This window comes from Rhodoferax sp. GW821-FHT02C08 (genome assembly GCF_059421805.1).
Window position 1 is genome coordinate 173,940 of record NZ_JBWKVR010000006.1, and the last position, 56,119, is coordinate 230,058.

57 protein-coding genes (2 of these 57 only partly in view) are annotated in these 56,119 nt (G+C 62.7%); 37 read left to right on the forward strand and 20 right to left on the reverse strand.

Annotated elements, in window-relative coordinates; all coding sequences use genetic code 11:
* The 4 genes in view from lepB (AC07VY_RS09750) to lepB (AC07VY_RS09765) are tightly spaced (at most 21 nt apart) and all read left to right on the forward strand, a layout consistent with a single transcriptional unit that may run on beyond the window.
* On the forward strand, positions 1-475 hold the 3' portion of the coding sequence (lepB, locus tag AC07VY_RS09750) for a signal peptidase I (protein WP_495097257.1). It extends 146 nt beyond the left edge of the window; the window shows 475 of its 621 coding nt (coding positions 147-621); the start codon falls outside the window, past its left edge; it ends in the stop codon at positions 473-475.
* A gap of 21 nt (positions 476-496) precedes the next feature.
* Positions 497-1,072, forward strand: a complete 576-nt coding sequence (locus AC07VY_RS09755; protein WP_495097258.1) for an RNA polymerase sigma factor — start codon at positions 497-499, stop codon at positions 1,070-1,072.
* The gene (locus AC07VY_RS09760; protein WP_495097259.1) at positions 1,065-1,322 is read left to right on the forward strand and encodes a hypothetical protein; all 258 of its coding nucleotides are present in this window, start codon (positions 1,065-1,067) and stop codon (positions 1,320-1,322) included. The genes AC07VY_RS09755 and AC07VY_RS09760 overlap by 8 nt, the downstream gene beginning before the upstream one ends.
* Before the next feature lie 20 nt (positions 1,323-1,342).
* On the forward strand, positions 1,343-2,314 hold the full coding sequence (gene lepB, locus AC07VY_RS09765; RefSeq protein ID WP_495097260.1) for a signal peptidase I: 972 nt from the start codon (positions 1,343-1,345) through the stop codon (positions 2,312-2,314).
* A 53-nt stretch (positions 2,315-2,367) separates the two neighbouring features.
* On the opposite strand, the gene AC07VY_RS09770 is transcribed toward lepB (AC07VY_RS09765), so the two are convergent.
* On the reverse strand, positions 2,368-3,150 hold the full coding sequence (locus tag AC07VY_RS09770) for an IclR family transcriptional regulator domain-containing protein (protein ID WP_495097261.1): 783 nt from the start codon (positions 3,148-3,150) through the stop codon (positions 2,368-2,370).
* Positions 3,151-3,293: 143 nt separating this feature from the next.
* Between AC07VY_RS09770 and AC07VY_RS09775 the strand changes: the two genes are divergently transcribed.
* From AC07VY_RS09775 to AC07VY_RS09820, 10 genes are all read left to right on the forward strand, one after another.
* Positions 3,294-4,208 (forward strand): shikimate dehydrogenase family protein, encoded by a 915-nt coding sequence (locus AC07VY_RS09775; RefSeq protein WP_495097262.1) that lies wholly within the window; start codon positions 3,294-3,296, stop codon positions 4,206-4,208.
* Positions 4,209-4,265: 57 nt separating this feature from the next.
* A complete protein-coding gene (locus tag AC07VY_RS09780) occupies positions 4,266-5,450 on the forward strand; it encodes an ABC transporter substrate-binding protein (protein WP_495097263.1) in 1,185 nt (394 codons plus the stop codon).
* A 108-nt stretch (positions 5,451-5,558) separates the two neighbouring features.
* On the forward strand, positions 5,559-6,434 hold the full coding sequence (locus AC07VY_RS09785) for a branched-chain amino acid ABC transporter permease (RefSeq protein WP_495097264.1): 876 nt from the start codon (positions 5,559-5,561) through the stop codon (positions 6,432-6,434).
* Between the two features lie 2 nt (positions 6,435-6,436).
* The gene (locus AC07VY_RS09790) at positions 6,437-7,408 is read left to right on the forward strand and encodes a branched-chain amino acid ABC transporter permease (protein ID WP_495076674.1); all 972 of its coding nucleotides are present in this window, start codon (positions 6,437-6,439) and stop codon (positions 7,406-7,408) included.
* On the forward strand, positions 7,405-8,163 hold the full coding sequence (locus AC07VY_RS09795; protein ID WP_495097265.1) for an ABC transporter ATP-binding protein: 759 nt from the start codon (positions 7,405-7,407) through the stop codon (positions 8,161-8,163). The genes AC07VY_RS09790 and AC07VY_RS09795 overlap by 4 nt, the downstream gene beginning before the upstream one ends.
* A gap of 2 nt (positions 8,164-8,165) precedes the next feature.
* Positions 8,166-8,909 (forward strand): ABC transporter ATP-binding protein, encoded by a 744-nt coding sequence (locus tag AC07VY_RS09800; protein ID WP_490590131.1) that lies wholly within the window; start codon positions 8,166-8,168, stop codon positions 8,907-8,909.
* Positions 8,910-8,926: 17 nt separating this feature from the next.
* On the forward strand, positions 8,927-9,838 hold the full coding sequence (locus AC07VY_RS09805; protein ID WP_495097266.1) for a VOC family protein: 912 nt from the start codon (positions 8,927-8,929) through the stop codon (positions 9,836-9,838).
* Positions 9,835-10,728 (forward strand): sugar phosphate isomerase/epimerase family protein, encoded by an 894-nt coding sequence (locus AC07VY_RS09810; RefSeq protein ID WP_495076677.1) that lies wholly within the window; start codon positions 9,835-9,837, stop codon positions 10,726-10,728. Before AC07VY_RS09805 ends, AC07VY_RS09810 begins: the two co-directional genes overlap by 4 nt.
* A gap of 119 nt (positions 10,729-10,847) precedes the next feature.
* Entirely contained in the window at positions 10,848-11,702 is an 855-nt protein-coding gene (locus AC07VY_RS09815; RefSeq protein WP_495097267.1) for an alpha/beta fold hydrolase, read from the forward strand.
* A complete protein-coding gene (locus AC07VY_RS09820) occupies positions 11,699-12,367 on the forward strand; it encodes a TetR/AcrR family transcriptional regulator (protein ID WP_495097268.1) in 669 nt (222 codons plus the stop codon). The genes AC07VY_RS09815 and AC07VY_RS09820 overlap by 4 nt, the downstream gene beginning before the upstream one ends.
* 63 nt (positions 12,368-12,430) lie before the next feature.
* Here the strand turns inward: AC07VY_RS09820 and AC07VY_RS09825 are convergent, their stop codons facing one another.
* The 3 genes from AC07VY_RS09825 to AC07VY_RS09835 form a co-directional block, all read right to left on the reverse strand.
* Positions 12,431-14,299: a subtype B tannase gene (locus AC07VY_RS09825; RefSeq protein WP_495097269.1), complete on the reverse strand. Its 1,869-nt coding sequence runs from the start codon at positions 14,297-14,299 to the stop codon at positions 12,431-12,433.
* Positions 14,300-14,357: 58 nt separating this feature from the next.
* On the reverse strand, positions 14,358-14,519 hold the full coding sequence (locus tag AC07VY_RS09830; protein ID WP_495097270.1) for a hypothetical protein: 162 nt from the start codon (positions 14,517-14,519) through the stop codon (positions 14,358-14,360).
* Positions 14,520-14,779: 260 nt separating this feature from the next.
* The gene (locus AC07VY_RS09835; RefSeq protein ID WP_495097271.1) at positions 14,780-15,745 is read right to left on the reverse strand and encodes a bifunctional enoyl-CoA hydratase/phosphate acetyltransferase; all 966 of its coding nucleotides are present in this window, start codon (positions 15,743-15,745) and stop codon (positions 14,780-14,782) included.
* A gap of 95 nt (positions 15,746-15,840) precedes the next feature.
* Between AC07VY_RS09835 and AC07VY_RS09840 the strand changes: the two genes are divergently transcribed.
* The gene (locus AC07VY_RS09840; protein WP_495097272.1) at positions 15,841-17,061 is read left to right on the forward strand and encodes an acetate/propionate family kinase; all 1,221 of its coding nucleotides are present in this window, start codon (positions 15,841-15,843) and stop codon (positions 17,059-17,061) included.
* Between the two features lie 94 nt (positions 17,062-17,155).
* On the opposite strand, the gene fumC is transcribed toward AC07VY_RS09840, so the two are convergent.
* On the reverse strand, positions 17,156-18,541 hold the full coding sequence (gene fumC, locus AC07VY_RS09845; protein ID WP_495097273.1) for a class II fumarate hydratase: 1,386 nt from the start codon (positions 18,539-18,541) through the stop codon (positions 17,156-17,158).
* A gap of 91 nt (positions 18,542-18,632) precedes the next feature.
* Positions 18,633-19,415, reverse strand: coding sequence for a GntR family transcriptional regulator (locus AC07VY_RS09850; RefSeq protein ID WP_495111314.1), 783 nt, complete (start codon positions 19,413-19,415; stop codon positions 18,633-18,635).
* Between the two features lie 83 nt (positions 19,416-19,498).
* Here AC07VY_RS09850 and AC07VY_RS09855 point away from each other — a divergent pair, with 83 nt between their 5' ends.
* The 8 genes from AC07VY_RS09855 to AC07VY_RS09890 all read left to right on the forward strand — a co-directional run bounded on the left by AC07VY_RS09855 (position 19,499) and on the right by AC07VY_RS09890 (position 26,748).
* On the forward strand, positions 19,499-20,335 hold the full coding sequence (locus AC07VY_RS09855) for a lysine/arginine/ornithine ABC transporter substrate-binding protein (RefSeq protein ID WP_495076684.1): 837 nt from the start codon (positions 19,499-19,501) through the stop codon (positions 20,333-20,335).
* A 10-nt stretch (positions 20,336-20,345) separates the two neighbouring features.
* Entirely contained in the window at positions 20,346-21,068 is a 723-nt protein-coding gene (locus tag AC07VY_RS09860; protein ID WP_495076685.1) for an ABC transporter permease, read from the forward strand.
* The gene (locus tag AC07VY_RS09865; RefSeq protein ID WP_495097275.1) at positions 21,068-21,760 is read left to right on the forward strand and encodes an ABC transporter permease; all 693 of its coding nucleotides are present in this window, start codon (positions 21,068-21,070) and stop codon (positions 21,758-21,760) included. The genes AC07VY_RS09860 and AC07VY_RS09865 overlap by 1 nt, the downstream gene beginning before the upstream one ends.
* A gap of 29 nt (positions 21,761-21,789) precedes the next feature.
* Complete coding sequence (locus AC07VY_RS09870; RefSeq protein WP_495097276.1) at positions 21,790-22,554, forward strand: ABC transporter ATP-binding protein; 765 nt, start codon at positions 21,790-21,792, stop codon at positions 22,552-22,554.
* Positions 22,555-22,626: 72 nt separating this feature from the next.
* Positions 22,627-24,219: a gamma-glutamyltransferase family protein gene (locus AC07VY_RS09875; RefSeq protein ID WP_495097277.1), complete on the forward strand. Its 1,593-nt coding sequence runs from the start codon at positions 22,627-22,629 to the stop codon at positions 24,217-24,219.
* A gap of 255 nt (positions 24,220-24,474) precedes the next feature.
* Positions 24,475-25,251 carry a basic amino acid ABC transporter substrate-binding protein gene (locus AC07VY_RS09880; RefSeq protein WP_495097278.1) on the forward strand — a complete coding sequence of 259 codons (777 nt, stop codon included), beginning with the start codon at positions 24,475-24,477 and terminating at the stop codon, positions 25,249-25,251.
* A gap of 20 nt (positions 25,252-25,271) precedes the next feature.
* Complete coding sequence (locus AC07VY_RS09885; protein WP_495097279.1) at positions 25,272-26,039, forward strand: amino acid ABC transporter permease; 768 nt, start codon at positions 25,272-25,274, stop codon at positions 26,037-26,039.
* Positions 26,026-26,748: an amino acid ABC transporter ATP-binding protein gene (locus AC07VY_RS09890; RefSeq protein ID WP_495097377.1), complete on the forward strand. Its 723-nt coding sequence runs from the start codon at positions 26,026-26,028 to the stop codon at positions 26,746-26,748. The genes AC07VY_RS09885 and AC07VY_RS09890 overlap by 14 nt, the downstream gene beginning before the upstream one ends.
* Before the next feature lie 152 nt (positions 26,749-26,900).
* Here the strand turns inward: AC07VY_RS09890 and AC07VY_RS09895 are convergent, their stop codons facing one another.
* The gene (locus AC07VY_RS09895; RefSeq protein ID WP_495097280.1) at positions 26,901-28,853 is read right to left on the reverse strand and encodes a PhoX family protein; all 1,953 of its coding nucleotides are present in this window, start codon (positions 28,851-28,853) and stop codon (positions 26,901-26,903) included.
* A 228-nt stretch (positions 28,854-29,081) separates the two neighbouring features.
* Positions 29,082-30,626: a methyl-accepting chemotaxis protein gene (locus AC07VY_RS09900; RefSeq protein WP_495076692.1), complete on the reverse strand. Its 1,545-nt coding sequence runs from the start codon at positions 30,624-30,626 to the stop codon at positions 29,082-29,084.
* 115 nt (positions 30,627-30,741) lie between these two features.
* Here AC07VY_RS09900 and AC07VY_RS09905 point away from each other — a divergent pair, with 115 nt between their 5' ends.
* On the forward strand, positions 30,742-32,295 hold the full coding sequence (locus tag AC07VY_RS09905) for a fumarate hydratase (protein ID WP_495097281.1): 1,554 nt from the start codon (positions 30,742-30,744) through the stop codon (positions 32,293-32,295).
* Between the two features lie 2 nt (positions 32,296-32,297).
* Entirely contained in the window at positions 32,298-33,152 is an 855-nt protein-coding gene (gene murI, locus AC07VY_RS09910) for a glutamate racemase (protein WP_495097378.1), read from the forward strand.
* Here murI and dut read toward each other — a convergent pair.
* Both dut and coaBC read right to left on the reverse strand, forming a co-directional pair.
* Positions 33,128-33,577: a dUTP diphosphatase gene (gene dut / locus AC07VY_RS09915; protein ID WP_495097282.1), complete on the reverse strand. Its 450-nt coding sequence runs from the start codon at positions 33,575-33,577 to the stop codon at positions 33,128-33,130. The two genes, murI and dut, sit on opposite strands and share 25 nt — an antisense overlap.
* Entirely contained in the window at positions 33,574-34,827 is a 1,254-nt protein-coding gene (coaBC, locus tag AC07VY_RS09920) for a bifunctional phosphopantothenoylcysteine decarboxylase/phosphopantothenate--cysteine ligase CoaBC (RefSeq protein ID WP_495097283.1), read from the reverse strand. The genes dut and coaBC overlap by 4 nt, the downstream gene beginning before the upstream one ends.
* Before the next feature lie 99 nt (positions 34,828-34,926).
* On the opposite strand from coaBC, the gene pyrG reads away from it, so the two are divergent.
* The 5 genes from pyrG to AC07VY_RS09945 all read left to right on the forward strand — a co-directional run bounded on the left by pyrG (position 34,927) and on the right by AC07VY_RS09945 (position 39,901).
* On the forward strand, positions 34,927-36,576 hold the full coding sequence (gene pyrG, locus AC07VY_RS09925; protein WP_495097284.1) for a CTP synthase: 1,650 nt from the start codon (positions 34,927-34,929) through the stop codon (positions 36,574-36,576).
* Positions 36,573-37,430: a 3-deoxy-8-phosphooctulonate synthase gene (kdsA, locus tag AC07VY_RS09930; protein ID WP_495097285.1), complete on the forward strand. Its 858-nt coding sequence runs from the start codon at positions 36,573-36,575 to the stop codon at positions 37,428-37,430. The genes pyrG and kdsA overlap by 4 nt, the downstream gene beginning before the upstream one ends.
* Positions 37,431-37,567: 137 nt before the next feature.
* On the forward strand, positions 37,568-38,854 hold the full coding sequence (gene eno / locus AC07VY_RS09935; RefSeq protein WP_495076697.1) for a phosphopyruvate hydratase: 1,287 nt from the start codon (positions 37,568-37,570) through the stop codon (positions 38,852-38,854).
* Positions 38,855-38,947: 93 nt separating this feature from the next.
* Positions 38,948-39,238: a septum formation initiator family protein gene (locus AC07VY_RS09940; RefSeq protein ID WP_495076698.1), complete on the forward strand. Its 291-nt coding sequence runs from the start codon at positions 38,948-38,950 to the stop codon at positions 39,236-39,238.
* 15 nt (positions 39,239-39,253) lie between these two features.
* Positions 39,254-39,901 carry an AAA family ATPase gene (locus AC07VY_RS09945; protein WP_495097286.1) on the forward strand — a complete coding sequence of 216 codons (648 nt, stop codon included), beginning with the start codon at positions 39,254-39,256 and terminating at the stop codon, positions 39,899-39,901.
* On the opposite strand, the gene hslO is transcribed toward AC07VY_RS09945, so the two are convergent.
* Positions 39,887-40,876, reverse strand: coding sequence for an Hsp33 family molecular chaperone HslO (gene hslO, locus AC07VY_RS09950; protein ID WP_495076700.1), 990 nt, complete (start codon positions 40,874-40,876; stop codon positions 39,887-39,889). The two genes, AC07VY_RS09945 and hslO, sit on opposite strands and share 15 nt — an antisense overlap.
* 193 nt (positions 40,877-41,069) lie before the next feature.
* Between hslO and AC07VY_RS09955 the strand changes: the two genes are divergently transcribed.
* The 5 genes from AC07VY_RS09955 to AC07VY_RS09975 all read left to right on the forward strand — a co-directional run bounded on the left by AC07VY_RS09955 (position 41,070) and on the right by AC07VY_RS09975 (position 45,997).
* Complete coding sequence (locus tag AC07VY_RS09955; protein ID WP_495097287.1) at positions 41,070-41,876, forward strand: ferritin-like domain-containing protein; 807 nt, start codon at positions 41,070-41,072, stop codon at positions 41,874-41,876.
* A gap of 96 nt (positions 41,877-41,972) precedes the next feature.
* The gene (locus AC07VY_RS09960) at positions 41,973-43,223 is read left to right on the forward strand and encodes an EAL and HDOD domain-containing protein (protein WP_495097288.1); all 1,251 of its coding nucleotides are present in this window, start codon (positions 41,973-41,975) and stop codon (positions 43,221-43,223) included.
* Between the two features lie 95 nt (positions 43,224-43,318).
* Positions 43,319-44,590: an EAL and HDOD domain-containing protein gene (locus AC07VY_RS09965; RefSeq protein WP_495097289.1), complete on the forward strand. Its 1,272-nt coding sequence runs from the start codon at positions 43,319-43,321 to the stop codon at positions 44,588-44,590.
* Between the two features lie 332 nt (positions 44,591-44,922).
* On the forward strand, positions 44,923-45,288 hold the full coding sequence (locus AC07VY_RS09970) for a CidA/LrgA family protein (RefSeq protein WP_495097290.1): 366 nt from the start codon (positions 44,923-44,925) through the stop codon (positions 45,286-45,288).
* Complete coding sequence (locus tag AC07VY_RS09975; RefSeq protein WP_495097291.1) at positions 45,281-45,997, forward strand: LrgB family protein; 717 nt, start codon at positions 45,281-45,283, stop codon at positions 45,995-45,997. The genes AC07VY_RS09970 and AC07VY_RS09975 overlap by 8 nt, the downstream gene beginning before the upstream one ends.
* Before the next feature lie 76 nt (positions 45,998-46,073).
* On the opposite strand, the gene AC07VY_RS09980 is transcribed toward AC07VY_RS09975, so the two are convergent.
* Entirely contained in the window at positions 46,074-46,652 is a 579-nt protein-coding gene (locus AC07VY_RS09980; RefSeq protein ID WP_495097292.1) for a TetR/AcrR family transcriptional regulator, read from the reverse strand.
* Between the two features lie 107 nt (positions 46,653-46,759).
* On the opposite strand from AC07VY_RS09980, the gene AC07VY_RS09985 reads away from it, so the two are divergent.
* Together AC07VY_RS09985 and AC07VY_RS09990 are read left to right on the forward strand one after the other, a co-directional pair.
* Positions 46,760-47,557 carry an SDR family NAD(P)-dependent oxidoreductase gene (locus AC07VY_RS09985; protein WP_495097293.1) on the forward strand — a complete coding sequence of 266 codons (798 nt, stop codon included), beginning with the start codon at positions 46,760-46,762 and terminating at the stop codon, positions 47,555-47,557.
* Positions 47,558-47,858: 301 nt separating this feature from the next.
* Positions 47,859-48,782 (forward strand): ketopantoate reductase family protein, encoded by a 924-nt coding sequence (locus tag AC07VY_RS09990; RefSeq protein WP_495097294.1) that lies wholly within the window; start codon positions 47,859-47,861, stop codon positions 48,780-48,782.
* Between the two features lie 2 nt (positions 48,783-48,784).
* Here AC07VY_RS09990 and AC07VY_RS09995 read toward each other — a convergent pair whose 3' ends face one another.
* From AC07VY_RS09995 to ntrC, 8 genes are all read right to left on the reverse strand, one after another.
* Positions 48,785-49,057, reverse strand: coding sequence for a hypothetical protein (locus AC07VY_RS09995; RefSeq protein WP_495076708.1), 273 nt, complete (start codon positions 49,055-49,057; stop codon positions 48,785-48,787).
* Between the two features lie 145 nt (positions 49,058-49,202).
* Positions 49,203-49,943, reverse strand: a complete 741-nt coding sequence (locus tag AC07VY_RS10000) for a hypothetical protein (protein WP_495097295.1) — start codon at positions 49,941-49,943, stop codon at positions 49,203-49,205.
* 17 nt (positions 49,944-49,960) lie between these two features.
* On the reverse strand, positions 49,961-50,089 hold the full coding sequence (locus AC07VY_RS10005; protein ID WP_495076710.1) for a hypothetical protein: 129 nt from the start codon (positions 50,087-50,089) through the stop codon (positions 49,961-49,963).
* Positions 50,090-50,181: 92 nt separating this feature from the next.
* Positions 50,182-50,712 carry a chromate transporter gene (locus tag AC07VY_RS10010; protein WP_495076711.1) on the reverse strand — a complete coding sequence of 177 codons (531 nt, stop codon included), beginning with the start codon at positions 50,710-50,712 and terminating at the stop codon, positions 50,182-50,184.
* Positions 50,709-51,287 carry a chromate transporter gene (locus tag AC07VY_RS10015; RefSeq protein ID WP_495097296.1) on the reverse strand — a complete coding sequence of 193 codons (579 nt, stop codon included), beginning with the start codon at positions 51,285-51,287 and terminating at the stop codon, positions 50,709-50,711. Before AC07VY_RS10015 ends, AC07VY_RS10010 begins: the two co-directional genes overlap by 4 nt.
* Before the next feature lie 131 nt (positions 51,288-51,418).
* Complete coding sequence (locus AC07VY_RS10020) at positions 51,419-52,018, reverse strand: acyloxyacyl hydrolase (RefSeq protein WP_495097297.1); 600 nt, start codon at positions 52,016-52,018, stop codon at positions 51,419-51,421.
* Positions 52,019-52,252: 234 nt separating this feature from the next.
* Entirely contained in the window at positions 52,253-54,901 is a 2,649-nt protein-coding gene (locus AC07VY_RS10025; RefSeq protein ID WP_495097298.1) for an EAL domain-containing protein, read from the reverse strand.
* A gap of 247 nt (positions 54,902-55,148) precedes the next feature.
* Positions 55,149-56,119, reverse strand: partial view of a nitrogen regulation protein NR(I) gene (ntrC, locus tag AC07VY_RS10030; RefSeq protein WP_495076715.1) — the 3' portion only. The gene runs 583 nt beyond the window's last position; only the last 971 of its 1,554 coding nucleotides appear in the window; its start codon lies beyond the right edge, outside the window — the gene reads right to left on this strand; the stop codon is at positions 55,149-55,151.

Genomic DNA, 56,119 nt, shown 5'->3' on the forward strand with positions numbered 1-56,119 from the left:
CCGCCTGGCCTACGACCTAAAGCTGCCGCTGAGCGATATCAGCCTGGCCCCTACCGGCCAACCGCAGCGCTTCGACGTAGTGACCTTCAGCTCACCGACGGACGGCGTGCGTCTGATCAAACGCATCGTCGGCCTGCCCGGCGACGTGGTGGAGATGCGCGACGAGGTGCTCTACATCAACGGTGTGGCAGCCAACTACGACCCGCTGCGCTCCAGCGAAGCCCTGAACGGGGTATCCCATAGGCTGCAACTGCTGCCCCAAACTCCCGCCCTGCGCAGTTTCGGTCCGGTCACCGTGCCTCCCGACCAGTACTTCATGCTGGGTGACAACCGCGACAACAGCGCCGACTCGCGCTACATCGGCCCGGTGCCGCGCAAGCTGCTGATCGGCCGGGCCCACCACATCCTGGTGTCGGCCAATATCCTGGACCACTGGCAGCCCCGCCTGGACCGCATCGCCCACGCCGTGCAGTAATCTGCGCCAGCAATCTTGCCCTTGCCCTCCGCTTTGTTGCAACGCATGGCCGCTGGCGATACGCAGGCCTTTGCCGAACTGGTGGATATGTACCAAGGCCCGCTGTTCGGCTTTCTGGGCCGCATGGGCTGCCAGCAGGCACAGGCGGAAGACCTGGCGCAAGAAACCTTCTTGCGCGCCTGGACGCAGCTGCCCCGCTACCAGCCCGATCGCGCCCAGTTCAATACCTGGTTGTTCACGATAGCCCGCAACCTGGCCTGCAACGCACTGCAGAGTGCGGCGCACCGGCAAGAAGCCAGCGGCGAGGCCCTGCCCGAAATCGCCTGCCCCCAGCCCGACCCCGAACACACACTGGACCAGCTGCAGCAAAGCGCTCGCCTGCGGGCCGCACTGCGCCAGCTGCCCCTGGCCGACCGCAGCGCACTGGCCCTGGTGTATGTACAGGACCTGGCCCTGGCCGACGTGGCACGCATAGAAGGCGACAGCCTGGCCGCCATCAAGACCCGCCTGCACCGGGCCAAACAACGGCTGCGCGTCTTGCTGGCCACTGACACGGAGAAGCCCCATGACTCATCCCAGGACCGATCCCATGACTGATACCGATCTGGACACCCTGCTGCAGCGCGAATTGCTGCAGCCACCGCCCGACTTTGCACAGCGCGTGCTGCGGCAACTGCCGCGCCAGACCATGCCTGTGGCACCACCAAAGCAGTACAAGCAGCCCACGCCGTGGTCGCGCCTGCGCTGGCTGCTGGCTGCTACCGGCCTGCTGGGCGGTGGTGTGCTGGGTCTGAGCCAGGCCGGCGGCTTTGTCTTTGGCCTGTGGCTCAGTGCCGCAGCCTTGTAGAACTGTTTGAAGGAGCCCCCATGCCCTCTATCTCCATCACCCCACGCCGCCCACTGGTGGCGGCTCTGGCCTCGCTGGTGTTACCCGGCTTTGGCCAGCTCTACAACGGCGCATTGAACCGTGGCATCTGGCAGTTCCTGGTATTTGCGCTGCTATGCATTCCCGGCGTGGCGCTGGTCGCGCTCTACCTGCCAAGCAGGCTGATGCTGCCCACGCTGCTGCTGGGCTTGGGCCTGACCCTGGCCGTGTGGGCCTACAGCGTGTGGGATGCCTGGCGCGGCGCGCGGCGCCACCCCGGCGGCCCGGCCCTGGCCTGGCAGCAAAGCGGGGTGTATGCGCTGGTGTTCGTGCTGTGCGATTTACTGGCCCTGCCCCTGCTCAGCCTGTACGTGCGCCAGCACCAGGTGGAGCCCTTCTACATTCCATCCGGCAGCATGGAGCCGAGCGTGCGCAGAGGCGACCTGATCTGGGCCGATAAGCGCTACAACTGCCCCGGCTGCCAGCAGGGCGTGCACCGTGGCGACATCGCCGTATTTGCCTACCCCAATGACCGCAGCGTGCGCTACATCAAGCGCGTGATCGGCCTGCCCGGCGACCACATCCAGATCGACGGCCAGCAGATCTGGGTCAACGGCCAGGCCTTGCGGCGTGACCCACCTGCGCCCGGCAGCACCACGGTGACCGAATCCATAGGCCCGCGCCAATGGCAAGTGCAGTGGCAGGCGCCCCCCGCCCTGCCCGCCCCCGCCACGCCCAACCCGGACCTGAACCGTGCCCCACATAGCCCGCAGACCAACGCCGACCTTACCGTGCCCGACGGCCAGGTCTTCGTGCTCGGCGACAACCGGCTGGCCAGCACCGATTCCCGCAGCTTTGGAACCGTGCCCATGCAGGACATTCTGGGTCGAGCCCGGCAGGTATGGTTCTCCATGGACAGCCAGGGCGTGCGCTGGGAGCGCCTGGGCCAGGTTCTGGACCAAGCATCAAAATAGCCTTCAGCGCAGGTATCTTCTGCGCAAGCAGCTACCAATTCAATAGCAAACCATCAAATCAGGTTGCGCATGGCCTGGGCGGTTTCGCGCAGCACCGGCAGCACCCGGGCCACGGCATCCGCGCCCGACTCATGGCCCATGGGCATGGTGACGCTGAGGGCGCCCACGGCATCGCCGTTGCGGTCGCGCAGCGCCACGGCGATGCCGCGGTATTTCAGCTCCAGCTGCTGCTCCGACAAGGCCCAGCCCTGCTGGCGTATTTGCGCCAAGGTGGTCAGCAGCTTGTCCTTGTCGGTGATGGTGTGGGTGGTGTAGGTCTTTAGCTCATGGCTGGCCAGCCACTCCTCCAGTTGCGCGGGCGTGCGCAGAGCCAGCATCTGCATGCCGGCGGCGGTGACCTCGGCCTGCACCCGGCCGCCCAGCACATAGCCGGTGTTCATGGCCCGGGTGGGGCCGTTGCGGGCGATGTAGACGATGTCGTCGCCGTCCAGCACGCTGAGGTAGGCCACCTCCATGGTGCCGGCCGTGATGCGCTGCAAAAACGGCTGCACGATGCGCGGCAGGCGGGCCGACTCCAAATAACTTTGCCCCAGCCGCAGCACCCGCGGCGTCAGCCAGAACAGCTTGCCATCGGTCGCCAGATAACCCAGATGCGACAGCGTCAGCAGATAGCGGCGCGCTGCAGTACGTGTCAGCCCGCAGCGCTGCCCTACCTGGGTGGCGGTCATGCGCGGATGGGCGTCGTCAAACGACTCCATCAGGCCCAGCCCCTTGTCCAGGCCGGCGATCCAGTCGCGGCGGGCCAGCGGGGTCGATGCGTCAGTTTCTGTTGCCATGTGTTAACCCTAGTTACGTTTAATTATCGCACTCATGTGTTCATTAATCGCGCATTTAAGTCCTGCAAGAATTCCGCTGCCCCAGTGGCTACCCTACATTCCACCCCCATCAACGCCCCATTCATGCCCACCCCGATCTGACCATGCCCAACGCCGATATCCGCACCGTCATGCCGACGCTCAACGGCTACACCGATGTGTATTTCATCGTCGGGGATCCGGTGCAGCAGGTGCAGGCGCCCACCACCTTCAACCGCATCTTCAGCCTGCTGGGCATCAACGCGGTACTGGTGCCGGTGCACATTGCGCCGGCGGACCTGCAGGGTTTTGTCAGTTCCGCCTTCAAGGCACCGAACATCAAAGGTGTGTGGGTCACCATTCCGCACAAGACGCCCATGCTGTCCTGGCTGGACAGTTGCAGCGACCTGGCCACCATGGCCGGTGCCGTGAACGCAGTGCGCCGCAATGCAGATGGCCGGCTGGAAGGCGGGCTGTTCGACGGTGAAGGTTTTGTAGCCAGTCTGGACTATTTCCAGATCCGCTACCAGGCCAGCCGAGTGCTGATTCTGGGTGCGGGTGGCGCGGCGGCGGCCATTGCCGCATCGCTCGCCCTGGCCGGAGCCTCGGCCCCGGCAAAAATTGCTTTTTTCGACCCCGCTCCGGGCCGCGCAGCCAGTGCCGCACAGCGCATGGCGGCCATGTCACCGGTGCCCTTGGTGGCGGCGGCCAACAACGACCCTGCGGGCTACGACCTGGTGATCAACGCCACGCCGCTGGGCATGCAGGCCAGCGACCCGCTGCCCTTCGATGTGCGCCGCATAGGGCCGCAAGCGGCACTGGTGGACATCCTGATGAAGAACCAGCCCACGCCGGCCGTGCGTGCCGTGCGCGCCCGCGGCCTGGTGGCCGAACCCGGCTTTGAAATGCTGATCCAGCAAACCCATCGCTATCTGGACTTCTTCGGCTTTCATGCTGCAGCGCAGCACGTACGCCAGGATGCAAATTTTTTGCGCGAACTTATCTACCCAAACGAATTGCTGGATGAAATTCGCCGCTAAATTACCGTAAGCTTTCAACCCACCTCGTTACCCCAACCTCACTCCAGGAGACAGTGCATGCAATCCCAAGTTCAAAAACGATTCGCTCTTAAAGTCATAGCAGCTTGCGCAATTGCAGCCAGCGCTGGCGGCGCATTCGCCCAAGCAACCATCAAGCTGGCGAATATCGTCGAGCTGTCCGGTGGCGGCGCAACGGCAGGCACCAACTTCAAAAACGGCGTGGAGCTGGCCGTCAAGGAAATCAATGCCGATGGCGGCGTGCTGGGCAAGAAATTCGAAACCATCACCACCGACACGCAAAGCAACCCCGGCGTGGCCAAGGGCCTGACCCAAAAAGCCATCGACAACGATGTGTTCGCCATCTTTGGCCCGGTGTTCTCCGGCTCCATCATGGTGAGCATGGCCGAAAGCCGTAAGGCCGAGGTGCCGAACTTCACCGGTGGTGAAGCGGCCTCCATCACCAAGCAGGGCAACCCCTACGTCTTCCGCACCAGCTTCACCCAAGAAACCGCCATGCCCAAGGTGGCGCGCTATATCAACCAAACCGTCAAGGCCAAAACCCTGGCGGTGATCTACGTAAACAACGACTTCGGCAAGGGCGGCCTGGACTCCATCAAAAAAGCCCTGGCCGGCACCGACACCAAGATCGTTGCAGAAATCTCGTCTGACAGCGGCCAGGTGGACTTCACCGCCCCCGTGCTGAAAGCCAAGCAGGCCGACCCAGATGCGCTGTTCGTCTACACCAACGAAGAAGAATCCGCCCGTGCCCTGCGCGAGCTGAAGAAGCAAGGCTGGAGCAAGCCCATCATCGGCGAAACCACCCTGACCGGCCAAAAAGTGATCGACCTGGCAGGTGAATCCGCCAACGGCGCCATCGCCCACGTGGGCCTGACCGTGGATGCGCCCATCCCGTCGATCCGCGCCTTCAGCGCCAAGTTCGAAAAGGCCTACGGCTATGTGTCGGACCACAACGGCATGAAGGGCTATAGCGGCGTGTATGTGTTGAAGGCCGCGATTGAAAAGGTCGGCAAGCTGGACCGCAAGGCCGTGGCTGCCGCGCTGCATGGCCTGAAGGTCACCACCGACAAATACCCAGGCGTGCTGATGAACGTGGAGCTCGACCAGAACGGTGACCTGGACCGCGAAAGCTTCATCGTCCAGGTGAAGAACAACAAGCAAGACGTGATCGCCATCGTGCCACCGCTGAACGCCTCCAACGTCAACGTCAAGACCAAGAAGTAAACGCCCGGCAGACACCCGCGCCAACCCTCTCCCCAGCGCGGGAGAGGGCATCACAAAGTGCCCCACCCACTACCGTGGGTGCGTACAACACCTCCAGGAGCCCCTCCCGTGACCGACTTCCTCCAACTCTTCTTCAGTGGCCTGGCCACCGGAGGCATCTATGCGCTGGCCGCACTCGGCTTCACGCTGCTGTGGCAAGCCGCCGGCACCATCAACTTCGCCCAGGGCGAGTTCGTCATGCTGCCCGCCTTCATGATGCTGGCCTTCATCAACATGGGAGCGCCATTCCTGGTCAGCTTTCTGCTCACCTGCATACTGGCCACCGCCGTCCTCGGCTGGGCCTTCAAACGCGGCATCGTGGACCCGCTGTTCAAGTTCGGCATGATGCCCATCGTGGTGGCCACCATCGGCTTGTCGATTGCCATGCGCAACGGCATGCGTGCCGGCTACAGCGCCGAAGCCCACCCCTTCCCCAGCCTGTTTGCCGACAAGCTGTTCAACATCGCCGGCGTCACCATCACCATGGCTGACATAGGCACCCTGGTACTAGCTCTGCTGCTGGTGTTCGGCACCCAGGCCTTTCTGAATAAGACCATCACCGGCCGCGCCATGCAGGCCGTGGCACAGAACACCGAGAGCGCCAGCGTGCTGGGCATCAATGTGCCGCGCATGATCTTCTACACATTCGCCATCAACGCCATCCTGGCCTGCGCCGCCGCCGTGCTGATCACGCCGACCTACCTCGCCAAGTTCGACATGGGTGAAAGCCTGGGCAACAAGGCCTTCTTCGCGGCCATCATCGGTGGCTTCAACAACTCGCGCGGTGCACTGCTGGGTGGGCTGATCGTCGGCGTCTGCGAAAACCTGGCCGCCGCCTATATCTCGCCGGCCTACAAGGACGCCGTGGCGCTGGTGATTTTCATGGTGGTGATCCTGTTCAAACCCCAAGGCCTGCTGGGCAAAAAAGAAGAACGCAAGGTCTGATCATGAAAAAGAGCACTCTCATTTCCATAGCAGTCGCCGCAGTATTTCTGTGCGTTACGCCGCAATTTCTTAAAAACTACGGAATCTACCTGCTGACCACCTGGCTGATCTTCGTGGTCGCCACCATGGGCTTGAACCTGACCGTGGGTTACGCCGGCCAGAAATCTCTGGGCCACGCCGCCTTCTTCGGCATTGGCGCCTACACCATGGCTCTGCTGCTCAAGGCGGGCTTCAGCTGGTGGCTGGGCATTCCGGCTGCGGCACTGCTGTGCTTTGCAGTAGGCCTGGTGCTGGGCTTCCCGGCATTGCGCGTGCAGACCATCTACCTGGCGTTTGCCACCCTGGGCTTCAACACCGCCGTCTGGCTGGTGATGCGCAACGAGGAATGGCTGACCGGAGGCACCTTCGGTATCAACGATATCGCCCGCCCCGCATTTGCCAACGCCAACCTGAACTACTACTACCTGGTACTGGCCTTTGCCGTAGTGCTGGCACTGCTGCTGTGGGGCCTGCTGCGCTCACCTTGGGGCAAAGCCTTCACCGCGCTGCGCGACAACCCGATCCGGGCGGAAAGCCTGGGCATCAACATCCGCAGCTACACCCTGCTGTCCTTCGCCATCGGCGCGGCCTACGCAGGCATTGCAGGCGCACTGTTCGCCTCGCTGGTGCAGTTCATCGAACCCGCCCCGTTCGCCGTAGGCGCATCGATCATGATGTACCTGATGGTGGTGGTCGGCGGCCCCGGCTACTTCCTCGGCCCCATCGTTGGCGCCGCCGTCGGCGTGGTCGTGCCAGAGTGGCTGCGTGACGTGCCCGGCGTGTCCGACTGGTACCTGCCGCTATTCGGCGCCGCCGTGGTCGTGCTGATGGTTTGGCTGCCCGACGGGCTGCTGAGCCTGCCTGACCGCCTGAAGGCCAAGAAACAATCCAAAGAAGCCAGCGCCGCACGTGCTGCCGCAGGAGCCAAACCATGAGCCAGTCCCTGTTAAAAGTCACCGACCTGAAGAAGGCCTACGGCGCCATCCAGGCCGTGGGCGGTGTCAGCTTCGAAGTCCAGCCCGGCGAAATCTTCGGCGTCATCGGCCCCAATGGTTCGGGCAAGACCACGCTGTTCAACAGCATGCTGGGCCAGATCACGCCCGACACCGGCAAGATCGAACTCAACGGCGAAGACGTGACCCATTGCGGCCCGCTGGAGCTGAACCGCAAGGGCGTGGGCCGCACCTTCCAGACGCTGCAGGTGTTTGGCAAGATGAGCGTGCGCGACAACCTGATCGTGGCCGCCCAAGAGCACCAAGGTAGCATGTTCAGCCGAATGTTCGCGCCCGGTGACTCGGGCCTGGGCGGCAAGGCCGATGCCTTGATCAAGCGCTTCCGCATCGAGCACGTAGCCGACAAAAAGGCCGGCGAACTCAGCTACGGCCAGCAAAAGCTGGTCGACATCGCCATGGCCTTCATGAGCGAGCCCGACCTGGTGCTGCTGGACGAACCCTGCGCCGGCGTGAACCCCAGCCTGGTGGGTGGCATATCCACGCTGCTGAAAGACCTGAACCGCAACCCTGCCAGCGGCAAGAAAAGCAGCTTCGTGGTTATCGAACACAACATGGACTTTGTGATGGACCTGTGCCACCGCATCATGGTGATGGTCGAAGGCAAGGTCATGGCCATCGGCACACCGGCGGAAATCCGTGGCAACAAGCAGGTGCTGGACGCCTACCTCGGAGCATAAAAATGAGCGATATTTGCATTGAATTCGACGACGTGGTGGCCGGGTACAAGGACTTTATGATCCTGAACAACCTGAGCTTCAAGGCCAAGACCGGCTCCATCACCCTGCTGCTGGGCCCCAATGGCGCCGGCAAGTCCACGGTGCTGAAGACCTTGTTCGGCCTGCTCAAGCCCCGCCAGGGCACGATCAAGCTGCATGGCGAAAGCATTGGCGGCGCGACGCAAAAGGAACTGCTGGCCAAGGGCATCGCCTTCGTGCCGCAGGGCCGCAACCTGTTCGGCCAGCTGACGGTGTGGCAAAACCTGGAACTGGGTGGCATCACCATCGGCAAGGAGCTGACGCACGCGCGCATCCCCGAGGTGCTGGAGTTCTTCCCCCGCGTCAAGCAGCGCATGAACAGCATGGCCTCGGCCCTGTCGGGCGGCGAGCAGAAGCAGCTGGAGATCGGCCGCGCCCTGCTGCTGCGCCCCAAGGTGATCCTGATTGACGAGCCCAGCATCGGCCTGAGCCCCATGGTGGTGGGCGATGTGTTCAAGCTGCTGCGCAAGCTGGCCGACCAGGGCACAACCGTGCTGATGGTGGAACAAAACGTGAAAAGCGCGCTCAAAATTTCGGACGAAGCCATCGCACTCGAATCCGGCCGCCTGGTGCTGCAAAAGCCGGCATCCGAATTGCTTGCCGATCCGAACATTGAACGACTATTCTTGGGTGGGGCGCACGCAGCGCCTGCGCCAGCCGCTATTTAATCAGGAGCAACCTAGCTATGAGTGACTTACTCGTCAACGACAGCCGCGAGCCGCTGCAGGCCTCTTTCAGTGACGCAGCCAACCCCCTGGGGCTGGACGGAATCGAGTTCGTCGAATACTCCACGCCCAAGCCCCAGGCCCTGGGCCAGGTACTGGAAATGATGGGCTTCAAGCCCGTGGCGCGGCACCGCTCGCGCGAGATCCAGCTGTACCGCCAGGGCGGGCTGAACATCGTGGTCAACGGCCACCCCAGTGATGCCCAGGGCGCCGGCCATGGCAGCGAATCGCCCACTATCTCGGCGGTGGCCCTGCGGGTGCGCGATGCCCGTGCCGCCTACCACTATGTGCTGGAGCGCGGCGCCTGGGAGGTACCCACCCACGCCGAGGTGATGGAGCTGAACATCCCCGCCATCCACGGCGCGGGTGGCAGCCGCATCTACTTTGTGGACCGCTACAACGAGTTCTCCATCTACGACGTGGACTTCATCCCAATCCCTTCGGTAGACCAGCACCCCGCAGCCACCGCCGGCCTGCATTTCTTCGGCGTGGTGCAGTACATCGGCCCAGAGCGCAGCTACGACTGGATCGAGTTCTACAACGCGCTGTTCGGCCTGGAGCTGATCCCCGACGAACAACGCTTCGGCATCATGCCCAAGGGCAAGCTGCTGCGCAGCCCCGCGCTGTCCGAAGGCAGCAGCTTCATGCTGCAGCTGATCGAGCCTGAGGTGAACGTGATCGACGTGGACGAACGCCTGCAGCGCATCGGCCTGGGTGTGCCGGATGTACTGGCCGCCGTGGCCGCACTGCGCAAGCTGGGCGTGGAGTTTGTGGAAACCCAGGCGGCCCACACCGAAAGCCGTGGCGCCATCACCAAGACCTATCTGGGTTCCGTAGTATTCGAACTCGTGCACAGCGAGAAAGCAGCATGAAAGCCCACGCCATCCAAGGCTTCGGCATGGACACCATTACCCTGGCCGGGCCTTTGCGCGCCAAGCTCAAGGCCATGGTGGATGCCGGCTTCACGCAAGTGATGCTGAAGGCCAACGACATCGTCGGCCACCCCGACGGCATGGAAGCCGCGGTGGCCGAGGTCAAGGCCAGCGGCCTGCGCGGCACCGGATTCCAGGTGCTGCGTGACTTCGAGGGCCTGAGCGGCCACCTGCACGACTACAAGATCGACATCGCCAAGGCCATGCTGCAGATGTGCGCCGCGCTGGACTGCAAGGTGCTGCTGGCCTGCTCGTCCACCTCGGCCCACGCCACACAGGATCTGGACCACATCGCCAAAGACCTGCGCAAGCTGGCTATGCTGGCCGTACCCTACGGCATACGCATCGCATTCGAAGGCCTGTCCTGGGGACGCACCATCAACGAGTTCACCACCGCCTGGGACGTGGTCTGCCGCGCCGACTGCCCCAACCTGGGCATAGGCATAGACTCGTACCACATCCTCGCCGCCAAGACGCCACTGGACGAGATCGACTACCTGGACCCTTCCAAGATCTTCCTGGTGCAGCTGGCCGACTTCATGTGGCAAGAGACCCGCACCTTTGAAGAACGCATGACCACCGCCCGCACCTTCCGCGTGTTCCCCGGCGAGGGCGTGCACAGCGAACAGCTGGTGGACCTGGTGCTGCGGCTCGACAAGCTGGGCTACCGAGGCGACTACAGCTTCGAAGTCTTCAATGACGACTACGTCAACATGCCCCTGCCCATGGTGGCGGCCCGCGCCCGTAAGAGCGCACTGTGGCTGAGCGAAGACGTGCTGCGCCGCTCCACGCCGCTGCCCAACGACATGCGGCTGAAGCAGCGCAACTGAGACCTTCAAAACTTAGGTACAAAACAGCGGCTGGCGCAGATAGCATCTACGCCAGCCGCTTCTTTTTGTATAGCAGAACTTACCCATATACTGCGCACGCTCTGCATCCCCCAACTCCCATGCCCACACCCGCCATCACCTCGCTGCGCAGCCACGCCACCCGCCACCTCACCCCTTGCGGCGACGGCCATACCGTCTGGCACCAATGGGGGCCGGCCGAAAGCGGCCAACGCCCGCTGCTGCTCTTGCACGGCGGCAGCGGCAGCTGGACGCACTGGGTGCGCAATCTGCAGGCATTGGTAGATATGGGCCGCCAGGTTTGGGTGCCGGACCTGCCCGGCTTTGGCGACTCTGCCCTGCCCCCGGACGGCATGGACGCCGACGTGATCGCCGCACCGCTGGAAGCCGGCCTGCAGCAGCTGCTGGGCGCGCAGCCGATGGACGTGGTGGGCTTTTCATTCGGCGGCATGGTGGGCAGTTTTCTGGCCGCCGACTACCCTGCGCGGGTGGCACGCCTGGTGGTGGTGGGCGCCGTCGGCCTGGGCCTGGTTCCGCGCAATACCGTCAAGCTCAAGGGCTGGCGGCATCTACAGGCCGAGGACGCGCGCGACGCCATCCACCGCTTCAACCTGGCCGCACTCATGCTGCACCAGCCAGAGGCCATAGACGCCGACACGCTGGCCCTGCACAAGGCCAATGTACAGCGCGACCGCCTGCCCGCGCGCCGGCTGTCCAACACCGATGTGCTGAAGCAAAACCTGCTGCGCGTGGCATGCCCCGTGTCGGCCATCTATGGCCGCGAGGATGCACTGTACGTAGGCCATCAGGACTTGCTGCAAACCAGCTTGCAAACCCTGCCGCACTTTCAGCAATTCGCGTGGATAGACCAGGCCGGGCACTGGGTGCAGTACGAACGCGCCGAGGCCTTCAACACCGCCCTGCTGCAGCTGCTGCCTCCTATACTGGGGGAATGAACGAACCCGTACATTCGCCCAGCAAGGCCAAGGATGCACGCCCCCCGTCGCGCACCAACAACCCAGACCGCACGCGCGAAAACATCATTGAGGTCGCCACCCGCGAGTTCTCCGAAAAAGGCCTGGCCGGCGCCCGCGTGGACGTGATCGCCGACACCACGCACACCAGCAAGCGCATGATCTACTACTACTTCGGTAGCAAGGAAGGCCTGTACATCGCGGTACTGGAGGCCGCCTACAGCCGCATCCGGCAAATAGAGTCCGAGCTGCACCTGGAAGACCTGGAGCCCGAATTAGCCCTGCGCACCCTGGTGGCCTTCACGGTGGACTACCACTACGCCAACCCCGCGTTCGTACGCCTGGTGATGAGCGAAAACATGCAGCGCGGCGAGTTCCTGGCGCAAAGCACCAGCATCCAGCAGCGCAACGAACCCGCCATCGAAGCCATCACCGCCGTTTACCAGCGCGGTGTGGCGGCCGGCGTATTCCGCAGTGGCCTGGACCCGGTGGACCTGCACATGTCGATCAGCGGTCTGAGCTTTTTCAACGTGGCCAACAGCCACACTTTTGCACTGATCTTCCAGCACACACTGGACAGCCCGGACGCCATGCGCCAGCGCTGCGCCAATGTGGTGGAAATGGTGCTGCGCTACGTAAAGGCCTGAGCCCGGCGGGCCTGGTCAGGCCCAACCATTGCGCCGTTGCATGGCGATGCTGAAGATCCAGTCTTAATTCCCAGCGGCCAAGCGCTGGTCGATCCAGCTGAAGGCGTCTTGCACGTCGTAGTTGCCGGCGTGCCCCTGGTCCCAGAAGAGTGCGTAATCAACATCCTTGACCCTGGAGTCCGCCTTCAGCGCGCGGCTGAGGTTGTAAGCCACGGTGAAAGATGTGTCGCGGTCTCGCGCGCCAACGCGGATGCGCCAGTGCGTCGTGATGCCGGCGGTTTTGCCGACATAGGGCAGAGCGTTGATCATCTTGTACTGGTTCAACAGATACGCCTGCTGCGGGTTAGCAGCCCAGGTGTAGCCGGTATTCGCCAAGCCCACATCGCTTTGCGCGGCGTTGATGGCGTCCCCGCCGTTGTTGTTGTTCCAAGCGTACTCGGTGAAGTTGGAATACACCTGGGTAGCGGTGCCGAACAAATTGGACTCGCCTCCGCTGTAGTTGCCATAGATAGTGGCTCCCGCCAGGGTGGTGTCCGCCGTAGCAGTCGTCGCGAGGGCGGCGGTTTGACCGAGTTGGTCAAAAGCCGGCACGGCCTTGAGCCGGGATTGCTTGGCCACGAACTTCAGGTAGTTCGACATATTGAAGTTGGTTACCGTACCACTCGAATCCACGTTGATGAAGTCATTCTTGTAGTACAGGGTTCCGCTTCCGCCGGCCACGCCATTGGCCGCAGCACTGCCATAAGCGTTGTAGGCTACGAAAGTCTTGCCAGCCTTGACGTACGTGCTTGCCGCTTTCTTGATTTCGGTCTGCAAGGCGGCCAGCATATTGTCGGTGGTCAGCGCCGTGCCATCATCATTCTTCAAGCCCAGGCCGGCTTGGTAGGTCGCGAACTTATTCATCAGCGCGGTGCTGCCCGTCGGGTCTGGATTCGAGGCACGGACGAGTTCATTGCCGCTCGCATCCACGATCAGCCCGACCTTCTGGTCCGCAGACACCAGTGAACGCGTATCCAGCACATTGAACATCCACTCGTAAGCCAGGTCGGCACTGCCCAGGTCCTGAATGGGGCAATAGGCCACGACGGCATAGACACTGTCGCTGATGGAGCTCTTGCCGCTCGTGTCGATGCCGGCCGCACCGGCAGCTTTCAGATACGGCAAATAGTCTTCGCCGTCGCCCGTGGCACCAAGCTGCGTGCTCTGCGCACCACCACCGCTGGTGCCGTTCACCACGATGCGGCTGGCACTGCCCGGCATGAGGCTGTCATTCAGGCGCAAATAGCGCACGGCGGCCTTGGCATCGACGATGGCGGCTGGCGCCTTGCCCTGGTAGATGCCGTCGTCGTAGACGCCAGCGGGGGCCACCGCGCCGCGGCTGCGCGAGGCCATGTTGATATAGACGAAACCACGGGCCAGCGCAGCCCCCTTCTTGTCGGTATCGCTGTTGCTGAGGTACGTGCCTCCGTTGACGATGTCGGCCCCGGCGTAATTGCTGTTGGTGATGGGGTCCGTGCCATTCCAGCCGCCCTTGCCCCCTTGGTAGCTGGCCAACCAGCCGGCGTTGTTGACGTTCAGCAAGATAGCGTTGTCTTGCTTGGCCGCATCCACCTCGCGCACAAAGATGTTCATGTTCTGGTAGCCGCAGCTCTGGTTGTCCACCGCTCCGGCGGACTGCGTAGCCGCCAATTGCATGGGCTTGCCGACGTAGCACACCTCGCGGTACCAGCGTACCGGCGTGCTCACGCCGTCGAGAGTTACCGTGATCGTCGTGTACTTGGTCGTATCAAAAGCCAACTGGCTGTCATAGACACCGGGGCCTGCGCCACTGGCCGCGGCGCTGCTGCCGCCGCCGCAGGCCGTCATCAGGCCGGTAACCGATATCGCGGCAATGGAGGCCGCAAGTGCGCGCCGTTTGAATTGTGTGTGCATGCTTGTCTCTTTAATGAAGTGATTGAACGTGGTCTCTTCAGGGTCCGACGTGCCGGCTCTAGCCGCTCTTGTGCCCGTGTGGGTGGCTGCAGGCCAGCGGTTGGCCGGCCTTCGTCGTCATGGAAGACAGCGCATGGGTGCTGCGCCGCTTCTGAAACTCTTGCAAACCTTGGGCTGGATGGCCCGGTGCGTGGTTTTCTTTGCTTCGAGTCAATGACATGACGGGCACTTTACGCAGCCGACATGCGTCGCAGAAGATGCCGCGTTAAGGGGCGCGATAACCCCAAAACATCATGGTTTTCCATAGGCTGCAATGAAATTGCACCGCAGGTGCGGGTAGACGCCCGCAAGTTGAAGGCGGCTGGAGCGGCACGGCGAATGCATGGCGCGAAACACCACCACCCCGCTGCGCAACAGCTGCGTCGAATCGCTCTTCGCTACATCCAGAAATAAGCGCCCGCGTGGGCGCAGCGGCAGGGGCTAGCCCACGGCCTTGATCAAGCCGTCACGCCCGGCCTGGACCAGCATGGAAGCCACCGCACAGGACGCCAGCCGGGCCGATTCAGAATCCGCCCGGCTGGTCAGGATGATGGGCACCTTGGCCCCCAGGACAATGCCTGCGGCATAGGCCCCGGCCAGGAAGGTCAGACTTTTGGCCAGCATATTGCCGGCATCCAGGTCCGGCACGATCAACACGTCGGCCTGGCCGGCCACGGGCGAGCTAATGCCCTTGATGCGCGCGGCGTCCATGTCAATCGCGTTGTCCATGGCCAGGGGGCCGTCCAGCTGTGCACCGGTGATCTGGCCGCGCTCGGCCATCTTGCACAGGGCCGCTGCGTCGATGGTGGAGGGTACTTTGGAGCTGACCGTTTCCATCGCCGACAGCACGGCCACGCGCACCGGCGAGACATGCAGTGCATGGGCCAGGTCAATGGCGTTTTGCACGATGTCCACTTTCTCGTCCAGACCCGGCGCGATGTTGATGGCCGCATCCGAAATGATCAGAGGCCGCGGATGTCCGGGCACGTCCATCACAAAACAATGGCTGATGCGGCGGGACGTGCGCAGCCCCCCTTCATGCTTGACGACGGCTGCCATCAACTCGTCGGTATGCAGACTGCCCTTCATCAACGCGTCCACCTCGCCACGCAGAGCCATTGCCACCGCCAATTCGGCCGCCGCATGGCTGTGGGGTGCGTCCACCATGTACAAGCCGCTCAGGTCCAGCTGCGCCTGCTGCGCAATCGCCTCCAGCTTGGCGCGCGGCCCCACCAGCAGCGGCGTGATCAAACCCAGCCGGGTCGACTCCAGCACTGCCTGCAAAGACACATCGTTGGCTGGATGCACCACGGCCACCCGCAGCGGTGGCCACTGCCGGGCAGCGGCGATCAGCCTGTCGTAGTGGGGATGGGAACTGGCGATGGTGGTTGGGACGGAATCAGGCATGGGCATAATTGAAATGGGAAACAAGGAACGCACAAGCATGGGCGGGCCAACCATCGTACCGCCATACACCCACCCCTTAGTGACACACACATCCCATGCCGCTCACAACCCACAGCGATCTGATAGCGGTAGCCAACGCTGGCTCCTCCAGCCTGAAGTTTTCACTGTATGAATGGCATGCCGGGAATGCGCTCACGCTGCTGATGCGCGGCCTGGTCGAAGGGCTGGGCACGGCCCCGCACTTCGTCGCCAAAAGCCCCAGCGGCAAGATCCTGGGCGAACGCGTACTGGCCCCTGACGCGGCATTGGGCCATGACGCCGCGCTGCACCACGTGATCGAATTCGTACGCGGGCTGGTGCCAGACATCCAACTACGCGGCATCGGCCACCGGGTGGTACACGGCGGCCTGACGCACGCGCAACCCGTGCGGGTCACGCGGGCCGTGCTGGAAGATTTGCAAGCCCTGTCGCCCCTGGCGCCGCTGCACCAGCCGCACAATCTGTCGCCGATACGCCTGGCCTTTGAGGCGCTACCGGGCGTGCCGCAAGTCGCCTGCTTTGACACCGCATTCCACCGTGCCCATGCCGAAGTCGCGCAAATGTACGCACTGCCCTATGCCCTGCATGAGTCCGGCGTGCGCCGCTACGGCTTCCATGGCCTGTCCTATGAATATATTGCCTCGCGCCTGCCCCTGGTAGCGCCAGAGCTTGCGCAGGGCAAGGTCATTGCGCTGCACCTGGGCAATGGCGCCAGCCTGTGTGCGCTGCAAGGCGGGCACAGCGTGGACAGCACCATGGGCTTCACTGCGCTGGACGGCCTGCCCATGGGCACCCGTTGCGGCGCCGTGGACCCGGGCGTGCTGCTCTACTTGCTGCAAACCAAGGGCATGGACGCCGCGGCGGTGGAGTCCATGCTCTACAGGGAATCGGGCCTGCTGGGTGTGTCGGGCATCTCCAGCGACATGCGCGTGCTGCTGGCCAGCGACGCGCCCCGGGCACAACTAGCGGTGGATCTGTTCGTCTACCGCATCCTGCGCGAAATTGGCTCGCTGGCCGCCGCACTGGGCGGCGTGGATGGCATCGTCTTCACCGGTGGCATAGGCGAGAACGCGGCCGAGATACGCCGCCGGGTTGTAGACGGCCTGGCCTGGCTGGGCTTCAGCCTGGACAACCAGGCCAATGCCGCTGGCGAGCCCTGCATCTCTGCTGCTGGCAGCGCCCGCTCGGCCTGGGTCATCCCCACCGACGAGGAATGGATGATTGCAAGCCATACCGTCCAGCTGCTGAGTGCGCGCCCGGCGGAAATCTCCGCCTGAGTCCATCTTCAAACGACAAGCCTTTTAGGCCTCTGGCGCAGGATTTACCTGCGCGAGCAGCTATTAATTCAGTAGCATAGAGCGCAGCCGCAGATCAGCGCCCAACCATGTTGCCGGGCACCACCCATTGGTCGAACTGCTCGCCCGTCACATGGCCGGACGCCACGGCCGCCTCGCGCAGGCTGCTGCCCTCCTTGTGCGCCTTCTTGGCGATGAAGGCGGCCTTGTCATAGCCAATGTGGGTGTTCAGCGCTGTCACCAGCATCAGCGAGCTGTTCACCAGCGCGGTGATGCGCTCGCGGTTTGGCTCTATGCCCACGGCACAGTGGTCGTTGAAGCTGACCATGCCGTCGGCCAGCAGGCGCACGCTCTGCAAGAAGTTGTGCGCCACCATCGGGCGGAACACGTTCAGCTCGAAGTTGCCCGACGCACCGCCGAAATTGATCGCCACGTCGTTGCCAAACACCTGGGCCGCCAGCATGGTCACGGCCTCGCTCTGCGTGGGGTTGACCTTGCCCGGCATGATGCTGGAGCCAGGTTCGTTCTCAGGGATGCTCAATTCGCCGATGCCGCTGCGCGGGCCGCTGGCCAGCCAGCGTACATCGTTGGCGATCTTCACCAGGCTGGCAGCCAGGGTCTTCAACGCGCCATGGGCGTGCACCAGCGCGTCGCAGCTGGCCAAGGCTTCGAACTTGTTGGGCGCCGTCACAAACGGCAGGCCGGTCAGGCGCGCCAGCTCGGCCGCCGCCTGCTCGGCATAGCCCTTGGGCGCGTTCAGCCCGGTGCCCACCGCCGTGCCGCCCAGCGCCAGTTCACACAGGTGCGGCAAGGCGGCCTGTACATGGCGCGCGCCATGTTCCAGCTGGGCCACGTAGCCCGAGAATTCCTGGCCCAGGGTCAGCGGCGTGGCGTCCTGCAAATGGGTGCGGCCAATTTTGACGATGTCAGCAAAGTCGGCGGACTTCTTGGCCAGCGTGGCGCGCAGCTTTTCAATCGCGGGCAGCAGCTTGTGGGTCAATGCATCCACCGCCGCCACGTGCATGGCGGTGGGAAACACGTCGTTACTGGACTGGCTGCGGTTCACGTCGTCGTTCGGGTGCACCAGCCGGCCCTCGCCACGCTCGCCGCCTAGCAGCTCACTGGCACGGTTCGCCAGCACCTCGTTGACGTTCATATTGGTTTGCGTACCCGAGCCGGTTTGCCACACCACCAGCGGGAATTCGTGCGGGTGCTGGCCGGCAATCACCTCGTCAGCCGCGGCCACGATGGCCTGGGTTTTCTTCTCGTCCTGCAGGCCCAGCGCGTGATTCACCGCCGCAGAGGCCCGCTTCACCTGGGCCAGCGCGCGGATGATTTCGCGCGGCTGTTGCTCGCCCGAGATATCGAAGTTCTGCAGCGAGCGCTGCGTCTGCGCGCCCCACAGTTTGTCGGCCGGTACGTCAATCGGGCCAAAGGTATCGCGTTCGGAACGGGTGGTCATAGCGGCCTATCAGAGCGTTAAATCGAAAGATGATAGTAATTCTCAATTTCCACCGGATTCGTAAGGCCAGAAGTCTTCGCTGGGCCGTGGGTCAATACGTTCTTGCTTCACGGCGGTACTTGAGCACCTCCCGCACCTTGGTCATATTTTTCAAACTGCTCTGCACATGCATGCGAGCCGCCTGTGCCGCAGCCACGGGATCTCTGGCAAACAGAGCCTGGGCGATGGCCTTGTGCTCCTCCAAACCGGAGTCGTCTATATCGGTCCAGAGTACCTCCAGCAGCAACGCCAATTGGAGTTTCTCGTAGATCTGGTTGGTCATCGCAATCAACGCTTCGTTGCGGGTCATCTGCACGATGACTTTATGGATTAACAAGCCCAGCTCTAGATACCTGGCTGCGTCTGCAGGGCTGTTCACCGCAGGCGTTTTCAAGGCATCCATCTCTGTCACGATGTCACGTACACGTTGAAAATCTTCCTCGGTAGCCGTAACACAAGCGGTCTCAATGGCCAAGACGTCAAGGGCTCCACGCACAGCAAGCATGTCCCCAACCGAATCCAGGTTCACATCCGCCACGCTGTAACCAACATTGCGCTGCCCCACCACCAGACCTTCTTTCTCCAGTTTCATCAAGGCCTCACGCAGCGGAGTGCGGCTAACGCCTAGCTGCTCGGCAAGACGACTTTCTGCCAAGCGCTCGGCCGGCCGCAGGCGCCCCGTCAGTATCAGATTCTTGAGTTCGTCATAGGTCCGCTGACGCGCCGATTGCGTTACCCGCTCCACACCATCCACTGGCTTGTTCATTGCTTTGTTACTCCACTGGCTGTGATTATGCGTCTCGCCCAAGGCCGCAACAGGCCGTAAAAACTCCACTTGCACTCCATGATGACATTGGATACTATTTTGTATCCAATTATGGATACCCCACCAAAGTTGCAACTGGATAGGAGTAGAAAATGTTGAAATGCGTATTAGCCAGCCTGATGCTGGTGTCTGTATTGGCCAACGGGGCTATGGCACAAGACAAGCCCACATCCATCACCATCGCCACAGAGGGAGCTTATGAACCCTGGAACTTCACTGGCCCCGGCGGCACCTTGCAAGGCCTGGAAATCGACTTGGCAAAGGATCTATGTGCGCGCATGAAAATCAAGTGCTCGATAGTGGCGCAGGACTGGGATGGCTTGATTCCTTCACTCAACGCGAAGAAGTTCGACGCCATCATGGCCTCGATGATCGTCACGGACAAGCGGTTGGGTGTCATCGCATTCAGTGAACCCTATGCCCCCACTTCCGCCAGTTTCATGGTCGAAAAAACAGGCGCCCTGGCCTCGCTGCCAGGCACCGGCACCACGGTAGATCTGGCGGGCGATCCCGCAGCCGCCAAAAAGGCACTAGACATGGTTGCCGCCGCTCTCAAGGGCAAAACCATAGGCACGCAGGGCTCTACGGCCAACGCCAACTTCCTCGACAAGTACCTCAAAGGGCAGGTCGAGGTCCGCGAGTACAAGACCACCGAGCAGCATGACCTGGACTTGAAGTCGGGCCGACTGGACGGCGTCATCGCCCAACGCAGCGTCTTGTCCGCTTTACTGAACAAGCCAGACTACAAAGACTTCAAATTGTCGGGTCCGACTTTCGTAGGTGATGTATTTGGCAAGGGGATTGCAGTCGGCCTGCGCAAAGATGACAAAGCACTGAAAGCCATGTTCGACGAAGCCATCACTGCAGCCAAGGCCGATGGCACGGTCAACAAGCTGGCCGAGAAGTGGCTCAAGGCCAAGCTGTACTAAGCAAGCTGCGATGGGCACCGGTGCAGTGAACACCCTCAGTTTGATTTTTGCATGGGATGGTTGGGGACGGATGCTGCTCCTCGGAGCCGCAATGACCGTCGCTGTTGCCGTCATGGGTCTTTGCATTGGTGCAGTTCTTGGCGTGGCCTTGGCCTGTGCACGCGTTGCCGGTGGGCCTTGGCTGCGCAGATGTTCCAGCGCGTACACCACGGTATTGCGCGGGGTGCCCGACCTGCTGGTGATCTACCTCTTTTACTTTGGTGGTAGCAATGCGCTTGCCGCAATAGGCAAGCTTGTGGGATACAGCGAATTCATTGGCATGCCGACCTTTGCCACAGGCGCACTCGCCCTCGGTATGGTGTCAGCCGCCTACCAGGCCGAGGTCTACCGTGGCGCCTACCAAGCCGTGCCCCACGGCGAGATGGAAGCTGCCCACGCTGTCGGCATGTCGCTCGCACAGGTGTTTCGCAGCGTCATCGCACCCCACGTGCTCAAGCACGCATTGCCCGGGCTGGGCAATGTCTGGCAGTTGGTGGTGAAGGAGTCTGCGCTGATTTCGGTCATCGGACTGGTGGAGCTGCTACGGGCGGCCCAGCTGGGTGCCGGCTCGACCCGCATGCCCTTTGTCTTTTATGCAGCAGCCCTGCTGCTGTACCTGCTGATCACCTCGGTCTCCGGCCACTTTTTCGCACTTGCGGAAGCCCACACGATGCGCCCCTATCGGAGAACCTAATGGATTTCACGTTCCTCGGTGAAACATTGCTGACCTTGCTCGGTGGCTTACCGTTGACAATCAATCTGGCGCTGACCTCTACCGCGATAGGCTTTGCCGGGGCGCTGACGCTGGCCCTCATGCGCACCGGTGGTGCCGCGCCGCTACAAGCCGGCGCGCGCGCTTATGTGTATGTGTTTCGCGGCACACCACTGCTGATCCAGATTTTTCTCATCTACTACGGTCTGGGCCAATTCCGGCCCGAGCTGCAGGCGCTGGGCTTGTGGGGGCTATTCCGCTCGCCCTATTGGTGCGCGGTCATCGCCTTGGCCATGAACACGGCGGCCTATGGCAGCGAAATTATCCGGGGCGGTATCGCGTCGGTCCCGCACGGCGCGCTAGAGGCCGCAGCGGCCTGCGGCATGGGCCGAGGCCTGCGCCTGCGGCGCATTGTGTTCCCGCTCGCACTGCGCAACGCCCTGCCCGCTTACGGAAACGAGCTGATCCTGATGGTCAAGGCCACGTCCCTGGCTTCGGTCATCACACTGATGGACGTTACCGGCCTGGCCCAAAAACTGATCTCGCAAACCTACCGCTCGGTGGAAGTCTTCATGTGCGCTGGCCTGATCTACCTGGCGCTGAATTTCATCCTGACGCACTTGGTACACATGCTCGAATCGGCGTTATCCCTGACGCGCCAAGGCAGGCGTTGAAACCATCTACCCACTTCACGGCACCCGCTTTGGACAAAATCGTACTCACCAATATCCGCAAAAGCTTCGGCGACGTAGAGGTACTCAAAGGTATTTCACTCACCGCCCGGCAAGGCGACGTGATCGCCATTCTGGGTGCCTCAGGGTCCGGGAAATCCACGCTACTGCGCTGCATCAACTTCCTTGAAATGCCGGACAGCGGCGAGGTCCAGATTGGCAGCGAGCAAGTACAACTCAAGCAGCGCCGCGATGGCCGCCGCAGCGTGGCCGATGTCGCTCAGCTCTCACGCATCCGCAGTAGTGCCGCCATGGTGTTCCAGGGCTTCAACCTCTGGACGCATATGACGGTGCTGGAAAACCTCATTGAGGCACCCATCCGTGTACAACGCCGCCCGCGCGCCGAATGCGTTGCCGAGGCCGAAGCACTGCTGAACAAGGTAGGCATGGCGCACAAGCGCGATGCCTACCCCAGCACCCTGTCAGGTGGTCAGCAGCAGCGAGTGGCCATTGCCCGGGCCTTGGCCATGCGTCCCGATGTGCTGCTGTTCGACGAGCCCACATCGGCACTGGACCCGGAGCTGGTGGATGAAGTGTTGCGCGTCATGCGCGCACTGGCCGAAGAGGGCCGCACCATGCTGGTAGTAACCCACGAAATGGGCTTCGCGCGCCATGTATCAACGCGCACGGTTTTCTTGCACCAGGGCTGCATCGAAGAAGAAGGCCCATCCGAGCAGGTCTTCACCCAGCCGCGTAGCGAACGGTTCCGGCAATTCATCCAAAAAATCGGCGGCTAGCCATCAACCCAGGCTTTTTCAGCCGGGATATCCAAGCCTTTACTCAACACCACAACAAACAAAGACAAGCTTATGCGCAACTTCGAACTCCCAGGCCGCTCCATGGCCGCAGCCCGCAACGGCATGGCTGCCACCTCCCACCCCACCGCCACATTGACGGCCATCGAAACACTCAAAGCCGGGGGCAATGCCGTGGATGCCGCCGTTGCGGCCTGCGCAATGCAGTGCGTGGTGGAGGCCGGCTCCACAGGCGTGGGTGGCGACTGTTTTGCCCTGCTGTCGGCGGGCGGCTCTACCGACATCCGCGCCTACAACGGCTCTGGCCGCACACCGGCTGCCATGTCCCTGGCCGCATTGCGCGAAGCGGGCGTCACCCAGATCGAACGGCATTCTCCCCATGCAGTCACTGTGCCAGGCGCCGTGGACGCCTGGTGCCGCCTGGTGGCCGACCACGGACGCATGCCGATGTCAGACGTTTTGGCACCCGCAGTGGCCATGGCCCGCGAAGGCTATGCCATTACGCCCCGCGTCGCGTTTGACCTGGCCGAAGAAGCAGCGCTGCTGCAGCGCGACCCAACGGCGCGGGCGACTTTTCTGACAGATGGCAAAGCCTCCGGCATGGGTGACATACAGTACCAACCCCTGCTGGCCAACACCCTGGAGGCTATCGGCAAAGAAGGTGCACACGCTTTCTACCGTGGCCCCATCGCTGAGGACATCGTGGGCTACCTGCGCGACCGCGGCGGCTTCCACACCCTGCAAGACTTTGCCGATGCTGCTGGGGAATACGTTCAGCCCATCAGCAGCCCGTACCGGGGACGCACGGTATACGAATGCCCGCCCAACGGACAGGGCGTGATTGCGCTAATGATTCTGGGCATCTTGTCCCGCTTCAGCCTCCAGGGCGACCCGCAGAGTGCCGACAACCTGCATATCCTGATCGAGGCATCGCGCCTGGCCTACGCCGCCCGCGACAGCTGGGTTGCCGACCCGCAAAGCGCGAGCGCCGGGGTGGAGCATATGCTGTCCGACACCCTGCTCGACCAGCTCGCAGCGCGCATCGACCTGTCGAGGGCGATCACCGACCTGCCAGAATTCAATGGCCCAACGCACCGCGACACGGTCTACATCAGCGTGGTGGACAAAGACCGCAACGCCGTGAGCTTCATCAACTCCATCTTCTACCACTACGGTAGCGGCCTGATGGCGCCCCAATCGGGCGTCCTGCTGCAAAACCGGGGTGAAGGCTTCAACCTGGTGGAAGGCCACCCCAACGCCATCGGCCCCAAAAAACGCCCCATGCACACCATCATTCCGGGCATGGTGGCCGAAAACGGTCGCATCAGCATGGCCTTTGGCGTGATGGGCGGGCACTACCAGGCCACCGGCCACGCCCATTTCCTGTCGCGCCTATTCGACCATGGCCTGGATCTACAAAGCGCCATGAACCTGCCACGGCTGTTCCCCGTTCCCGGCTCGGGCAGCCTGGAAATCGAAGCCCTGCTGCAATCCCAGGTAGGTGAAGAGCTGCGCCGCCGAGGCTTCAGCTTCGAGTCGCCCACCTACGCCATCGGCGGTGCGCAGGCGATTCGGATCGACTGGGACAAGGGCACGCTGCTGGGCGCCTCGGACCACCGCAAAGACGGCTTGGCAATGGGTTACTAGTTTCCCGCATGAAAAAGCCTGACAGGTCTAAAGGACGCAGGTGATCTAAAAAACAGCGGATAACGCAGTATTTACCTGCATCCCCCACTATTCTTTTTATAGCATTTATCCCTACTCGGCCGAGACAGACAAGGGGAGGCATCGCGCTGTGCATCCAGCGACGGCATGCCTATTGCATGGCGCCCAATTGGTATATTCCGCGATTGGTTTAGCGAATACTTAACCAATTCCCCACCATTCCTACAGGCACACCCCATGCAAATCTTCCACAAAATCGCAGCTTCCGCTGGCTTCTTCGCCATTGCACTTGGTGCCTTCGGCAGCGCCCAAGCGCAAAACAAAGAGCTGGTGGTCGGCTCCAGCGCCACCTACCGCCCGTTTGCCTACGAGAGCCCAAGCAAGGAAATCGTCGGCTACGACGTGGACATCATCAAGGCCGTGGCGCAAAAAGCCGGCCTGCAGATAAAGATCGTCAACACCCCCTGGACCGGCATCTTCGCCGCGCTGAACAACGGCGATGTGGACCTGGTGATCTCCGGTGTGACCATCAACGACAAGCGCAAGCAGTCGTATGACTTCACCGCGCCCTACTTCGAAGCCCGCCAGTTGATCGCCGTGCCGCAAGCCAGCACCGCCAAGACGCTGAAAGACCTGGCTGGCAAGAAGATCGGCGTGGTCACTGGCAGCACCGGCGACGATATTTCTTCGCGCGAATTCGGCAAGACCAACCCCGACATCCGCCGCTTTGAAAGCACACCGGTGGTGATCTCCGAGCTGGCCAACAGCGGCCTGGACGCCGCCATTGGCGACAACGGCGTGATCGCCTTCCGCGTGCAAGAACACAAGCAGCTGAAGACGGTGAACGACCCGAGCTTCCCCAAAGAATTCTTCGGCATCGTCGTCAAGCAAGGCAACAAGGCGTTGCTGGACAAGCTGAACACCGGCCTGGCCGCGGTCAAGGCCGATGGCAGCTACGCGACGATCTACAAGAAGTGGTTCCAGGCCGACGCGCCCACACTGCCCGCCCAATAAATCCGCCCCCCTGCTGATTTATGGAACCGATTCTCTGGTTCGGCTGGTTCCGCGCCGACATCATTGCGGAGTACGCCGAGCTGTTCTGGCGTGGCCTGCAGATGACCATCGCCGTCACGCTGATCTGCATCGTCCAGGGCACGGCCCTGGGCTTGGCGATCGGTATGGCGCGGGTGGCCGAAGCGCGCCACTCACCGGCCAAACAGCTGTGCAAATACCTGCTGCGCTGGCCGTCCACCGTGTACGTCAGCTTCTTTCGCGGCACGCCGCTGTTCGTGCAAATTTTGCTGATCCACTTCGCGGTGCTGCCTTTGTTCATCAACCCGGCGGACGGCTTGTTCATCTCGGGTGACACGGCACGCAACATCAAGCAGAACTACGGGGCATTTGTCTCGGGCATCGTGGCCTTGACCTTGAACGCCGGGGCCTATATCTCGGAAATTTTCCGCGCCGGCATCCAGTCGATCGACAAAGGCCAGGTCGAAGCCTCGCGTTCGCTGGGCATGTCGTTTCGGCGCACCATGTTCCACATCGTGCTGCCGCAGGCGTTTCGCCGCATGCTGCCGCCGCTGGGCAATAACGCGATCTCGCTGCTGAAGGACTCGTCGCTGATCTCGGCCATCGGCCTGGCCGAGCTGGCCTATGCGGCGCGCACCGTGGCTGGCGCCTATTCGCGCTACTGGGAGCCGTACCTTACGATTTCACTGATGTACTGGGTGCTGACCCTGGGCCTGGCCTACGGCATCAAACAACTGGAGGCTCGTTATGGACGTGGTGATTCGCGTTGAGAAACTGACCAAGCAATTCGGTGCCGCACCGGTATTGCGCGGCATCGACTGCGCGATCCATGCATCCGAAGTGGTCTGCGTCATCGGGCCGTCGGGTTCGGGCAAGAGCACCTTTCTACGCTGCCTGAACGGGCTGGAAGACGCCTCCGGCGGTACGGTGCTGGTAAACAATGTGTCGGTGCACGACCCCAAGACCAATATCGACGCGCTGCGCGCCGAGATCGGCATGGTGTTCCAGCGTTTCAACCTGTTCCCGCACAAGACCGTGCTGGAAAACATCACCCTGGCACCGAGCAAGGTGCGCAAGCTGACCGATGCCCAGGCACGGGCAAGGGCCAGCGAGTTGCTGTTGAAGGTCGGTCTGCTGGAGAAGATCGACGCCTACCCGAACCAGCTGTCCGGCGGCCAGCAGCAGCGCGTGGCGATTGCCCGTGCGCTGGCGATGCAGCCGCGCATCATGCTGTTCGACGAGCCGACCTCGGCCCTCGACCCGGAAATGGTCGGCGAGGTGCTGGCCGTGATGCAGGCGCTGGCCGAAGAAGGCATGACCATGGTGGTCGTGACCCACGAAATGGGCTTTGCCCGCCAGGTAGCCGACCGCGTGCTGTTTCTGGACGAAGGCCTGGTGGTCGAGCAAGGCACGCCGACCGAGCTGTTCGACAACCCGAAGGAAGAGCGCACGCGCAAATTCCTCAGCAAAGTGCTGTAAGCACGCTGTTGCTGGCTGTACCCGTGCAAAAGCCCGCCGATTCCTCGGCGGGCTTTTTTTATGGATGCTGAATCCAATAAGAAAAAGAGCCTCCAGCGCAGATAGAACCTGCGCTAGAAGCTCTCTTTTCAATAGCAACGAGCTACCAGGGATCAGCCCAGCTTGATGGCCACCGGGTCGGCGGTCAGGTAGCCCACGGCGGCGCCGAAGCGGTCTTTGTAGTTGGCGCGCACCAGCGGGTCCAGCACGGCTTGCACCTTGCCGTGCAGCGGGGGCAGCCAGTCGCCAGCGTGCTGGAAGTTGCTCATCACATAGGTCCAGCCGTTGATCTCATCCACTGCGTGCAGGCCAGTGGATTCGGCGCCTGCGGGGGTGGACAGCACGCGGGTCAGCGCCTTGGTGTCCACGTTGTAGGCCCACAGGTAGTTGTTGACGTGCAGGCTAGTGTCTTCGCCGATGAACAGGGTGCGCAGCTTTTCCGAGAACTTCAGGTTGTCGGGGTTGGCGATCTTGTCGATATGGGCCAGGTTGCCCATGGCGTCGGCGGCGATGTCCTCACCGGCCAGCAGGGTCTTGGTGACGGTAGGCACCCATTCGCTCTGGATGGCAGCGCCCAGAATGTCCTTTTGGCCGCCGGCCAGCTTGTGCTCGACCACGGCGCCGGCCACCAGGGCTTTGCTGACAGCGATACCGCTGCTGGCGGTCCAGCCCTTGCCGCCCTTGACCATGGAGTTCTGGATGTAGGACAGCGCGGAGTAGGCCACCTTGTCCTTGATGTTGACGGTGGTGCCTTCCATTTTGGTGAAGGCCATGGTGCCGCCCATCACGCCGGCATAGCGGTGGGTTTCCAGGAAGGCGGCGGCTTTTTCCATGCCGGGTTTGACCTTGACCCAGTTGGCCACGCCGTCGATGAAGACCTGGGTGAAGCTGGCGTCCTTGGGGTCGGCCTTGCGCACGTCCATGATGTCGCTGGGCTTCAGGGTGTTGGCCATCTGCTCGATCTCGGCGCTGGTGGCGTGGCCCAGCTTAATCCAGTACACGCTGGCACCGGCAGCGGCTGGGTCCACCGAGAAGCCGGCGTCCAGGCTGGCCACGTACAGCGTGCCGGCGGACAGGTCTTTTTCCTTGTCGGCCACGAACATGAACAGGCCGCCGTTGGTGAAGTCATCGCCCATCAGCGCGGTGCGGTTGTCGGGCATGACCTGGATCAGCTCGTGCGAGATGCGGCCCAGGCAGTAATGCTTTTTGATGGTACCGGTGCCGTCGGGGTTGACGGTCACTTCCGGCAGGTGACCGTAGTGGTAGGGGTTGGCCTTGTTCTCGTCGCCAAACAGGTTCTTGCTGAAGGTCTTGAAGTGCTTGACTTCGTCGATAAAGGGCGCGTTGGGCTCGTATTCTTCGCTGGACAAATGGGTGTTCCAGGGAGACAGGCTGGCGCCGCAGGTGATCCACAGGCCATGGGCGCTGGAGGTGTCCACGTTGTGGTACTTCACCAGGCTGAGCTTTCCGGTCTTGGGGTCCTGGTCCAGGGTCAGCACCGCGATGGGCGACGGCAGCGTGCCGTAGGCATCGGCACCGGCCTGGTCGCGGGTGGTGTATTCAAACTGCACCACGGCAAACACGGCCTTGCCTTTGATGCCGGGGACGTTGGCCGTAACGGAATCAGGCAGGCTCAGCATCGAGGAGCCGTCCGGGCAATCCGAGTAGAAATGGCGTTCCTTGCCGGCCACCGACTTGTCCAGAATCGGCTGGTTGCGGATGTCGAAATAGCCACCGGCCAGCACCTTGCCGCCCTTGCCGTCCGGCACCATGTCGCCGGTCACAAAAAAGGGCTGGTAGGCCAGCTTATAGCTTTGCGTGGTGTTGTCCTTGTAGGTGATATTCAGGGTGGAACCTACGGCCACGGTCGCCATGGCGGCCGGGTTGGCCAGCGTGGGCGCGGCCATGCCAGTGAAGCTGGCCGAGGCAAAACCGGCCGTACTCGGCGCCGTGGTGGCGCAGCCCGACAGCAGCGACGTGGTGGCGAAAGCGCCCAAGGGCAGCATGGGCGCGGTGGCCAGGAATTTCAAAGCGCTGCGGCGCGAAGCAAGGTTCAGTTCAGACATGGAGGCTTCCGTGGGTTTATGAAATTCGGCAGCGTTGCAACAGCAGGTGTGCAACACATGTAACCGGAATCATAGGAAGCGCATGTGTCAGTTTTTTGACTGTCACAACCCATGCTAGGGCGGTGTGGCGCCAGGTTAAACCATACGGTTTATAAAAAAGAGGCCGCTAGCGCAAGCAGTACCTGCGGTAGCAGCTATTTTTTATGTAGCAACCACCGAGACGGTTGGCTAAACCTTGAAGGCATCTACAGCCGTTTGCAAGCGGTCCACCTGCTCCGCCATGGCCGAGGCAGCAGCAGCAGTCTCATCAACCAGCGACGCGTTTTGCTGCGTCACCAGCTCCAGCTCCATCACCGCCTGGTTGACGTGCTCAATGCCATCGCTTTGCTGCAGCGACGCATCCTTCATTTCTGCGAGCACACCGGTGACCTGCTGCACGGCCTGCACGATTTCCTGCATGGTGCGCCCGGCCTGCCCCACCCGCGATGCACCACTCTCCACCTGGGCCACGGAATTGCCAATCAGCCCCCGTATCTCTTTGGCCGCTTCGGCGCTGCGCTGGGCCAGGTTGCGCACCTCGCTAGCCACCACGGCAAAACCCCGCCCCTGCTCGCCGGCACGGGCGGCTTCCACGGCGGCATTCAGCGCCAGGATATTGGTCTGGAAGGCGATGCCTTCGATCGCGCCAATGATGTCCACAATCTTTTTGGAACTGGCGCTGATCGCGTCCATGGTCACCACCACCTCGCCCACCACGGCGCCACCGCGCAAGGCGATCTGCGACGCATTGCCCGCCAGTCCATCCGCGCTCTGGGCCCGCTGGGCGTTTTCGCGCACCGTGGCGGTGAACTGCTGCATGCTGGATGCCGTCTTTTGCAGCGAAGCTGCCTGGGATTCTGTGCGCTGCGATAAATCCGCGTTGCCCTGGGCGATCTCCCGAGAGGCCACGGCGATGGAACCCGTCGCGTCCTTGATACGCAGCACCAGATCGCTGAGCTTGGCCTCCATATCGCCCATGGAGCCGAGCAAGCGGCCAAACTCGCCACCGTCCTGCACCTCGAACTTCTGGCTGAAGTCACCCGTGGCGATGGCTTCTGAAAGCAGCAAGGCCTGGTTCAACGGCCGAACAATGCTGCGGCCCATCGCAAACGCAGCGCCACTGCCCAGCAGCAAGGCAGCCAGCCCCAGGCCCAATAGCAAGCTGCGGGTGGTACGGATACGCTGCAGCACGTCCGCCGCATCGGCATCGGCCAGCTCTTTTTGCTTGCCCACCAGCGCTTCCACCTGGGCTTGCATGGCGTCCAGGGTGGGCAGGGTCTGCTCCTTGGATTCCTTGCGCGCATCGGGCAGCTCCTCTTCCGCGATGGAATGCAGCACCTTGGCAAACGAGTCCGCGTGCTTTTTGCGGTTGGCTTCGATCGCCGCCACCATGGCGCTGCCTTCCGTGGAGCCCTCCAGCCGCGCCAGGGTTTGCAGGGCATCCGTGATCTGCTTCTTTTCGGCCTCGATGTCCGCCACCGTCTTGTCTTCCTGCGCCTTGTCCACAGCAAAGAACAGCTCGACGGTACGGCGCGCAATGGTCCGCGTCGCCACATTGATACGGGCAGCCGCCGCTGTTTTGACAAAGCCCTCGTCCACCATGCGCTGGTTGATCTGCCCCAGGTCGCCCAAGCGCACCAAAGCCACCGCGATGACCAGCGCCAACAATGCCAGCACCAAGCCAAACACCAGATTCAAACGGGTCATGACTTTCATGTGGGTAAAAATTTGCATGCTCACTCGATTCTGATAATAAAAACAATGCACAAGTCTATGCTTGGCTGCCAAGAACCTTAACCCATCGCAACAGAGATAATCCTAGGGTTTCCCCACAACTACAGACCCCACCATGAGCACGTCCATCCGCCAAGCCGACCTGATCGAATCCGTAGCCGCCGCCCTGCAGTACATCAGCTACTACCACCCCACCGACTACATCGCCCACCTGGCCCGCGCCTATGAGCGCGAACAAAGCCCAGCGGCCAAAGACGCGATTGCGCAAATCCTGACCAACAGCAAGATGAGTGCCACCGGCCAGCGCCCTATCTGCCAGGATACCGGCATCGTCAACGTATTCCTGAAAGTCGGCATGGACGTGCGCTGGGAAGGCTTCACCGGCAGCCTGGACGACGCCATCAACGAAGGTGTGCGCCGTGGCTACAACCACCCCGACAACACCCTGCGCGCCAGCGTGGTGGCCGACCCGCACTTCGATCGCAAGAACACCAAGGACAACACCCCCGCCGTGATCTTCACCGAGATCGTGCCCGGCAACACCGTCGAAGTGACGGTCGCGGCCAAGGGCGGCGGCAGCGAAAACAAGAGCAAGATGGTCATGCTCAACCCCGGCGACAGCATCGTCGACTGGGTGCTGAAGACCGTGCCCACCATGGGCGCTGGCTGGTGCCCGCCCGGCATGCTGGGCATAGGCATCGGCGGCACCGCTGAAAAAGCCGTACTGATGGCCAAGGAAAGCCTGATGGACGACCTGGACATGTACGAGCTGCAGGCCAAAAAGGCCTCCGGTGCCGCGCTGACCAAGGTCGAGGCCCTGCGCATCGAGCTGATGGAAAAGGTCAACGCCCTGGGCATTGGCGCCCAAGGCCTGGGTGGCCTGACCACCGTGCTGGACGTAAAGATCAAGATGTACCCCACCCACGCCGCCAGCAAGCCCGTGGCCATGATCCCCAACTGCGCAGCCACCCGCCACGCCCACTTTGTGATGGACGGCAGCGGCCCGGTTTACCTGGACCCACCATCGCTGGACCTGTGGCCCAACGTGAACTGGACGCCCGACTACAAAACCAGCAAAAAGGTAGACCTGAACACCCTGACCAAGGCCGAAGTCGCCAGCTGGAAACCCGGCGACACCCTGCTGCTGAATGGCAAGATGCTGACCGGCCGCGACGCCGCCCACAAGCGCATCCAGGGCATGCTGGCCAAGGGCGAGCCGCTGCCCGTGGACTTCACCAACCGCGTCATCTACTACGTTGGCCCGGTCGACCCCGTGCGTGACGAGGCCGTGGGCCCCGCCGGCCCCACCACCGCCACCCGCATGGACGGCTTCACCGAAATGATGCTGAGTGAGACCGGCCTGATCGCCATGATCGGCAAGGCCGAGCGCGGCCCAGTCGCCATCGAGGCCATCAAGAAGCACCAAAGCGCCTACCTGATGGCCGTGGGCGGCGCCGCGTACCTGGTCAGCAAGGCCATCAAGACCGCCAAGGTCGTGGGCTTTGCCGACATGGGCATGGAAGCCATCTACGAATTCGACGTGGTGGACATGCCCGTCACCGTGGCTGTGGATGCCGGCGGCACCAGCGCCCACATCACCGGCCCGGCCGAATGGCAAAAGAAGATCGCCACTGGCGAATTCAAGGGTATTGGGGTAGCCGCCGCTTGAACCTGAGCACCGCCCCCATAGGCGTCTTCGACAGCAGCATCGGCGGCCTGAGCGTCTTGCAGGCGCTACACGCCGAGCTGCCGCTGGAGCACTTCGTCTACCTGGACGACGGAGGGCACGCGCCCTACGGTGAGCGCGGCGACGCCTATGTGATCGCCCGCAGCCGGGCGGTGACGCAGCATCTGCGCAGCCGCTACGGCATCAAGGCCTTGGTGATTGCCTGCAACACGGCCACCATGGCCGCGGTAGCCTTGCTGCGCGCCGAGCATCCAGACCTGCCCATCATCGGCGTGGAGCCTGGCCTGAAACCGGCAGCCGCGGCCAGCAAGACCAAGCGCGTGGGTGTGATCGGCACGCGCGGCACCGTCACCAGCGCCAAGTTCGACGCCCTGCGGCGCAGCCTGCAGGACCAGGCCGAGTATATCGTGCAGCCCTGCGACGGCCTGGCGGACGCCATCAGCCGCAGCGTGGCCACGGCTGATGATTCAAAAGTGATAGCACTCTGCGCAGATAACATCGGCGCTATGGGCCGATTTGGTACGCAAACCGGTGAAATCGACACCCTGGTGCTGGGCTGCACCCACTATGTGTTCGTGCAAGACCAGCTTGCTGAATTGGTAGGCCCGCAAGTGCAGATCTTGTCCACCGGCAAACCGGTAGCACGGCACACCCGCCGCCTGCTGGAGGCCGCTCAGACCCTGGCCACAGCCGGCCCGGGCCGGGTCCAGCTCACCACCACCGGCGACCCGGCGGTGCTGCAGGCCGCCGCCCAGCGCTGGCTGGGCTTTGCGACCGAGCCGGCCTTTGTTGCAAGCTTCTCGGCCAGCCCCGATCAGGCCTTGCCGGTAGAGCCGTAACCGCCCTCGCCGCGCTCCGACGCGGTAGGGAATTCATTCACGATATTGAACTGCGCCTGCACCACCGGCACGATCACCAGCTGCGCCAGGCGCTCCATGGGGTCGATGGTAAACGGCACCGTGCTGCGGTTCCAGGCGCTGACCATCAGCTGGCCCTGGTAGTCGCTGTCTATCAAGCCCACCAGGTTGCCCAGCACGATGCCATGCTTGTGGCCCAGGCCGGAGCGCGGCAATATCAGCGCCGCATAGCCGGGGTCGGCCAGGTGGATGGCAATGCCAGTGGGCACCAGCTTCCAGGCGTTAGACGCCAGGGTCAGCGGCTCGTCCAGGCAGGCGCGCAGGTCCAGGCCGGCACTGCCAGGGGTGGCGTAGGCAGGCAGATGGTCTGCCATACGGGGGTCAAGAATACGAACGTCGATTTTCATGAGGGATGTACAGGAGAAATGCGGGTAGCGATCTCGGCGACCAGGCGGCGCGCCAAGCTCAATTTGGAAGCGTGGGGGAGTTCGGTTGCGCCGTGCGCATCCACCAACAGCAAGGCATTGTCGTCCTTGCCAAACGTCGCTGGGCCTATGTTGCCTACCAGCAGGGGCACGCCCTTGCGCTTGCGCTTGGCCTGGGCGTTGGCCAACAGGTCCTGGCTCTCGGCGGCAAAACCCACGCAGAACAAGGCCCCGCTCAACGCGCGGGCAGACTGGGCCACCGTAGCCAGGATGTCGGTGTTCTCCACAAACTGCAGCTGGGGCGTGGCGCCCGAGCCGTCTTTCTTGATTTTTTGCTCGGCGGCATGCGCGGGTCGCCAGTCGGCCACGGCCGCTGTAGCTACAAAAATACTAGCTGCCTGCGCAGACTCCACCACTGCTGCAAGCATGTTTTGTGCAGATTTCACGTTGATGCGGGTGACACCACGCGGCGTCGCCAAAGCCACCGGCCCGGCCACCAAGGTCACCTCGGCACCGGCCTCGCGCGCCGCACGGGCGATGGCAAAGCCCATCTTGCCGCTGCTCAGATTGGTAATGCCGCGCACCGGGTCGATGGCCTCGTAAGTCGGTCCGGCCGTGACCAGCAGGCGCTGGCCGGCCAGCGGCTTGGGGGCAAAAAAGGCAATCACATCTTCCAGCATCTCGGCCGGCTCCAGCATGCGGCCATCGCCGGTCTCGCCGCAGGCCTGCGGGCCGTTACCCACGCCCAGAAGATGCGCTCCGTCTTCGGCCAACTGGGCCATATTGCGCTGGGTGGCCGGGTGCACCCACATTTCGCGGTTCATCGCCGGGGCAATCAGCAAGGGCACCTTGGCGATCGGCCGGGCCAGGCACAGCAGGCTCAGCAGCTCATCCGACCGGCCCTGCACCAGGCGCGCCATGAAGTCGGCGCTGCAGGGCGCGATCAGGATCGCATCGGCCTCGCGGCTTAGATTGATGTGCGGCATGGTGTTGGGCTCGCGCGCATCCCACTGCGAGCCATACACCGGCCGGCCACTGAGCGCCTGCATGGTGGTAGTCGTAATGAACTGGGCGGCGGCCTCGGTCATCACCACCTGTACGGTGGCGCCCTGCTTGATCAGCAGCCGGCAGAGTTCGGCCGACTTGTAGCAGGCGATGCCGCCGGTGAGGCCCAGCACGATGTGCTTACCTGCCAGGTCGCCATCGGCCGAAAGAAGTGTGTTGGGGTTCATGGCGGGCAATGTAGCAGAGCAGAACAGCCCAATACCCACCCTTTTCACGCCCTTATAATCACCATTTCCACCTCCTCGGGATTACGTCCCGACTTTGAGATGACCAAATTTGTCTTCGTCACCGGCGGTGTCGTGTCCTCCCTCGGCAAGGGAATCGCTTCAGCCTCTCTTGCAGCTCTTCTCGAATCGCGTGGCCTCAAAGTCACCCTCATCAAGCTGGACCCCTACCTCAACGTAGACCCTGGCACCATGTCGCCGCTGCAGCACGGCGAAGTTTTCGTCACCGATGACGGCGCAGAAACCGACCTGGACTTGGGCCACTACGAGCGTTTCGTTGAAACGCGCATGCGCAAGTCCAACAACTTCACCACCGGCCAGATCTACCAAAGCGTGCTCGACAAAGAGCGCCGTGGCGACTACCTGGGCAAGACCGTGCAGGTCATCCCGCACGTGACCAACGAAATCCAGGAATTCATCAAGCGCGGTGCGCGCTTTGGCGAAGCCGATGCGGTGGACGTGGCCATTGTCGAAGTCGGTGGCACCGTGGGCGACATCGAGTCCCTGCCCTTCCTGGAAGCTGTGCGCCAGATGAGCCTGAAGCTGGGCCCGAACAACACAGCCTTCGTGCACCTCAGCTACCTGCCGTGGATCGCCGCCGCTGGCGAGCTGAAGACCAAGCCCACCCAGCACACCGCCAAGCAACTGCGCGAAATCGGCATCCAGGCCGATGTGCTGCTGTGCCGCGCCGACCGCCCGATTCCGCAAGAAGAGCGCTCCAAGATCTCGCTGTTCTCCAACGTCGCCGAATGGGGTGTGATCTCCATGTGGGACGTGGACACCATCTACAAAGTGCCGCGCATGCTGCACGAGCAAGGCCTGGACGGCCTGATCTGCGACAAGCTGCGCCTGAACACCCCGCCCGCCAACCTCAAGCGCTGGGACGACCTGGTCTATGAGACCGAGCACCCTAAGGGCGAAGTCAACATCGCCATGGTCGGCAAGTACGTGGACCTGAGCGACAGCTACAAATCGCTGAACGAAGCGCTGCGCCACGCCGGCATGAAGAACCATGTGCGGGTCAAGATCAACTACATCGACTCCGAAACCATCACCCCGGCCACGGTCTCGCGCCTGGGCGGTTTCGACGCGGTGCTGGTGCCCGGCGGCTTTGGCAAGCGCGGCATCGAAGGCAAGATCTGCGCGGCCCGCTTTGCACGCGAGCACAAGGTACCGTACCTGGGCATCTGCCTGGGCATGCAGGTCGCTACCATCGAATTCGCCCGCCATGTGGCCGGCCTGACCGATGCCAATAGCACCGAGTTTGAACCCGAAACGCCCCACCCCGTGATCGCCCTGATTAACGAGTGGAAAGACGCCGACGGCACCATCAAGATCCGTGACGAAAACTCCGATCTGGGTGGCACCATGCGCCTGGGCGCGCAAAGCTCTGACGTGGCCCCCGGCACGGTAGCGCACAGCATTTACGGCGATGTCGTGACCGAACGCCACCGCCACCGGTATGAGGCCAACGTCAACTACCTGGACCGCCTGCGCGAAGCCGGCCTGGTGATCTCGGCCCTGACCCAGCGCGAACAACTGACCGAAATGGTCGAGCTGCCGCAAAGCACCCACCCCTGGTTTGTGGGCGTGCAGTTCCACCCCGAGTTCAAGTCCACCCCCTGGAACGGCCACCCGCTGTTCAACGCCTTCGTGAAGGCATCCCTGGACCACCAAGGAGCAAGCAAATGAAACTCTGCGGATTTGACATTGGCCTGAACAAGCCCTTCTTTCTGATCGCCGGCCCCTGCGTGATCGAGTCCGAACAGCTGCAAATGGACACCGCCGGCACGCTGAAGGAAATCACCACTGAACTTGGCATTCCCTTCATCTTCAAGAGCAGCTTCGACAAGGCCAACCGCAGCAGCGGCAACACCTTCCGCGGCCCGGGCATGGAAAAAGGCCTGGAAATCCTGGCCAAGGTGAAGCGCGAACTCGGCTTGCCGGTGCTGACCGACATCCATGACGAATCGCAGATCGCCCATGTCGCCAGCGTTGTCGACGTATTGCAGACCCCGGCCTTTCTGTGCCGCCAGACCGATTTCATCCGCGCCGTGGCCCAAAGCGGCAAGCCGGTGAACATCAAGAAGGGCCAATTTCTGGCCCCGGGCGACATGAAGAACGTGATCGACAAGGCCCGCGCTGCCGCCAAGGAAGTTGGCCTGAACGAAGACAACTTCATGGCCTGCGAACGCGGCGCCAGCTTTGGCTACAACAACCTGGTCAGCGATATGCGCAGCCTGGCCATCATGCGCGAAACCCACGCCCCCGTGGTGTTCGACGCCACCCACTCGGTGCAGCTGCCCGGCGGCCAGGGCACCAGCAGCGGCGGCCAGCGCGAGATGGTGCCAGTGCTGGCACGCGCAGCCGTCGCCGTGGGCGTGGCCGGCGTGTTCATGGAAACCCACCCGGACCCGAGCAAGGCCATGAGCGACGGCCCGAACGCTGTGCCGCTGAAACACATGCGCGCCCTGCTGGAGACCCTGATGGCACTGGACTGTGTGACCAAGAAAAACGGCTACCTGGAAAACAGCTTTTCCGCATAACGGATGGCGCGCGGCGGTTACGTACCCTGAACAATTGCCAAACTACCCGTTACACAGCCCCAAGGCATGCAAAAATCCAATGTTGAGCTCCTGGCCCCAAGCCACGCCCGATTTTTATTTAACTAGGAAGACAAAAAATGAGTGCAATTGTTGACATCGTCGCCCGTGAAATCCTGGATTCGCGCGGTAACCCTACCGTGGAATGTGATGTGTTGCTGGAATCCGGCACCATGGGCCGTGCGGCTGTGCCATCTGGCGCATCCACCGGTTCGCGCGAAGCCATTGAGCTGCGCGATGGCGACAAGAAGCGCTACCTGGGCAAGGGCGTGCTCAAGGCCGTTGAAAACATCAACACCGAAATCGCCGAAGCCGTGCTGGGCCTGGACGCTGCCGAACAGGCCTTCCTGGACAAGACGCTGATCGACCTGGACGGCACCGAAAACAAATCCCGTCTGGGCGCCAACGCCATGCTGGCCGTCTCCATGGCCGTGGCCCGCGCTGCAGCTGAAGAGTCCGGCCTGCCCCTGTACCGCTACTTCGGCGGCATGGGCGGCATGCAACTGCCCGTGCCGATGATGAACGTCATCAACGGCGGCGCACACGCCAACAACAGCCTGGACCTGCAAGAGTTCATGATCATCCCGGTCGGCGCTCCCAGCTTCCGCGAAGCCCTGCGCTACGGTGCCGAAGTGTTCCACGCGCTGAAGAAGATCCTGCACGACAAGCACATCAGCACCGCCGTGGGCGATGAAGGTGGATTTGCGCCCAGCGTGGAAAACCACGAAGCCGCCATCCAGCTGATCCTGGAAGCCATCTCCCTGGCCGGCTACACCGCCGGTGAAGACATCGTGCTGGGCCTGGACTGCGCTGCCAGCGAGTTCTACAAAGACGGCCAGTACGTGCTGGAAGGCGAAGGCGGCATCAAGCTGTCGGCCGCCCAATGGACCGACATGCTGGCCACCTGGTGCGACAAGTACCCCATCATCAGCATCGAAGACGGCATGGCCGAAGGCGACTGGGACGGCTGGAAACTGCTGACCGACCGCCTGGGCAAGAAGGTGCAGATCGTGGGTGACGACTTGTTCGTCACCAACACCAAGATCCTGCAAGAAGGTATCGACAAGGGCATCGCCAACTCGATCCTGATCAAGATCAACCAGATCGGCACCCTGACCGAAACCTTCGCCGCGATTGAGATGGCCAAGCGCGCCGGCTACACCGCCGTGATCTCGCACCGCTCGGGTGAAACCGAAGACTCGACCATCGCCGACATCGCCGTGGGCACCAATGCCGGCCAGATCAAGACCGGTTCGCTGAGCCGTTCCGACCGCATGGCCAAGTACAACCAGCTGCTGCGCATAGAAGAAGACCTGGGCGATGTGGCCACCTACCCCGGTCGCAAAGCTTTCTACAACCTGAAGTAATGCTGGCCTGCCGGCTCGACGCCCACGCTCGCACCCTGCTTGCAGGGCTCGTGGGGTGTCGCGCTGGCATGACTGCGTTTTAGGCGCAACACCATGGGCTCACGCATCGTTCCTGTCATCCTGCTGGCTTTGCTGGGCATGCTGCATGCGCAGCTCTGGCTGGGACGCGGCAGCCTGCCCGAGGTAAACCGCTTGCAGCAAAAGCTGGAGTCGCTGCGCGAGCACAATGCGGCCGCCCAGACGGCGAACGACCAGCTGAGTGCCGAGGTGCGCGACCTCAAGGAAGGCCTGGAAATGGTCGAGGAACGTGCCCGCTTCGAACTGGGCATGGTCAAGGCCAACGAAATCTTCGTGCACATCACCGCTCCACGCATGCCCCGCTGATTGCGGCCCCCAACAGTGTTGAAAATCGCCTTGCTGGGCGCAGAAAGCACGGGCAAAACCCAGCTGGCCCAGGCCCTGGCGGATAGCTTACGTGCCCGCGGCCACAGCGTCGCCTTGGTACCTGAATGGCTGCGCACCTGGTGCGACCAAGCCGAACGCACACCCCACGCTGATGAACAACAGGGCATCGCACTCACACAAGCCGCCCATATCGCGCAAGTGCCCACCAATACCGAATACTTGTTGGCCGACACCACGGCCTTGATGACCGCCGTCTACAGCGATCTGCTATTTAACGATGACACGCTCTACCCCCTGGCCTGGGAGCTGCAGCGCGGCTTCGACATGACGCTGATCACCGGGCTGGACCTACCCTGGGTCGCCGACGGCCTGCAGCGCGACGGCCAGCACATGCGTGAACCCGTGGATGCCCGGCTGCGTACAGCCCTGGCGCGCGGCGGCATTCCCTACCAGGTGGTCTATGGCCGAGGCAGCGCACGCACCGTCAACGCTTTGCGCGCTATTGATTCAATAGCTGGTAGCACAGATAAATCCAGCGCTGACAGCGTATTTTCCTCACAAAAACCGTGGACCTGGAACTGCGAGAAATGCAGTGACCCAGTCTGCGAACACCGGCTGTTCAGCGATTTACTGAACCGCTGACGGCCCCGGCGGGGTCGCGTCGGGCGTGGTGAACAACTGTGCCGCGTCCACCGGATCAAAGCGGTACTGCTTGCCGCAGAACTCGCAAGCCACCTCCACCTGTCCGCTTTCAGCCAGGATGCTCTCTACCTCGTCCGTGCCCAGACTGCGTATCATCGCGCCCACGCGCTCGCGGCTGCAGGTGCAGGCAAATTTGGGAGCTGTCGGCCCCATGTGCGGGCTGAACATCAGCACCTGCTCTTCCCAGAACAGGCGGCGCAAAATGGTGTCCACATCCAGCGTCAGCAGCTCTTCGCGCTTCAGGGTGCTGGCCAGGTGGGCAATGCGGTTGTAGTGCTCGCTCTGGCCTATTTCGTCCTCGTTCTCCTGGCTCACCAGGCTGCCGGCCAGGTTCTTCTCGCCCTTGACCGGCAGGCGCTGGATCAGCAGGCCGGCTGCCACCTGCTCGTCGGCCGCCAGCACCATCAGCGTGTCCAGCTGCTCGCTTTGCAGCATGTAGTGCTGCAGCACATCGCTGAGCTTCTCCAGCTTTTCCTTGCGGTCGCCAAATAGCGGCACCACGCCCTGGTAAGGCTGCTGTCCAGGGAACTTGTCCTTGGGGTCCAGGGTGATGGCGCATCGGCCTTCGTTGTTGACATTGACCATCTGGCTCAGGCTGGCACCCACTGGCACCTCGCCCATCACGCTGGCAGTGGTGCGCAGACTCAGATCGGGCTGTACCTCGACCACCGCCACCTTGACCGGGCCGTCGCCAAAAATCTGCAGCACCACGGCGCCGTTGAACTTGATGTTGGACTGCATCAGCACGCCCGCCGCCGTCATTTCACCCAGCAGCTCGGCTACAGGTGCGGCATACGGCCCCGAGGTGGTATTGGAGGCCCGGCGCTGCAGGATTTCCTGCCAGGCGTCGGTAAGACGCACGATGCAACCGCGTACGGGCAGGCCGTCGAATAAGAATTTGTGGAGTTCAGACACTGTGTTTCCCTAACAATTGCATTTCTAGATATGGCGACGACTTACAACGAAGCAAGCCCAGACAACGGGCTGAACGCTCCGACACCAGAGATACCACAGAACCGGCTTTGCCGGGCTGTAGGTATCGCCCCCTGCAAGGGGGTTGGCGGAAACGCGAAGCGTGGAGCCTGGGGGTATACGCATAATTGTAGGTATGGAACTTCGAACCCGCGCACTGCAGGCCCTGTGCCTTTCTGATCCTCAAGAAAAAGTGGCCGCAGCACAATTGCTGCAAGCGCAGGCAGCTACTCTTTCAATAGCACACAAGGCACAGGCCCCGACTGCCCCGGTACCCGGGCGCCCGGCCCGTCCGCTGCTGGTGGAACGCGTGACCAAGCCCCAGCGTTCACCCTTCACCACCGATGGCCTGGCCACCCTGCTGCACACCGTGGCACACATCGAATTCAACGCCATCAACCTGGCCCTGGACGCTGCCTGGCGCTTTGATGGCATGCCCGACGCCTACTACCGCGACTGGGTGCGTGTGGCCGCCGAAGAGGCCCTGCACTTCCAGCTGCTGCGCGGCCTGTTGCAAGAGCTGGCAGATGGCGAGCAGCGTTGGGACTATGGCGACTTCCCGGCCCATGACGGCCTGTGGACAGTCTGCGCCGCCACGGCGGTGGATGTGGTGGCGCGCATGGCTCTGGTGCCGCGTACGCTGGAGGCGCGCGGGCTGGACGCCACGCCGCTGATACAGGCCAAGCTGCGACGCGTGAATACTCCCCCTGCGCAGCGTGCGGTGGACATCTTGGATACCATTTTGCGCGACGAGATCGGTCATGTGGCCGTGGGCAACCGCTGGTACCGCTGGCTGTGCGAGCGCGACGGGCTAGACCCCATCACCCATTACCGCCTGCTGCTGGACCGCTACGCCGCACCGCAGCCCAAGCCCCCGTTCAATACCGATGCCCGGCGGCAAGCCGGTTTCACCGATGCCGAACTGGCCGTGTTGCTACAGTAATTGCACATCCAAGCCATTGGATGTACGCTGAAAGCTCGGCGGCGATCGCATACACGTTACGATAGACCGAGACTGCCCACACCCGCACACCCAGACATGCCCCCATCAGACACCCCCTCCACACCGGCAACGCCTGATATCGGCGGTGCCATTGTGATTGCACGCCAGCCCATCATGGACGCCCAGCGCGCTGTGACGGCCTACGAACTATTCGACCGCTCCACGGCGCACCACAATGCCGCCAGTGACGTTGCACTGATCTTCAACGCCATGACCCACACCGGCATGGATTCGCTGATCGGCAAAGTCACCATTTTTGTCAACTGCACGTACGAAAGTTTGGCTGGCGGACACCTGGATCTGGTGCAGCCGGACAAGGTGGTGCTGGAAGTCGGACCCGTGCCCGGCCATGCGCCGGATGAAATCGCAGCACGCCAGCACACGCTGCAAGAGCTGCGCAAACGCGGCTTCCGGCTGGCCTTCAACCACACGGTGCTGGCACCGGTCTATGCCGGATGGCAGCCCTTGGCCGATTTCGTCAAGCTGGACCTGCGCGCTCTCAAGCCCGAGCAGTTGCAGGCCATTGTGCAGGCGGTCAAAACCCGCACCAAGGCCGCCATCGTGGCCGAGAAGATCGAAACCGAAGCCCAGTTCGCCACCATGGCCAGCTATGGAGCCACCCTGTTCCAAGGCTACTGGTTTGCCCGGCCCGATGTCATCAAGACCAAGGTCGTCACACCCGCCCAGGCCCATGTGCTGCAGCTGATCAATCTGGTGCGCAACCAGGCCGCGACCGAGGAGATCGAAAAAGTCCTGAAGACCGATGCCATCCTGGGCTTCAACCTGTTGCGCCTGATCAACTCGGCCAGCTTTGGCCTGAACAACGAGATCACCTCCTTCCGCCAGGCGGTGATGTTGATGGGCCTGAAAAAGCTGTTCCGCTGGGCAGCCCTGTTACTGACCTCGGCCCGAGCCGACGGCACAGCCGCCGCCGTAGGAACCACCGCCGTGGTGCGCGGACGCATGATGGAGCTGCTGGCCACTGGCACTCTGACGCCCGAGGAGTGCGACGGGGCTTTCGTGGTGGGCATTTTCTCGCTGCTTGACGTGATGCTGGGCATCCCCATGGAGCAGGCGCTGGACCTGTTGTCGTTGCCACCGGCCGTGAACGAAGCCCTGCGTAGCGGCACCGGCATCTATGGCTCCATGCTGGCGCTGACCAAAGCCTGTGAAAACAACGACGACGACGCTTTCAACGCAGCGGCACACTCCTTGCACTTCACCAACCACCATATCAATATGGCGCACATGGAGGCCATGGTCTGGGCCGACGGGCTCATGACCTAGCTCACATCCTGATACAAAGCCCCCTTTCGGTCGCAAGCCTCCTTAAAATCGATTACAAACCGACCTTTTTTACCTTGAGTGTTCCTTCAGCCGCCATGTCCACCATTCCCGACCAGCTCCACAGCCTCACGCAGTCCCAAGACGAAGCTCTGGAAAACCGGGTACGCATAGCGCGCCAAGCCATCGTGGACGAAAACCGTGTGGTGTTCGGCTACGAGTTGTTTGACCGCTCCCAGCCCACCGAAGGCTATTCGGCAGATTCCGATGCAGCTTTGCTGGTCAACGCCCTTTCATTCACCGATACCGAAGCCCTGGTGGGCAAAAAGCTGGTCTTCATCAACTGCACGCTGCAGAGTCTGACCGGCGGCCACCTGGAGCTGGTCCACCCCGACAAAGTGGTACTGGAAGTCCCGCCCGTACCCGGCAACGTGGTGGAAGACATAGAACGCCACGCCTTGGTGTTACAAGATCTGCACAAACGCGGCTTTCGTTTCGCCTTCAACCATACGGTCCTCACAAAGGGTTACGCATCCTGGCGTCTGTTGGCCTCGTATGTGAAGCTGGACATGACGGCTCTCAAGCCAGAGATGGTGGAGCCTTTCGTACAGTTCGCCAACAAAAACACCAAGGCCATGCTGGTCGCCGAAAAGGTGGAAACCGCCGCCCAGCACAAAACCCTGGCCGGCTATGGCATCAAGCTGTTCCAGGGCTACTGGTTCTCCAAGCCTGCCCTGGTCGCTGCGCAAACCGTGAGACCCTCGCAGGCCACCATACTGCAGCTGATCAACCTGGTACGCAAACACGGAGAGGTCAACGAAATTGAGGAATTGCTCAAGCGCGACCCCACCTTGTCTTTCAATCTGCTGCGCTTCATCAACTCGTCCGGCTTCGGGCTGAGCTGTGAAGTCACCTCGTTCCGCCATGCGGTGATGATTCTGGGCATGAAGAAGCTCTACCGCTGGGCCTCGCTGCTGCTGACGACTTCGCGCGGTGAAGGTGGAGCCCCTCCCGCCGTGGGACAAACCGCCGTGGTGCGCGGCCGCCTGATGGAGCTGCTGGCCGCCGAAATGTTGACCGCCGAAGAATGCGACAACGCCTTCGTGGTCGGCGTTTTCTCGCTGGCCGACGTGATGCTGGGCATGCCGCTGGCCAAGGCGCTGGAGTCTGTCGCCCTGCCCCAGCCAGTGCTGGACGCCCTGCTGTACCGCACAGGGGTTTTCGCCCCTTTCCTGGCGCTGACCGAGGCCTGCGAAAACGGTGACGACACCCAATTTGCCCGCAATGCCGAAGAACTGCACCTGTCGAACAAACAGGTCAATTGGGCCCATCTGCAGGCCCTGGCCTGGGCAGACGCCGTCGGCGCCTGAGCTTGTCCGTCTGCCAGTCCAGGCGGTTTTTAATGCGCTGCGGTGAATCTGGTCGCGCTGCAGCGACTTGAGCAAGGCTTTGAACTTGCCCTCATCAAGGCCTTCGGCGCCCCGGCGCTAGGTGAACTCGAAAAACTCAGCTCCCAGCCAGTTTTCCGTGGCCGCCAGCAGGTCATCGCAAGCCAGGCGATGCGGCCAACAGCCCCCACTCATGCGCCGCGAAACGGCCGGGCGCACAGCAGAACTCCAGCGAACCCGTCTACGATCCAGCATCTGCACACGCAGCGTCACCGACCGGGGCCGCATACGCCCCATCTGGAGGAGGAAAACCTATGCAAGCATTGCGCGGACTGGCCTTTTTGCTGCTGGTGCAGGCTCTGGGCGAGGGCATCACCCACAGCCTCGGCCTGCCCTTCCCGGGGCCGGTGGTGGGGCTGGTGATTTTGCTGCCGGCCCTGGGCTGGGCCCAGGTGCGCGAACCCATCGCCGCCATGGCCGAGCTGCTGCTGGGCCATCTGTCGCTGCTGTTTGTGCCGGTGGGCGTGGGCGTCATCACCCATTTGCAGCTGGTGTCGCAATACGGCGCGCAGCTGCTGGTAGTGATCGTGCTGTCCACCTGGGTCGGCCTGGCGGTGACTGCCCTGGTGCTGCGCCAGCTGCTGCAGGATGAGCCCACGCAGGAAGACAGCCATGGCTGATTTCGTCCAACTCTGGGTCTACCTGGCCACCACGCCGCTGTTTGGCCTGACGGCCACCTTGCTCACCTATGTGACCGCGCAGGCGTTTTACGAACGCATGGGCCGCGCACCCTGGGCCAACCCGGTGCTGTGGTCGGTGGTGCTGCTGGGCTGCGTGCTGGTCGCCACGCACACGCCCTACCCGAGCTACTTTGCGGGGGCCCAGTTCATCCATGTGCTGCTGGGCCCGGCCGTGGTGGCGCTAGCCTGGCCGTTGTGGCTGCGCCGCCACGAGGTGCGCCAACGCGGCGTGGCCTTGACCCTGGCAGTGCTGGCTGGTGGCCTAGCAGCGGCTGCCAGTGCGGTGGCCATGGCCTGGGCCCTGGGCATGCCGGACGACGTGGTGCGCTCGCTGGCGCCCAAGTCGGTCACGGCCCCCGTGGCCATGGGGATTGCCGAGCGCATTGGCGGCGTGCCCGCACTGTCCGCCGTGTTTGCGGTGCTGACCGGCCTCGTCGGCGCCTTGTCAGGCAAGTACCTGTTCAATCTGCTGGGAATCAACAGCTGGGCCGTGCGCGGCCTGGCGCTGGGCACGGCATCGCACGGAATAGGTGCCGCCAGGGCCTTGCAGGTCCACCCCGATGCAGGCGCCTACGCCGGCATTGCGCTGGGCATGCAGGCGATTTTGTCCTCGGTGCTGATGCCGCTGGTCTTTGGCTGGTGGACTTGAGACTGTTTAGGAAAAATACTTTTTAGGGCTCTAGCGCAGGTATTACGTGCGCAAGCAGCTATAAAAACAATAGTAATCAGTGGGTCCGTGGTGCGGGCAAAGTACGCAGCACGGATTGCAGTATTTCTTCCGACAGAGCCGCATCGTCCACCGCGCGGGCCAGCACCACGGCCCCCACCATGCTGGCGTACAGGGCCAACGCCTTTTCACGCTGGGCCGCCTTTGAGCGGCCGGGCATCCACTGGGCCAAGATCTCCACCATGGCGCTGATGCCAGCGGTGACGGCACGACGCACCGGGCCGGCCTGACGGGCCGCATCGGCGCCCAGGGCGGCCGCCAGGCAACCCCGGCCTGGCGCATCGCGGTGCGCAGCCGACAAATAGCCGCGCGCGATGCTCTCCAAAGGCTGTGCACCGCCCGCCTCGGCCAGTTGCTGCCACCAGACGCCGCCATCGGCCAAAGCACGGGCGCTGGCCTGGGCCATCAGATCTTCCTTTGACGCGAACTGACCGTAAAAGCCACCATGGGTCAACCCGGCGGTCTTCATGATGTCGGCCACGCCCACCCCGTCAAAGCCACGTTCGCGGAACAGCTGCGCGGCCACAGCCAACACACGTTCGCGGTTTTCGGCGGCTTGTTCTCGGCTGACTTTCATGGCGGACTTTCACAAAAACGGTAGATGCTTGACATTTTAAATGACGATCAACATATAATTCAATAATGACGAACGTCATATAACCAACCACTCAAGGACTTTTCACCATGACAGCAAACACCTCTCTCGGCACCGCCCTGGTCACAGGCGCATCCAGCGGCATCGGTGCCGTTTACGCAGACCGCCTGGCACAGCGCGGCTATCAACTGGTACTGGTTGCACGCGACCACACCCGGCTGGAAGCCCTTGCTGAGCGCCTGCGCAGCCAGACCGGCGTACGCGTGGAAGTACTGGCCGCCGACCTCAACGCCCCGGCCGAGCTGGCCCTTGTGGAGCAACGCCTGCGCACAGACAGCGCAATCAGCCTGCTGGTCAACAACGCAGGCGTGGCCAGCATGGGCCCGCTGGTCAGCTCGGACATCGCCAGCGTGGACAAGATGTTGCAACTCAACGTCGTGGCGCTGACCCGCCTGGCCGCCGCCGCGCTGGCTGGCTTTGTGCCGCGCGGCAAGGGCATTCTGGTGAACATCGGCTCGGTCGTCTCTCTGGCGCCCGAGACCTTCAACGCCAGTTATGCCGCCACCAAGGCCTATGTACTCAGCCTGTCCCAAAGCCTGCAGGCCGAAGCCGGCCCCAGCGGCGTACAAGTGCAGGCCGTGTTACCCGGCGCCACCCGCACGGAGATCTGGGACCGCGCCGGCTTCAGTGTGGACCAGTTGCCCGCAGAGATAGTGATGGACACGGACAAGCTGGTGGACGCGGCCCTGCTTGGCATGGACCGGCAAGAACGCGTAACCATTCCGTCACTGCCGAATGCCGCCGACTGGGATGCCTTCATGGCCGCCCGCGCCGCGCTGGGACCTAACCTGTCGCACAGCCAACCGGCCCCCCGCTACCGCGCATAACGCTACTGTTTGAATAGCTTCCAGCGCAGATAGACCGTGCGCTGGAAAGCCATATGACTTCGGATAAAAAGATGCGCACGGCTCACGCACAATAAGCGCTGCGTTGCACATACTTGTCGTCACCCTCCCTTTTCCACTGGCACTGGCCCAGCTTTGGCGCCGACAACGGACGCATCGCCCGCATCATCCTGGTGACTACGGTCGTAGCCTTAGAACCTCACGATCTGACGGCCGCGCCGATTTCAACCTAACATAGGTCTCCCTTGCGCCCGAGGTCCGGGCGCGTCAGCCAAGGAACGGTATGAAAGTAGCAATCATGGGTGCGGGCGGTGTAGGCGGCTATTTCGGGGCTCGGCTGGCGCACAGTGGCTGCGACGTGCACTTCATCGCCCGTGGCGCCCACGGTGCCGCCCTGCGCAGCCAGGGCCTGCAACTCAACAGTGCCCTGGGCGACTTGCATCTAAAGGACCTGCAGGTCACCGAAACACCCCAGGACGTGGGCGTGGCGGACGTGGTGCTGTTCGGCGTGAAGCTATGGGACACCGAAGCCGCGGCCGAGGCCATACGCCCGCTGGTCGGGCCGCACACGGCGGTCATCTCGCTCCAGAACGGCGTGGTCAAGGACGATATTTTGCGCAGCGTGCTGGGCCCGCAGGCGGTGGCCGGGGGCGTTTGCTACATCGCCGCCACGATTGCCGCGCCGGGCGTGATCGCGCACACGGGTGTGTTGCAAAAGCTGGTGTTTGGGGAATACGACGGCAGCCGCTCGGCCCGGCTGGAGGCATTTCTGCAGGCCTGCCAAGACGCCGGCATCGAGGCCGAGATCAGCGCCGATATCCGCAAGACGATCTGGGAAAAGTTCGTGATGCTGGTGGGTTTGTCGGCCACCACCACCGCAACCCGCCTACCCATAGGCCGGGTGCGCAGTCACCCGCAGTCACGCCGCGTGCTGCAGCAGATCATGGAAGAAGTGGTGGCGGTAGGCCTGGCGCAGGGCGTACCCCTGGCACCCGATTTCGCGGCCGACCGGCTGCGCTTTTGCGACCAGTTGCCGGCGGCCATGACCTCCTCCATGGCACACGATTTGGAGCGCGGCAACCCGCTGGAGGTGCGCTGGCTCAGCGGTGATGTGGCCCGGCGCGGCGCCGAGCTGGGTGTGCCCACACCGGCGAATGCGCTGGTGCACGGCATCCTGGCCCTGCATGCCGAGGGCCGCAAGGTCTGAGCTCAGGGCGTATCGGGCAGCGGCAGCTTGGCCGTTACGCACTGGATGCCTGTCAGGCCGGCGCTGGCGCTGCCCACGGTCTGGCAGGCAATCGCCCGACCCGACGACGGGTCATGGAACCAGGCCACGCTGGACGACCCACTGGCCGAAGTACCCATGGGCACATAGCTGGGGTTGGCACGGATCTGAGAATGCGCAGCCGGCACCCAGGACGACAGCAGCACAGCACCGCTGACACCTACGGCGGCCAGCAGGCCCAACAACGATCGCTTCATGGCGTGCTCCTTCAATAATTGGGGCCAGGCCGCGCCCCGCGCAGTCCGGCCCTGGATATGAATAAAAATGGCTCTAGCGCAGGAAATATCTGCGCTAGACGCTACTGAATATATAGCAGACAGATAGCCGAAAACCGCTACCGGCTTACAGCTTTACGAAGCCAAATACGGGCGGATTCATACCGCAGCTGTGCGTCGCAATGTCCTCCCCCACCTTGCCACTGGCGTTCACCGAGAACTTGGACTTGGCAGTGCCGGCCACCACCAGCGGCGCCGTGAGGTTCAGCCCATTGGTGCTGCTGGTGCTGTCGGGCTGCACAAAGGTATTGCCGCCGGTGCCGGCCAGGGCGTTGGTGGTCAGGTACAGGTAGACCACGTCCGCCACAGGCACACCGGGCGTGATCACGCTGCCGTTGACGCTGGGGTCGGTGCCGGTGCAGGCGGTGGTGCCCGCCACGTCCGGGGTGCTGGTCTTGCCGCTGTTGTCCGCACGGCAGACATCGGCCGAATATTCCGTCGCGGCCTGGCACCAGCCCGAAGTGCTGCTGGGCGTGAACTTGATGATGTCCGCCATCTTGATGATGACGCAGTTGTACGTGCCATCCGGCGGGTTGCCGCTGCCCAAGGTGGGAGCACTAAGGAAATCCACCTCGGTCGCCGTTGCACTACTGAAAACGGTGATGGGGCTGGAACACAGCGGGCTGGTGGAAAGCATCACACCATAGACCTTGAGCTTGAGCGCGCTTGCGTCCAGCGCCATCGCCTGGGTGCACAGCAGTGCCAGGCTGATCAAGATGTAGCGGGTGTATTGGGTGTAGCGGGTGTATTGGGTGTAGCGGGTGTATTGGGTGTAGCGGGTGTATTGGGTGTAGCGGGTGTATTGCATGGCCATACTCCTTGCGGCTAGCTGCCGGAACCAACGATCGTCAGCTTGTCCGGCGTGCTGGTGGCCGAACTGCCACCTCCACCACAAGCCGCCAGGCCCAACGCCATAAGGAACATACAGAGCATCGTCGCAACAACTTTCAACATAAGGCCTCCTTTAAGGTGCTTGCACTTTGCTCCCTAGCCCTCTCTTGCGCAAGATGGGGCTTACGTTAAAAAGTGCCGCTCACCCCCCACGCCTACCGCAACGCAAGCCAGAACACCAGCCCGCCCGCGCCCAACACCAGCAACGCGTTCACCCGGGCCCAGAACACCAGCACCAGGGTGGACAAAGCCGCCACGGCCCAGGCCCACACTCCGCCCTCGGCTGCGCGCAGCACGGTGCAGGACGCGGCCAGGATCATGCCCGCGGCCACCGGTGCCAGCCCGGACTCGATGGCCCGCACCAGCATATGGCCCCGGTAACGCGACCACACATGGGCAAGGCCGTAGACCAGCACCGAACTGGGCAGAAAGATCGCCGCCGACGCTACCAAAGCACCCCACAGCCCAGCCACATGCCAGCCCACCAGGGTTACCAGCAGCGAGCCCGGCCCGGGCGTGATGCGCGACAGGGCGAACAGGTCCAGAAACTGCCCGTCATTCATCCAGCCCTGCACCGCCACCGATTGGCGGTGGATGTCGGCCACGATGCTCTGGCCACCACCCACCGTCAGGAAGGACAGCGGCACAAACACTGCCAGCAAATCGCCCAACAGCTGCAAATTCATGGCGTGGCACCTTCACGACTCTCAGCGCGGATGCGCAGCCAGGCCAGGCCGACCGAGAGCGGCACCATGCAGGCCACCACCCACAGCAGCGGCAGGCGCCAGAAGAAGATGGCCACAAAAGTCACCGCCAGAATACCCGCGCGCAACCAGCCCTTGGCCGCATGCCGGGCCGCGCGCAAGCCGGTCTGCAGCGACAGGCCCACGGCAGCCGCCGCAACACCGGCCAGCACCAAATGCACCGCATGCACATCGCCCAGGCTGGAGAACGCGCTGGCCAGCACCATGGCCAAGGCCATGGATGGCAGCACGATGCCGCAGGCTGCCACCAGCGCGCCAGCGCCACCGTGCAGCTGGTAGCCGATCCAGATGGCCAGGTTCACCACATTCACGCCCGGAAAGGCCTGCGCCAGGGCCAGGCCGTTAAGGAACTCCACCTCGGTCAGCCAGGCGCGGCGCTGCACGAATTCGCGCAACATCCAGCCACTGAGGCCGCCACCAAAGCTGGTCAAACCGATCTTGGAAAAAGCGCAGAAGATGCCGCGCAGCGTGGGCGCGTTGCTGGAGTCTGGATGCACGTTCTTGAACCAGAAGTGGACGGAAAAAGATTGTAGAAGCGCCCTGACGAGCGCCCGCAGGCCATGCACAACTTTACCGTTCAGCGCACTGTTTATCTGCGCTAATAGCTACGAAATAAATAGCAAAAGAATCAAAACCCCAGGCTGTAGCGCAGTTGCACAAAGGTCTCGCCCGGGTTGGGTTGGCGCAGGCCGGCGTTGGACACATGCTTCACATACACACCCAGGCTGTGGCGCTGTTGGGCGCCAAAGTTGCGGCCCAGGCCCAGATGGTCGCTGAAGTTCCACTGCGTGCTGAAGTGGCCCGACGGCGTGTAATAGGTTTTGTCCAGGTATGACAAGCCCACGCCAGCCTCTACAAACCAGGGCGACTGCCCGCCGTCAAAGCGATAGCGGAACATGGGCACCAGGCCGATCTGGGCGTAATGCCGGTCCTGTCCCACCGTGGCATCGGCGTTCCACTGGCTCACATATACATCCCAGGCACCGGTGATGCGTCCATCCCAAAAGCTGCTTTGCATGGGCCAGCGCCAGCCCAGCGTGGCGGTGCGGGTGGTGATGCCGCTGCGCAAATTTTGCCCAGCCTCGGCATAGATGGATGCAGGTTCTGCAGCGGCCGCCTTGTCGGCCGCGAGGATGAGCAGACAGGGCAAGAGTGCGGTACCGAGTAGTTGGCGCCATAGTTTGCGGTGCGGGCGGTACGGCAGCGCGAAAAGATGTGGTTTCAGCATTTTTATTGTTCTCCCGGCGGCGCGTGACGGACTGCCAACGCCTACTCTGTCGATGCGATGTTTGGATAAATTGTGCCCTGGCCGGCTGCCTTAGAAGTAACTATCGCTCCATCGCCCTGCACATGGTGCAGCTATCGCAGCCCCGTCTGCAACGGCTGCAAAGCCTGCGCTACAGTGTTGGGCTAGAAGGTGTTGGATTGGTGGGCGGTGCCGGCTTGGCAACGCACCATCGGCTCAAATAAGCGCAGCCGCCGTGCGCTGCACATAGCGTTCAAAGTCCTGGACCGGCAAGGCCGGGCTGAACAGATAACCCTGGTAGGAATGGCAGCCATAGCGGGCCAGCCAGTCTTTCTGGGCCTGTGTTTCCACCCCTTCGGCCATCACCTCCAGCCCCAGGTTTTGCGCCAGGGCCACCACGGTACGCGCAATCGCCGCATCGCTGGGGTCTATCAGCACATCGCGCACAAAGGACTGGTCGATCTTCAGCTGGTGCAGCGGCAGCCGCTTGAGGTAGGACAGCGAGGAATAGCCGGTACCAAAGTCGTCCAGTGAAAAGCCAATGCCGCGCGCGCGCAGCATGGCCATCTTGTGCACCAGGTCTTCAAGGTTATCGACCAGCATGCTCTCGGTCAGCTCCAGCTTCAGGCGCTTGGGGTTGGCCCCGGTGGCGCTCAGCAAGTCCAGCAGGTCCTGGGCAAACTCAGGCTCGCGGAACTGCCGGGCACTGACGTTCACCGCCAACACCAGGTTGCCCAACAGAGGGTGCGGAGCCCAGGCCATCAGCTGTGCACAGGCGGTCTCCAGCACCCAGCGGCCCAGGGTCAGGATGTGGCCGGTCTCCTCCGCCAGGGGGATGAAGTCAGCAGGCGACACCCGGCCGCGCTGCGGATGCGGCCAGCGCAGCAAGGCCTCGGCTCCGGTGACTTGGCCGTGCGCATCCAGCTGCGGCTGGTAGAAGAGCAGAAACTGCCCCAGCACCAGGGCCTGGCGTAAGTCGCCCTCCAGCTCCGCGCGCGCATTCACCGCAGCCTGCATGGCCGGGTCGAAAAACCGCAGCGCATTGCGGCCCTGGGCTTTGGCCTGGTACATGGCCATGTCGGCCTGCTTGAGCAGCTCGTCCATAGGCAGGGTCTGGCCGTGGAACAAGGCCACGCCCAGGCTGGCCGTGCTGTTGAAGTCCAGCTCGCCCAGGCTGTAGGGCCGGTTCAGCACGGTGACGATTTTTTCCGCCACGGACTTGGCGACAGCGGCCGCCATTTCCGAGCTGGCCTCCAGGTCTTCCAACATGACCAGGAATTCATCGCCGCCCAGCCGGGCCACGGTGTCGCTGTCGCGCACGCAGTGCACCAGCCGCAGCGCCACTTGCTGCAGCAGCACGTCACCTTTTTCATGGCCCCGGGTGTCGTTCAGGGTTTTGAAGTTGTCCAGGTCTATGTAGAGCAAGGCGCCGGTGCGCTTGCTGCGCTCACTGGCAGCCAGCGCACGGTGCAGGCGGTCCATGAGCAGCCGGCGGTTGGGTAGATTGGTCAGCGGGTCGAAGAAGGCCAACTGGCGAATCTTGTCCTCGGCCATCTTGCGCTGGGTGATGTCTACCACGGTGGCGACGTAGTGGCTCAGGCCGCCTATGCCATCCAGCACCGCGCTGATGCTGACCCACTGCGGAAAGCGTTCGCCGTTCTGGCGCCGGCTCCAGATTTCACCCACCCACTGGCCCTTGCGCGCCAAATCCTGCTGGATGCCACCAAAGTAAGCCTCGCCATTCGGCTCGGCGTTCAGAAAAGCCAGCGTCTGGCCCAGGCACTCCGCCTCGCTATAGCCCATGCTCTGGGTGAAGGCCTTGTTCACCCGCTGTATCACCTGTTTGGCATTGGTCACCACCACGCCGACCTGGGCCTCAAAAGCCACGGCGGCGATGCGCAACTCGGATTCGGCCCGTACCCGGTCGGACAGATCTATATCGATGCAGAACATCTCGGCCGGCTGGCCCGGCGTCTGTACATAGGCGTGGCTGGAAAACACGGGTACGCGGCTACCGTCCTTGCGCATCAACGACAACTCGCCCGCTGGAATGGCCTGCTGGGTGGCGAACATCTGCTGCATGGCCTGGCGCACGCCATCGCGCATTTCAAGCGGAATGATGAGATCGGTGAGGTTGCGGCCCAGCACTTCGTCGGCCGCGTAGCCATAAAGCTGCTCGGAGGCCTTGTTCCAGTAGCGCGTCGTGCCATCGGCCGCATAGGCCTGGACCGAAACCGAGGGGATATCCATCAACAGGCTGCGCAAGCGGTTCTCGGAGTCGCGCAGGGCTTGTTCACGGGCTTCGCGGTCCAGCCCCTCCTGGATCAGCAGGCCCAGGAACACCATGGCCGGCGTCATCACGGCAACCAGGGCCAGCCCGACGACGAGCAACTCATCCGCCGGCGGATGGGCCGGCACAAGCCACATGGAGCCCAAGGCCAGCAGTTGCTGCAGCAGGCCAAATACCAATAGCTGCCATACGTTCACACGGGCCCAGCCCCGGGCCACGGCGTAACGGTAGAGCAGACCCAAGCCAATGCTGGCGACGAGCAAAGGCAGGCCTATGGCATTGTCTGCCTGGCCAGGTAATTGGCCGTAGCCCACGGATATAGCGGCTGCCACCAGCGCAGCCAGCGGCCCGCCAAACAGGCCCACCGCGCCTAGCACCACGCAGCGCGCATCGACCACCAACCCCGGCATGCTGGCCGACGGCGTGACTATGCCCAGCACGCAGATACCGCCAAACAGCAGCCCGGTCACCAGTTGGCGAAGCACGCTGCGGGGCTTCCAGGCGCGTAGGTGCAGCCCCTGCAGCACACCCAGAACAAAGATCCAGGCAACCCCCTGGACCAGGTGAAGAACCATACACAGCCTCCAGCTTGGGCGTCGATCGGCGGTCCCAGGACATATCTCCAGGGCGCAGGCTGCTGGGAGCCCGGCCAGACCGACAACTTGCGGCTACTTTAGTGCCGTTTACTGGGGCTGAGAACTAAAACTTCATCCATAAGAACAATGCCCCGGTACGCAAGCACCGGGGCATTGTTTTTAAATCCCATACATCATCAAAATAGATAGCAGCCAGCGCAGGCATTACCTGCGCTAGTGCCATATTTCACTCCAAACCCAGTTCCTGGATTTTGCGGGTAATGGTGTTGCGGCCAATGCCCAGCTTCTGGGCTGCCTCAATGCGACGGCCACGGGTGTTGTGCAGCGCTGTCAGGATCAACTTGGACTCGAAGCGGCGCGTCAACACGTCCCACACGTCGTGGCGGTCGTTGGCCAGCAGTTCCTGGGCCTCGGCCTCCAGGCCCAGCTCCCAGGCGCTGACCGGGGCGGTGCTGGCCGGCGGCAGCGTGACGATGGCAGCATCGCTGTCCAACGGAACGGCCTGCATGCCGGCAATGTCATCCAGTGCCGACAGATCCGTCTCAGGATGCACGACCGGCGTGCTCACCACCATGCGCGGCAGGGCGTGACCCAGGCCGCTGGAAGGTGCCACCACGGCGCCAGTGATTTCAGGTGGCAAATCCTTGGGCTCGATCACCTGGGCCGGCGCCATGACGGTCAGCCAATGGCACAGGTTCTCCAGCTGGCGCACGTTGCCGGGAAACGGAAACAGGCCGATCTGAGCGAGCGCCGCATCGGAAATGCGCTTAGGCTCCACTCCCAGCTGCTTGGCGCTTTGCTGCAGGAAATGGCGTGTCAACATGGGCACGTCTTCGATGCGCTCGCGCAGCGCCGGCAGGCGCAGGCGGATCACGTTCAGGCGGTGGAACAAATCCTCGCGGAACACGCCATCGCGCACGCGTTGCTCCAGGTCCTGGTGGGTCGCGGCAATCACGCGGACCTGGGCCTTGACGGCATTGTGGCCGCCCACACGGTAGAAGTGGCCGTCGCTCAGCACGCGCAACAAGCGGGTTTGCAGGTCGAACGGCATGTCGCCGATTTCATCCAGAAACAGCGTGCCACCATCGGCCTGCTCGAAGCGGCCCCGGCGCATGGTTTGCGCACCGGTGAAGGCACCGCGCTCATGGCCGAAGAGTTCACTCTCCAGCAGGTCCTTGGGGATGGCTGCGGTATTGA

Excerpts from the sequence above, each read along its gene's own strand:
- AC07VY_RS09840 (WP_495097272.1), top strand. The coding sequence starts at position 15,841 with ATGCCGCTCACAACCCACAGCGATCTGATAGCGGTAGCCAACGCTGGC.
- AC07VY_RS09775 (WP_495097262.1), top strand. The coding sequence starts at position 3,294 with ATGCCCAACGCCGATATCCGCACCGTCATGCCGACGCTCAACGGCTAC.
- AC07VY_RS09995 (WP_495076708.1), bottom strand. The coding sequence starts at position 49,057 with ATGAAGCGATCGTTGTTGGGCCTGCTGGCCGCCGTAGGTGTCAGCGGT.
- AC07VY_RS09940 (WP_495076698.1), top strand. The coding sequence starts at position 38,948 with ATGGGCTCACGCATCGTTCCTGTCATCCTGCTGGCTTTGCTGGGCATG.
- AC07VY_RS09830 (WP_495097270.1), bottom strand. The coding sequence starts at position 14,519 with ATGTCATTGACTCGAAGCAAAGAAAACCACGCACCGGGCCATCCAGCC.
- pyrG (WP_495097284.1), top strand. The coding sequence starts at position 34,927 with ATGACCAAATTTGTCTTCGTCACCGGCGGTGTCGTGTCCTCCCTCGGC.
- AC07VY_RS09875 (WP_495097277.1), top strand. The coding sequence starts at position 22,627 with ATGCGCAACTTCGAACTCCCAGGCCGCTCCATGGCCGCAGCCCGCAAC.
- AC07VY_RS09980 (WP_495097292.1), bottom strand. The coding sequence starts at position 46,652 with ATGAAAGTCAGCCGAGAACAAGCCGCCGAAAACCGCGAACGTGTGTTG.
- AC07VY_RS09865 (WP_495097275.1), top strand. The coding sequence starts at position 21,068 with ATGGATTTCACGTTCCTCGGTGAAACATTGCTGACCTTGCTCGGTGGC.
- dut (WP_495097282.1), bottom strand. The coding sequence starts at position 33,577 with ATGAAAATCGACGTTCGTATTCTTGACCCCCGTATGGCAGACCATCTG.
- AC07VY_RS09905 (WP_495097281.1), top strand. The coding sequence starts at position 30,742 with ATGAGCACGTCCATCCGCCAAGCCGACCTGATCGAATCCGTAGCCGCC.
- AC07VY_RS09895 (WP_495097280.1), bottom strand. The coding sequence starts at position 28,853 with ATGTCTGAACTGAACCTTGCTTCGCGCCGCAGCGCTTTGAAATTCCTG.
- AC07VY_RS09900 (WP_495076692.1), bottom strand. The coding sequence starts at position 30,626 with ATGCAAATTTTTACCCACATGAAAGTCATGACCCGTTTGAATCTGGTG.
- AC07VY_RS09770 (WP_495097261.1), bottom strand. The coding sequence starts at position 3,150 with ATGGCAACAGAAACTGACGCATCGACCCCGCTGGCCCGCCGCGACTGG.
- AC07VY_RS10005 (WP_495076710.1), bottom strand. The coding sequence starts at position 50,089 with ATGTTGAAAGTTGTTGCGACGATGCTCTGTATGTTCCTTATGGCGTTG.
- AC07VY_RS09810 (WP_495076677.1), top strand. The coding sequence starts at position 9,835 with ATGAAAGCCCACGCCATCCAAGGCTTCGGCATGGACACCATTACCCTG.
- eno (WP_495076697.1), top strand. The coding sequence starts at position 37,568 with ATGAGTGCAATTGTTGACATCGTCGCCCGTGAAATCCTGGATTCGCGC.
- kdsA (WP_495097285.1), top strand. The coding sequence starts at position 36,573 with ATGAAACTCTGCGGATTTGACATTGGCCTGAACAAGCCCTTCTTTCTG.
- AC07VY_RS09780 (WP_495097263.1), top strand. The coding sequence starts at position 4,266 with ATGCAATCCCAAGTTCAAAAACGATTCGCTCTTAAAGTCATAGCAGCT.
- AC07VY_RS10000 (WP_495097295.1), bottom strand. The coding sequence starts at position 49,943 with ATGCAATACACCCGCTACACCCAATACACCCGCTACACCCAATACACC.
- AC07VY_RS10010 (WP_495076711.1), bottom strand. The coding sequence starts at position 50,712 with ATGAATTTGCAGCTGTTGGGCGATTTGCTGGCAGTGTTTGTGCCGCTG.
- AC07VY_RS09860 (WP_495076685.1), top strand. The coding sequence starts at position 20,346 with ATGGGCACCGGTGCAGTGAACACCCTCAGTTTGATTTTTGCATGGGAT.
- AC07VY_RS09880 (WP_495097278.1), top strand. The coding sequence starts at position 24,475 with ATGCAAATCTTCCACAAAATCGCAGCTTCCGCTGGCTTCTTCGCCATT.
- AC07VY_RS09790 (WP_495076674.1), top strand. The coding sequence starts at position 6,437 with ATGAAAAAGAGCACTCTCATTTCCATAGCAGTCGCCGCAGTATTTCTG.
- AC07VY_RS09795 (WP_495097265.1), top strand. The coding sequence starts at position 7,405 with ATGAGCCAGTCCCTGTTAAAAGTCACCGACCTGAAGAAGGCCTACGGC.
- AC07VY_RS09885 (WP_495097279.1), top strand. The coding sequence starts at position 25,272 with ATGGAACCGATTCTCTGGTTCGGCTGGTTCCGCGCCGACATCATTGCG.
- AC07VY_RS09760 (WP_495097259.1), top strand. The coding sequence starts at position 1,065 with ATGACTGATACCGATCTGGACACCCTGCTGCAGCGCGAATTGCTGCAG.
- AC07VY_RS09800 (WP_490590131.1), top strand. The coding sequence starts at position 8,166 with ATGAGCGATATTTGCATTGAATTCGACGACGTGGTGGCCGGGTACAAG.
- AC07VY_RS09965 (WP_495097289.1), top strand. The coding sequence starts at position 43,319 with ATGTCCACCATTCCCGACCAGCTCCACAGCCTCACGCAGTCCCAAGAC.
- AC07VY_RS09835 (WP_495097271.1), bottom strand. The coding sequence starts at position 15,745 with ATGCCTGATTCCGTCCCAACCACCATCGCCAGTTCCCATCCCCACTAC.
- AC07VY_RS09955 (WP_495097287.1), top strand. The coding sequence starts at position 41,070 with ATGGAACTTCGAACCCGCGCACTGCAGGCCCTGTGCCTTTCTGATCCT.
- AC07VY_RS10020 (WP_495097297.1), bottom strand. The coding sequence starts at position 52,018 with ATGCTGAAACCACATCTTTTCGCGCTGCCGTACCGCCCGCACCGCAAA.
- AC07VY_RS09990 (WP_495097294.1), top strand. The coding sequence starts at position 47,859 with ATGAAAGTAGCAATCATGGGTGCGGGCGGTGTAGGCGGCTATTTCGGG.
- AC07VY_RS09855 (WP_495076684.1), top strand. The coding sequence starts at position 19,499 with ATGTTGAAATGCGTATTAGCCAGCCTGATGCTGGTGTCTGTATTGGCC.
- lepB (WP_495097260.1), top strand. The coding sequence starts at position 1,343 with ATGCCCTCTATCTCCATCACCCCACGCCGCCCACTGGTGGCGGCTCTG.
- AC07VY_RS09820 (WP_495097268.1), top strand. The coding sequence starts at position 11,699 with ATGAACGAACCCGTACATTCGCCCAGCAAGGCCAAGGATGCACGCCCC.
- AC07VY_RS09815 (WP_495097267.1), top strand. The coding sequence starts at position 10,848 with ATGCCCACACCCGCCATCACCTCGCTGCGCAGCCACGCCACCCGCCAC.
- AC07VY_RS09825 (WP_495097269.1), bottom strand. The coding sequence starts at position 14,299 with ATGCACACACAATTCAAACGGCGCGCACTTGCGGCCTCCATTGCCGCG.
- AC07VY_RS09960 (WP_495097288.1), top strand. The coding sequence starts at position 41,973 with ATGCCCCCATCAGACACCCCCTCCACACCGGCAACGCCTGATATCGGC.
- AC07VY_RS09970 (WP_495097290.1), top strand. The coding sequence starts at position 44,923 with ATGCAAGCATTGCGCGGACTGGCCTTTTTGCTGCTGGTGCAGGCTCTG.
- coaBC (WP_495097283.1), bottom strand. The coding sequence starts at position 34,827 with ATGAACCCCAACACACTTCTTTCGGCCGATGGCGACCTGGCAGGTAAG.
- AC07VY_RS10025 (WP_495097298.1), bottom strand. The coding sequence starts at position 54,901 with ATGGTTCTTCACCTGGTCCAGGGGGTTGCCTGGATCTTTGTTCTGGGT.
- fumC (WP_495097273.1), bottom strand. The coding sequence starts at position 18,541 with ATGACCACCCGTTCCGAACGCGATACCTTTGGCCCGATTGACGTACCG.
- AC07VY_RS09805 (WP_495097266.1), top strand. The coding sequence starts at position 8,927 with ATGAGTGACTTACTCGTCAACGACAGCCGCGAGCCGCTGCAGGCCTCT.
- AC07VY_RS09975 (WP_495097291.1), top strand. The coding sequence starts at position 45,281 with ATGGCTGATTTCGTCCAACTCTGGGTCTACCTGGCCACCACGCCGCTG.
- AC07VY_RS09985 (WP_495097293.1), top strand. The coding sequence starts at position 46,760 with ATGACAGCAAACACCTCTCTCGGCACCGCCCTGGTCACAGGCGCATCC.